This is a genomic window from Nonomuraea sp. NPDC049141 (genome assembly GCF_040648415.1).
Taxonomy (GTDB): domain Bacteria; phylum Actinomycetota; class Actinomycetes; order Streptosporangiales; family Streptosporangiaceae; genus Nonomuraea.
Map to the genome: position 1 here is coordinate 110,533 of NZ_JBEZDR010000026.1, position 57,671 is coordinate 168,203.

The window sequence follows — 57,671 nt, forward strand, 5'->3', positions numbered from 1 at the left end:
GCTGGCCTCGTCGTGTTCCGTCGTACCCTCGCCTCGTCTCGCCTCGTCGCGGACCGCCGTATCCCGTTCCGCCCCGCTGCGCCCTGCCTCGCCAGCCCAAGCCGACCCCGTTCGGAAACGTAACGCCTCGAGCCCGGCGAACTCAGCCACTGCCGCTCCGTGCCGCATCCCTTCGAGCTCAACGGCCCGCACACTCGCTCCTCCCCGTAGTTCCTCCATGCGATGAAGCGTCCATGTTCGCAACCTCCCCCGTTCGCCGTTCATGGCTGGCCTTGTGGTTCGTCGCGCAGCGCTGCCCATTGGCGACTGGCTACTGGCGCGAATGAGGCACGACTGCTGGAAGGCGCCGCATACACAGGTGGGCCTAGAGACGGAGCGGACATCTGGCATGCGAGGCACATCGAGAAGATGCGGAGGGAGCGAGGCACAGCATGAGGAGCCAGGCAGCGCAAGCAGCAGGGAACTGGTGACGGGCAGGAGCGGCGCGGCCGGAGCGACACGATGCCAATGATGCAATGCGAGCGGCGTGGCGCAGAGGCGCGATGCCGATGGGGCGAGACCTTGGCGTAAGGCAGACGCGCGACGCCGACGGTGCAATACGAACGGCGCGGCGCAGAGGCGCGGCGCAGAGGCGCAATACCGGCGGCGCAATACCGATGGTGCGCTGCGACGCGGCGGAGGAGTTCCAGCTCCGCGCAGAACGCAGGGTCCCTGTGCGGAATGCAGCCTCGACGGAAGGGGGGGAAAGCATGGGCAAGGTGGGCCGCACGGAAGGCAGTACTCCGCCCAGTCCTGATTAGCCCGGGCCGGCAGCGCGGCACGGGCAGCGCGGCACGGGAAGCGCGGCACGGGAAGCGCGGCACGGGAAGCGCGGCACGGGAAGCGCGGCACGGGAAGCGCGGCACGGGAAGCGCGGCACGGGAAGCGCGATGGCGATGGGAGAGACAAAGAGGAGGCGGTGCGGCCGGTTCGGTCCGGACGGTGGTTCGGTCCGGACAGTGGTTCGGTCCGATACCGAGAAGGCGGCGTGACGCCTAAACGCGGAGTGGTGTGAAGAGAAGGGCGGCGGCGGAAAGAGGTGGGCGGTGGCGGTGGTGTGGTGGTGCTTGTGGGACGCGGCAGTGTCGGCGGAGAGCGCGGGGATGCTGCGAGTGTTTCACGTGAAACACGGGCTATTTGGCGAACGGCCCTAGGTGGCGCGGAGTTGCTGGCCGATGGTTTCACGTGAAACAGGGGTCAGTCTTCGGTGTCTTTCATGGCGCGGACGGCCTCGGGGGCCATGGTGCCGATGATGCGCTCCAGGTCGTCGATTGTCGCGAACTCCACCACGATGCGTCCCTTCCGACGGCCGAGGTCGACTTTCACCTTGGTCTCGAAGTGGTCGGAGAGGCGGTCTGCGAGGTGAACGAGGCCGGGTGCCGACGGCTTGTTGGGCTGGCGTTCGCGGGTGGCCTTGGGGGCGGCTTTCGAGCTGCCGAGGGAGACGATCTCTTCGACGGCCCTGACCGAGAGGAGTTCGGCGACGATTCGCTTGGCCAGTTGGATCTGTTCTTCGGGGCTGTCGAGGCTGAGGAGGGCGCGAGCATGGCCGGCGCTGACGGTGCCGGCGGCGACGCGGAGTTGGACTTCAGGCGGGAGGTTGAGCAGGCGCAGGGTGTTGGTGATGTGGGAACGGGAGCGGCCGACCTTCTGGGCGAGCTGTTCGTGCGTCGCCCGGAAGTCGTCGAGTAGCTGCTGGTATGCGGCGGCTTCTTCCAAAGCGTTGAGTTGCTCGCGCTGGAGGTTTTCGATCAGGGCGTCTCTGAGGAGTTCGTCGTCCTGGGTGTTGCGGACGATCGCGGGGATCGGGTCGAGCTCGGCCAGTTGGCAGGCGCGCCAGCGGCGCTCTCCCATGATGAGTTCGTACTGGCCTCCTCCCACGGAGCGCACGACGATTGGTTGGAGCAGGCCGACTTCGCGGATGGATGCGGACAATTCCTTGAGGCGGTCGTCGTCGAAGACGTCACGGGGCTGGCGCGGGTTGGGAATGATCGCGCTGAGGGCGATCTCCCTGAAGTAGGCTCCGGCGATTGGCCTCGGGCCGGTCTCCCCCGTCGCTCCATTCGCAGGGGCGGTTGTCCCCGTGCCGTCAACGATGGGACCGGTCGGGATGAGTGCCCCGAGCCCCTTGCCCAATCCCCGCCGCTGCTGACTCACTGCGTCTCCTCATCCACCGGGCCGATTCCGGTCACTCCAGGAGAGGTTACCGTCGTCAACGCAACGGGGTGCCCGCTCGCCACGCGCGGTTCCTCCGGAATTACACCGCCACATGCTCACGCGTACACATCCGACCAGGCATGCCCTGCCCGCTGCAGGTCCACGACAATAAGTGTGACCGCGAAGACGACTGTTCAAAAGGATCCCGGCCATGCCTTGAAGTGATGTGGGGTCGGGGCAGGATGAGTCGGTCCCGGTCCGGGGCGGGCGGGTCGGGTCCGGGACGGGACGGGGCGGGTCGGGTCCGGGACGGGACGGGTCCGGGACGGGTCGGGTCCGGGACGGGGATTCCGCGCGTGTGCGCGTGCTGTACTCCATGAAGCGCCATACGTTCCCTGGGCGTGTCGGCACCTTGCCGCGAGCGGGTGAGGCGCCCCACGAGGGTGCGTGTGCCACGAGAGTGCCGCACCGCTCCCGCTAGTTGGCCACACGCTCGAAACGCGTGCAGTGCGCGCCCCAGGGCGTCGCGAGTACCTCGAGGCCGATGGCGTGCACTTCACGAACGTGCCGCGGGCATCCTGGAGGTCGGCCAGAGCGTGGACGCGGCTGCCTGGGCGCAACCAGGACCGACCGGGATACCCGGGTGTCTTCGACGCACCGAATTGTCGTGGGTGAAGGAAGTGCCGTGGGTAGGCGAGGATCAGGCGACGTAGAAGATCAAGTGACGTAGGGGGCGGGGGCGGTCGAGGTGTGATGAGGGCATGGGTGTTCGAGGGTGCAACGAGCTGCCGCCGATGGTGACACGTCGAGGACGACACATCGGTAGGACCGCCGGTGGGGCCGCCGCCGGTAGAGGCGCTCCGAGGTCCATCCGCGGAAGGCGGACCGTAGGCCGTCCTGTGCTAGACGGTTAGGCGATCTCGAAGCCGTTCCGTGGCGAGGTCCGCTCGCTCCGTGAAAGGCGCCCCGTGGAAGGCGCCCCGTGGAAGGCGGTCCGTGGGTCGTCTGTGCGGCAGTCCGTAGGGGGCTGTGGCGATGAAGCAGTCAGTCTGTGGGTCGTTTTCAGTACAAGCTATGGGGCGGGTTCGGAGCATGACTGTGAGAGACGCGCCGGGGGCAGTTTGTGACGGCTGTCCAGGGAAGGAGCAAGAGCCATTCGGGAGCGGTCCGTACACCGAAGCAGCCCGTAGGCCCCGGCAGTCAAAAACAAGCTGTGGACATGGTCTGTGGACTCGGCTGCCGCACCCGGTCGCACGAGGTTCGTCCGACCGTACAAGATCAGCCGCACGGCACGACGGAAGGTCAGGCGATGGCGCGGTGGGCTATTTCTCGGGCGGCGTCCATGTAGGCCATGGCGCCGCTGGAGCCGGGGTCGTACGTCATGACCGACTGACCGTAGCTGGGCGCCTCCGAGAGGCGGACGCTGCGTGGGATGACCGTGCTGAGGACGGTTTCTCCGAAGTGTGCGCGGACCTCGTCGGCGACCTGGGACGCAAGCCGGGTGCGGCCGTCGTACATGGTGAGGACGATCGTCGACAGGCTGAGTGTGGGGTTCAGGTGCGCCTTGATGAGGTCGACGTTCCTAAGGAGCTGGCCCAGGCCCTCCAGCGCGTAGTACTCGCACTGGATGGGGATCATGACCTCCTCGGCGGCGACCAGGGCGTTGACGGTCAGGAGGCCGAGCGATGGCGGGCAGTCGATGATGATGTAGTCGAGCTCGATCGCGTCGAAGGCCGACAGCGCTCGCCGGAGGCGGGCTTCCCGGGCGACGAGTGAGACGAGCTCGATCTCGGCGCCGGCGAGGTCGATGGTGGCGGGTGCGCAGTAAAGGCCCGGCATCTCCGGCACTTCCTTGACGATGTCGGCCATCGGCAGGTCGTCGACGAGCACCTGATAGACGTCCGGAACATCGCCACGGTGCTCGGTGGCCAGCGCCGTCGAGGCGTTGCCCTGGGGGTCGAGGTCGACGACGAGTACGCGCTGACCGTGCATGGAGAGTGCGGCGGCGATGTTGACCGAGGTGGTGGTCTTGCCGACGCCGCCCTTCTGGTTCGCCACCGCGATCACCCGGCACTTGGGCGGCCTGGGCCAGGCACCGTCGCCTCCGCCGGGCGCTTCGCCTGACTGGGCGGCGGCCGTTTGGGTGGCAGATGTTTCACGTGAAACCACTGAGCTGAGCGCCTCTCGTACCAACGGCGAATCACCGGGGTTTAGGGGGGTCTGGGTCACGTTGGCCATCCTTTCAACCAGTGGCAGGCCAGTGCCAGGAATTGGCTGTCGCGACACGCCTATTTCGGGCCAGCCAACCCCGCTGGGACTCTCGGACAGAGGGCTGTCCGGCCAGCCAAGACCGCTTGACGCGATTGGCATGACCGTCACCTCCTTTGTCGCCGCCTACCGGACTCCGGCGCACGACCCGCTACCACCCGAACCAATGTTGCAGGCGGCTCGACCTTACCGCGCCCGACGGTTACAAGCTCGGCCGTCCTCGCCCCACAGACCCGCAATTGGGGCTCCGCCTCGGCAAGTTCTTCCGCGGCGCGCTCCCCCTTCATGGCAATCAGCTCGCCGCCTTCGCGAAGGAGTGGCATGGCCCACTTCAGCAGCCGGTCAAGTGGCGCGACCGCGCGGGCGCTGGCGACGTCGAACTCACGTTTGCCTGCCAGTTCTTCCGCCCGGCCGCGCAACACCTCGACGTTGTCCAGTTTGAGCACGTTGACGCACTCCTCCAGGAAGACGGTACGGCGAAGCAGCGGCTCCAGCAGGGTCACCGTGATGTCCGGCCGGACGATCGCCAGCACGAGGCCCGGCAAGCCGGCGCCGGAGCCGATGTCGACCAGTCGCACCTCCTGCGGGACGGCCTCGGCCACGACGGCGCAGTTGAGCAGGTGGCGGTCCCAGATCCGTGAGACCTCGCGCGGGCCCAGCAGCCCGCGTACCACCCCGGGGCCGGCCAGGAGCTCGGCGAACGCCTGGGCGCGGTCCCAGGCATCGCCCGTGAAGACGTCTCGCGCCACAGCGGGCGGAGACGGCAGCTCACGCGCTTCGTCGGGCGGAGGCGGCAGCTCATCGGTCACTGGTTGGTGGCCCTTCCTTGGGGGTTGTGGGCGGGCGGCGCGCCGGGCGGTGGTCTCTACCCAAGGCTAGGCGTGCGATCACTTTGGAAGACTAGCGGGGCAGCCTGAATGAGGTTCGCGCGCCACACTCAGCACACTCTGCGGCTCAAGTTCCAACTTGTACGGGGGTGCCCGAGCCGCCAAAAGACGGCACGTGATGGGAGCGCTCCAAAACAGCACCCCCATACACGGACCGGCCGCCATCCCCCGAGTGCGGGGACGGCGGCCGGTCAGCGAGCGTACGCGCGAAAGAAGGCGGGTCAGGCCGGAAGTACCACCACGTACCGGTGCGGTTCCTCCCCCTCGGACTCGCTCCGGAGCCCAGCGGCCGCCACCGCGTCGTGGACGATCTTGCGCTCGAAGGGGGTCATGGCGTGCAGCGCCTTGGGCTCCCCCTTCTCCTTGACCTCGTTGGCGATCTCGGTGCCGAGCTTGGTGAGCTCGGTGCGCCGCCGCTCCCGGTAGCCGGCGACGTCGAGCATCAGCCGGGACCGCTCCCCCGTCTGCCGGTGGACGGCCAGGCGGGTCAGCTCCTGGAGCGCCTCCAGAACCTCGCCCTCGGGCCCGACAAGGCCGCTGCCCTTGACGCCGACGACCGAGACCATCGCGCGGTCGCCTTCGACGTCCATGTCGATGTCGCCGTCGATGTCGGCGATATCCAGGAGGCCTTCGACGTAATCTGCCGCGATCTCGCCTTCCTGCTCGAGCGCGTTGAGATCAGGAGTCTTCTCCTGCTCGGCCTCGGTCATGGCCGGCCTCTCCTTCGTGTTCACGACTTCTTGCTGCCGGTGCGCTTGCTGCGGGACTGGCGACTGGGCTGCTGCCGAATGATCTTAGGCTCCGGCGGCGCGGGAGGCACGTCCTCTTCCGGAGTGGCGGTCGTCTTGCGGAATTTGGCAAGCAGGCCGGCCTTCGGCTCAATCGGCACCGGGTTGCCCTTGGCGTCGAACTGCGGCATCGGGTGCCGACTGTAGAACCAGTGCTGCTGGCCGAGCGTCCACAAGTTCGTGGTGACCCAGTACATGATCAGGCCCAGCGGGAAGTTGAGGCTGAAGAAGGCGAACAGCGGAGAGATGTACATCAGGATCTTCTGCTGCTGCGCCATGGGGTTGTCCGGCATCTGGGCCATGGAGCGCGTGACGCTCTGCCGGACGGTGAGGAACGTGGTCAGCGAGCTGATCGCCACGAACACACCCAGCACGATCTTCGTCGTGACGACGGTGGCCCCGAAGCCTTCGACCTGGGCCTGCGACATCCAGAAGCTGGCCGGAAGCGGCGCGCCGAAGATGTGCGCGGATCGGGCGCTGTCGACGAGCTGCTGCGTCATGCCGTAGACCGGGCGGCCGTCGGCCATGGCCCGCAGCACGGTGAACATCGAGATGAAGATGGGGAACTGCGCGACCACCGGCAGACAGCCACCGAGCGGATTGGCGCCCGCTCCCTGGTAGACCGCCATGACTTCCTGGTTCATGCGCTGTTTGTCGTTCTTATAGCGCTTGCGGAGCTCCGCCACCTTGGGGGCGAGTTCCTGCATCTTGCGCGACGAGCGCATCTGCTTCAGGAAGAGCGGGAAGATCAGGACCCGCATGAACACGGTCAGCGTGATGATGGTCAGGGCCCATGTCAGCCCGCTGTCCGGGTTGAGGAATGTGCTGTATCCCTGATGGATCCAGATGATGACATGGGCTACGGCTTCATAGAGCCAGCTCAGCCAGGACAGCTCCACCGAGCTATCTCCCTTGCGTTTCGTGGGACCGAACCGGGCGTGGGGGCACCGGGTCTATACCTCCGGGATGGAATGGGTGGCACCGCCCGATGCGCCGGACAGTCAGCCATGTGCCGCGCAATGCACCATGTACGGCTATCGCTTCGAGCCCGTAAGCACTGCACGACGGATAGAAACGACAGCGCGGACCGAGCATCGGACCGATGAAGGCCCGGTAGAACCGGATCGGGATGATCAACGCCCGAGCGGCGAGGCTCGGCATCCCTTGCGGCTGCTCGGTCATCTGTGTCCATCCATCGCGGACTCTCGCCGCCTGAGCAAACGATCCAACGCGAGATCGAGCTCGGCGGCTAGGTGCTCGTATCGCGCTGACGCGGCCGGTGGATTGGCGCGTACCACCAGCAGGCTACCTCGCGGGAGCCGGTCGAGACGGTCCCGCATCAGGTGTCGGAGCCGTCGCTTGACCTTGTTCCTGACGGTGGCGCCGCCGACGGCTCGGCTCACCACGAAACCAACCAGAGGCGTCGAATCCCCAGAAATGCCGAGATGCACTACAAGAGTAGGACGGCCCGCGCGCTTGCCACGCTTGACGGCCGCCTCGAACTCCTCCCCGCGTCGCATGCGGGAATGACGGGAAAGCACCATATACGCCTATCGCCCGCCGGCGGACTTCACCGGCGGGCGGACTATCGGACGCGAGTCGATCAGGCCGACAGCGTTTCGCGGCCCTTACGGCGGCGAGCGGCCAGGATGGCGCGACCGGCCCGGGTGCGCATCCGCAGCCGGAAGCCGTGGGTCTTCGCGCGGCGACGGTTGTTCGGCTGGAAAGTACGCTTGCTCACGGGTGGGCTCCAGGCTTGAAGGTGCGCCGCAAGGGCGCTGATACACACATGGCTGGCTTGCCAAGAGAGCGAGGGCACGCGAAATAGCCGTCGCGTGACAAGCCGACCATGGCACGTTACGGGGCAAGCAGGCCTCAGGTCAAACTGGCGACCGGCCCCAACGAGTTATCCACTTATCCACATGCGGGTTTTCCACCGCCACGGCCACGTCCACAGTATGTGGGTCCAGGTACCACTAGGCTGTGGACAACGCTTGAACACAGCTGTGCACAGGGCTAGTGTCGGCCCTTCCAGAGCCGCTCAAGGCCTGTGCACAACCTGTGGATCTCCTGTGGATGATCTGGGTGTCCAGCTCGGGCACCAGGCTGTGGACGAAGGCGCCGGCGGCCCCGCGGGGCGGGAGCTCCATGTGGATAACCGACTGCGGTGGACAACCGGCGACGGCGCACCGACAACCAAGACGTACGTGCGCGAATCAACCAGCAGCTCGATCAGCAACAGACCGCGGCGGACCGATGGCCGGAGCGGACAAGCGGTAGACGATCGATCGCGGGGGGCCGCGAGAGGAAGGAGGGGTACCGCACATGAACAGTGTCGACCTTGGCACGGTATGGGCGAGGGCCCTGAGCAACTTCCTCAACGAGAACGTCCCCATACAGCAGCGCACCTGGCTGTCCATGGTGCGCCCGATCGCCCTGGCCAACGACACGATCGTGCTGGGCGTCCCCAACGACTTCCTGAAGGACCTCATCGAGGGCAAGCTGCGCGATCTCGTGGCCCACGCGCTCTCCCAGGAGCTCGGCCGGGCCATGCGCCTGGCCGTGATGATCGACACGACGGCCCCAGAGCAGCCGATGCCGGACCTTCATCCACAGCCTGTGGCTCAAAATTATCCCCAGGGCCCGGACCACCAGCCACGTTATGCACAGCCCCCATCGGTGCAGCACTACCAGGCTTCCGAGCCTCCGCAGTTCTATTCTCCACAGCCGGACGCGGCCCAGATATCCACCGAATATCCACAGCCCACGTTCTCTTTTGAACAGGCACAGTCCCCTGTGGAGAAACTGCCGGAGCCGACGCAGAACCGCTGGGAAGCGAAGAGCAACAAGCCCAGCGAACCCGCCCGGCTCAACCAGAAGTACACCTTCGAGACATTCGTCATCGGGGCCAGCAACCGATTCGCCCACGCGGCCGCGGTGGCCGTGGCCGAATCCCCCGCAAAGGCGTACAACCCACTCTTCATTTACGGTGACTCCGGGCTGGGGAAGACCCACCTCCTGCACGCGATCGGGCATTACGCCCAGAGCCTGTACGACGGCGCGCGGGTGAGGTACGTGAGCTCGGAGGAGTTCACCAACGACTTCATCAACAGCATCCGCGACCACAAGGCCGACGGCTTCCGCGGCCGCTACCGGGCGATCGACATCCTGCTCGTGGACGACATCCAGTTCCTGGAGGGCAAGGAGCAGACGCAGGAGGAGTTCTTCCACACGTTCAACACCCTGCACAACGCCAACAAGCAGATCGTGATCTCCAGCGACCGGGCGCCGAAGCAGCTGATCACGCTGGAGGACCGGCTGCGCAACCGGTTCGAGTGGGGCCTGATCACCGACGTCCAGCCCCCTGAGCTGGAGACTCGCATCGCGATCCTCAGGAAGAAGGCCATCCAGGAGGGCCTGGCCGCGCCGCCCGAGGTCCTGGAGTACATCGCCAGCCGCATCTCCACCAACATCCGCGAGCTGGAGGGCGCCCTGATCAGGGTGACCGCGTTCGCCAGCCTCAACAGGCAGGGTGTGGACCTCCAGCTGGCCGAGGTGGTGCTGAAGGACCTGATCACCTCGGACGGGGCGGGTGAGATCACGATCGCCACGATCATGGCCAAGACCGCTGAATACTTCGGCATCAGCATCGACGACCTGTGCGGCAGCTCGCGCAGCAGGGCGCTCGTCAACGCCCGGCAGATCGCCATGTACCTCGTTCGGGAGCTGACGGAGCTGTCCCTGCCGAAGATCGGGCAGCAGTTCGGTGGCCGCGATCACACGACCGTCATGCACGCCGAGCGCAAGATCCGTTCGCTCATCGCGGAGCGCAGGTCGATGTACAACCAGGTCAACGAGCTAACAATGCGCATCAAACAGACGTCGCGCGGAGCCTGACCGTTATGCACAGCCTGTGGATAACACTGTGGATCAGGGGAAACGCCGGAACGCGGCGGCCGTACGTCCTATCTTCGCCAGAAAAATCCCGCGCAGAGCCTGGGGATAAATCTGGGGACATCCTGAGGACAACTTGGGGACAACCTGTTGATGACTTGTGGACGGCCTGTGCACAGTCTCTGGAGGGTCCTCAGCGAGGCCGTTTACCCCGTGGACAACCTGTGGAAACCTCGTGGATAACCGGTGGATGAACGCACCATGATCTGGGGACGAGCTGTGGGCAACGAACGTTCATCCCCAGGCGGCGAAGTTACCCCCAGGCTCCACCCACATCCTCAGTGGATGACGCCACGCACATTGACCTGGGGAAACACTGGTTGTCCACACTATCCACACCCCCTAGTGTGAAGACCACCTATCTCTCTTACTAAGAAACTCAAGACCCATAGAGGGGTTCTCCCGGAACTCAGGTGCGGGAGAGGCGACACTTGAATCAACGACGAAATCAGGAGGCTGATGACCGTGATGTTCCGAATCGAGCGAGACGTCCTCGCTGAGGCGGTGGCATGGACGGCACGCAGCCTCCCCGCGCGGCCGTCGGTGCCCGTCCTCGCCGGAATGCGCATGGAGGTCACCGAGGACCAGCAGCTGAAGCTGTCGGGCTTCGACTACGAGGTCTCCGCCGAGGTGACGCTCGAACTCCACACGGGTGAGGCCGGCGTCGCCCTGGTCTCCGGCAAGCTGCTCGCCGAGATCACCCGCGCGCTTCCCGCACAGCCTGTGGACTTCGTCGTGGAGGGGGCCAAGGCGGTCGTCACTTGTGGCAGCGCCCGGTTCACCCTGTTGACCATGCCTGTGGAGGACTACCCGTCGCTCCCGGCCATGCCGCCGGCCGCCGGCCGGGTGGGCAGCGACGTCTTCGCCTCCGCCGTCGGCCAGGTCGCCGTCGCCGCCGGCCGGGACGACACGCTGCCCATGCTCACCGGCGTACGGATGGAGATCGAGGGCGACACCGTCACCCTCGCCGCGACCGACCGCTACCGCCTGGCCGTACGCGAGCTGAAATGGCAGCCGGACCAGCCCGACTTCGCGGCGATCGCGATGATCCCCGGCAAGACGCTCGCCGACTCGGCCAAGGCGCTCGGCGCGACCGGCGCCGAGGTGGAGATCGCGCTCAGCGCGGCGGGCGGCACCGGAGAGGGCATGATCGGCTTCTCCAGCGCCGGACGGCGGACCACCACGCGGCTGCTCGACCCGGAGTTCCCCAAGTACCGTTCGCTGCTGCCGACGGAGTTCTCGGCGCGCGCCGACTTGTCCACAGCCTCGTTCGTCGAGGCGGTCAAGCGCGTGGCGCTGGTCGCCGAACGCAACACGCCGGTACGCCTGGCGTTCAAGAGCGGCGAGGTCGTGCTGGAGGCGGGCAGCGGCGACGAGGCGCAGGCCGTCGAGGCGCTGCCCGTGGACTACGAGGGCGAGGAGATGAACATCGCCTTCAACCACCAGTTCCTGCTGGAGGGCCTGGGCGCGATCGACTCCGACGTCGCCCGGCTGCAGATGACCACGTCCACCAAACCGGCCATCCTCACCGGCGGCAAGCCTGTGGATGACGGCGGGGTCCCGGACTACCGTTACCTGATCATGCCGATCCGCCTGTCGAGCTGAGAATCCCATCGGGGATTATGGAGCTCTGACTAGGGGAGTTGGTACATCATGCAGATCGGGATGGTCGGACTTGGCAGGATGGGCGGCAACATGGCCGAAAGGCTGCGCCGCGGGGGTCACGAGGTCGTCGGCTACGACCACCATCGGGAGGCCAGCGACGTCGGCAGCCTGAAAGAGCTGGTCGACAGGCTGGAGGCGCCGCGCGCGGTCTGGGTCATGGTCCCGGCCGGCGCGCCCACCCAGCAGACGGTCGACGAGCTCGGCAAGCTCCTCTCCGAGGGTGACGTCGTCATCGACGGCGGTAATTCCCACTATGTGGATGACCAGAAACACGCCGCCGAGCTGGCCGAGAAGGGCATCCGCTTCGTCGACTGCGGCGTGAGCGGTGGCGTCTGGGGCCTGCAGAACGGCTACGCGCTGATGTGCGGCGGCGACGAGAGCGTCGTCCAGCACATGATGCCGATCTTCGAGACGCTCAAGCCGGAAGGCGAGGACGGCTTCGTCCACGCGGGCGCGGTCGGCGCGGGCCACTTCGCCAAGATGGTCCACAACGGCATCGAGTACGGCATGATGCAGTCCTTCGCCGAGGGCTGGGAGCTCCTGGAAGCCTCCGACATCGTCACGGACGTCAAGGGCTGCTTCAGCAGCTGGCGCACCGGCACCGTGATCCGCTCCTGGCTGCTCGACCTGCTGGTTCGGGCGCTCGACAGCGACGAGCACCTCGAGGAGCTGCGCGGTTACGCACAGGACTCCGGCGAGGGCCGGTGGACCGTCCAGGCGGCGGTGGACCACGCCGTGCCGCTGCCGGTGATCACCGCCGCGCTGTACGCCAGGTTCGCCTCGCGCCAGGAGGACCCGCCCGCGATGAAGGTCGTCGCCGCGCTGCGCAACCAGTTCGGCGGCCACGCGATCGCCTCGGCGGAGGGCTCGGTGGGCATGGGCGCCGACTCCCCCGGCGCCGATGTGACACCGCCCAAGGTCCGGTGATCCCCCACCGGTTTTCCACAGGCGCAAGCCGGTGACCCCAGCGGCGGGCGCGGCGCACTAACCTTCTTGGGGTGCACGTCGCCCACCTGTCGCTGACCGACTTCCGGTCCTACGCATCCGTGGAGCTCGGCCTGGAGCCGGGCGTCACGGCGTTCGTCGGGCCCAACGGCCAGGGCAAGACCAACCTGGTCGAAGCCCTCGGCTACGTCGCGACGCACTCCAGCCACCGGGTGGCCTCCGACGCGCCTCTCGTACGGCAGGGCGCGAGCAGGGCGATCGTGCGCTGCGCCATCCAGCGGGACGACCGCCGGGCGCTGGTCGAGCTGGAGATCAATCCGGGGAAGGCCAACCGCGCGCGGCTCAACCGCTCCCCCGTGTCCAGGCCGCGTGACGTCATCGGCCTGCTGCGCACGGTGCTGTTCGCCCCCGAGGACCTGTCGATGGTCAAGGGCGACCCCTCTGAGCGGCGGCGCTTCCTCGACGAGCTGCTGGTGAGCCGCACTCCGCGGTTCGCCGGCGTACGCGCCGACTACGACCGCGTGCTGAAGCAGCGAGGGGCGCTGCTCCGTGCGGCCTCGCAGGCCCGCAGAGGGGCCAGGAGCGCCCGAAGGGCCGAGAGTGACACCGGATTCTCGGCGGCGGGCGCCGGAGACGTCCTGAGCACTCTGGAGGTCTGGGACGCACATCTGGCGCGGCACGGGGCGGAGCTCCTTCAGGCGCGGTTCGATCTCATCGACGCGCTGCGCCCGCTGGTCGCCGGAGCCTATGCAGCGCTCGCCCCCACGAGCGCCCCCGCGACCCTGGCCTATCGCAGCACTTTGTCCACAGGCAGCGACGCGGCTGAGGACGAAATCCCCGGTGAGACGGGATCTTCCGATACACAGACGTTATCCACAGACTTGGGGAAAACCCTTGAACAACGGCTCCGCGAGCGGCTATTGGAGGTCCGCGCGGCAGAGCTGGAGCGGGGTGTCACGCTCGTCGGCCCGCACCGCGACGACCTGATCCTCGGCCTCGGCGAGCTGCCCGCGCGCGGCTACGCCAGCCACGGGGAGTCGTGGTCGTTCGCCCTGGCGCTGCGCCTTGCCGCCTACGACCTGCTCCGCGCCGACGGCGGCGACCCGGTGCTGATACTCGACGACGTCTTCGCCGAGCTCGACAGCCAGCGCAGACGCCGTCTGTCCGAGATCGTCGCCCCCGCCGAGCAGGTGCTCATCACCGCGGCGGTGGCCGACGACGTGCCCGCCGAGCTGATCGGGTCCAGGTTCGACGTCGCCGAGGGGAGCGTGACGCGTGTCCGTTGAAGACAACCCCACCACCAGGGGCGCCGCGATGGCCAGGGAGAAGCTCGCCCAGGCCAAGGCCGACGCCGCCAAGCGCGGCCAACTCCCCCGCCGCGAGCCCAGGCGCAAGGCGGGCCCGCGCAGGGACGCCGGCGATCCACAGCTTTTCGGACGCGCGATCATGGACCTGCTCGCCGAGCGGGGCTGGGAGCGGTCGGCGGCCGTCGGCGGGGTGTTCGGCCGGTGGCCCGACATCGTCGGTCCCGATCTGGCCGCGCACACCAAACCGGACTCGTTCGAGGACGGAGAGGTGCTGATCATCGCCGACTCCACCGCGTGGGCGACCCAGGTGCGCCTGCTCGCGCGCACTCTCGTACGCCGGCTCAACGAGGAGCTCGGGCACGGGACGGTCACGAAGGTCAAGGTCAGAGGCCCGCAGAACGCACCGCGCACGTCCGGTGGCCTCAGAGTGACCGGCAGCAAGGGTCCCGGCGACACGTACGGCTGAGCCATATCGGCGAGAAAACCCATCAGAGAGCCGCAGACGCGATGACCCCCATTCCTGTGGGGGGATGCTTGAAGCGGGGGAAATCGAGCGACAGGCCGTTACAGGCGCGTTCAATGCCACCTTGGGCCCTCAGAGCCGGTAGAATGAAACTGGATTCCGGACACGTCCGTTTGCGTGTCACCCCCGGCACGTATACGGCGCCGATTCCCCCGGGTGACCATCGCAACGGGGCACTCACGACGGTGACGGGCACGGCAGGGGCAGCTAGCTTGGCAAGTGTCGCCTCCCCAGCCGCGTGTCCGCGGCAGGAGGATTTGGCACTTGTCCTACGACGCTAGCTCAATCACCGTACTCGAAGGGCTTGAGGCGGTTCGCAAGCGCCCGGGTATGTATATCGGCTCGACCGGTGAGCGCGGTCTGCACCACCTGGTCTACGAGATCGTCGACAACGCGGTGGACGAGGCCCTCGCGGGCCACGCCGACCTCATCGACGTCACACTGCTCGCCGACAACGGCGTGCGGGTCATCGACAACGGCCGTGGCATCCCGACCGGTATCCACCCGGTCGAGAAGCGTTCCGCCGTCGAGGTCGTACTGACGACCCTGCACGCCGGCGGCAAGTTCGACAGCAAGTCGTACGCCGTCTCCGGCGGCCTGCACGGTGTCGGCTCGGCCGTCGTCAACGCGCTGTCCACCGCCTTGGAGGTGGAGGTCAAGCAGAACGGCCACATCTGGCGGCAGCGCTACGAGCACTCCAAGCCGACCGCGCCCCTGGCGATGGACGGGGAGACCACCGAGACCGGCACCACGATCACGTTCTGGGCCGACGAGGACATCTTCGAGACCACCACCTGGAACTTCGAGACGCTCTCGCGTCGCTTCCAGGAGATGGCCTTCCTCAACAAGGGCCTCACGATCGTCCTGCGCGACGAGCGTCCCGACCACGTCAACGGCGAGTCCGTGAAGGTCGAATACTGCTACCAGGGCGGTCTGTCCGACTTCGTGACGCACCTCAACTCCAAGAAGGAGGCCGCGCACGCGTCGGTCATCGACTTCGAGGAGCATGGCGAGGGCGTCTCCGTCGAAATCGCCATGCAGTGGAACAACTCCTACAGCGAGTCCGTCTACACCTTCGCCAACACCATCAACACGGCGGAGGGCGGCACCCACGAAGAGGGCTTCCGCGCCGCGCTGACGTCGATCGTCAACCGATACGCGCGCGAGCAGAAGTTCCTCAAGGAGGGCAAGGACGACAACCTCTCCGGTGAGGACGTCCGCGAGGGCCTGACCGCGATCGTCTCGATCAAGCTGGCCGACCCGCAGTTCGAGGGGCAGACCAAGACGAAGCTCGGCAACACCGAGGCCAAGTCGTTCGTCCAGAAGGCCTGCAACGACCACCTGCGCGCCTGGTTCGAGCGCAACCCCGGCGAGGCCAAGGACATCATCAACAAGTCGCTGCAGGCCGCCAGGGCCCGCATCGCGGCTCGCCAGGCGCGCGACCTGACGCGGCGCAAGTCGCTGCTGGAGTCGGGCAGCGGCCTGCCGGGCAAGCTGGCCGACTGCCAGTGGAACGACCCGGACAAGTGCGAGCTGTTCATCGTCGAGGGCAACTCGGCCGGCGGCTCGGCCAAGGGCGGCCGCGACTCCCGGTTCCAGGCCATCCTGCCGATCCGCGGCAAGATCCTCAACGTCGAGAAGGCCCGGGTCGACAAGGTCCTGCAGAACACCGAGGTCCTGTCGTTGATCACGGCCATGGGCACCGGCGTGCACGACGAGTTCGACATCAGCAAGCTGCGCTACAACAAGCTGATCCTGATGGCCGACGCCGACGTCGACGGCCAGCACATCACCACGCTGCTGCTGACCCTGCTGTTCAGGTTCATGCGCCCGCTGATCGAGGGCGGTCACGTCTACCTGTCGCAGCCGCCCCTGTACAAGATCAAGTGGGACCGCAAGGGCGACGACGCTTCCTACGCCTACTCCGACCGCGAGCGCGACGCGATCATCGAGGACGGCATCAGCCGCGGCAAGCGCGACCCCCGCGCCCACGACGGCGTCCAGCGGTTCAAGGGTCTCGGCGAGATGAACGCCAACCAGCTGTGGGAAACCACCATGAACCCTGACAGTCGCATCCTCCTGCAGGCCACGCTCGACGACGCCGCCCAGGCCGACGAGATGTTCAGCGTGCTCATGGGTGAGGACGTCGAGGCGCGCAGGGCCTTCATCATCCGCAACGCGCGAGATGTCCGTTTCCTAGACGTGTAGCGCTCGGCCGTACAGTAGAAAAGGATCTTTACACGTGACGGAAGTGAACACTCCGCCTCCACCGTCTTCGGACCGCATCGAACCGGTCGACATCCAGACCGAGATGCAGCGCAGCTACATGGACTACGCGATGTCGGTCATCGTCTCGCGTGCCCTGCCGGACGTGCGTGACGGTCTCAAGCCGGTGCACCGCCGCGTGCTCTACGCGATGTACGACGGCGGCTACCGCCCCGACCGCGGTTACTTCAAGTGCTCGCGCGTCGTCGGTGACGTCATGGGTTCCTACCACCCCCACGGCGACACCTCGATCTATGACGCCCTCGTCCGGCTGGCGCAGCCTTGGTCGCTGCGCCACCCGCTGGTCGACGGGCAGGGCAACTTCGGCTCTCCGGGCAACGACGCGCCCGCGGCGATGCGCTACACCGAGTGCAAGCTCGCGCCCATCGCCATGGAGATGCTGCGCGACATCGACAAGGACACCGTCGACTTCCAGCCCAACTACGACGGCCGCTCGCAGGAGCCCGTCGTACTCCCGGCGCGTTTCCCCAACCTGCTGGTCAACGGCTCGGGTGGCATCGCGGTCGGCATGGCGACCAACATCCCGCCGCACAACCTGCGCGAGGTGGCCGAGGCCGTCAAGTGGTCGCTGGAAAACCCCGAGGCCACCGACGAGGAGCTGCTCGAGGCGGCCATCGCCCGGGTGAAGGGCCCCGACTTCCCGACCAAGGCCCTGATCGTCGGCCGCCGGGGCATCGAGGACGCCTACCGCACCGGCCGCGGCTCGATCACCATGCGAGCCGTCGTCGAGGTCGAGGAGGACAACAAGGGCCGCCAAGCCCTCGTCATCACCGAACTCCCCTACCAGGTCAACCCGGACAACCTCTCCTACAAGATCGCTGAGCTGGTCAAGCAGGGCAAGGTCACCGGCATCGCCGACGTACGCGAGGAGTCGTCGTCGCGGGTCGGCCAGCGGCTGGTCATCGTGCTCAAGCGCGACGCCGTCGCCAAGGTCGTCCTGAACAACCTGTACAAGCACACCCAGCTCCAGGACACCTTCGGCGCCAACATGCTGGCCCTGGTCGACGGGGTGCCGCGTACGCTGCGGCTCGACCAGTTCATCACGTACTACGTGGCGCACCAGATCGAGGTCATCGTCCGCCGGACGCGTTACCTCCTGCGCAAGGCCGAGGAGCGGGCCCACATCCTGCGCGCGCTGCTCAAGGCGCTCGACCGGATGGACGAGGTCATCGCGCTGATCAGGCGCTCGCCGTCGGCCGCGGAGGCCCAGGGCGGCCTGATGACGCTGCTGGACATCGACGAGATCCAGGCCCAGGCCATCCTCGACATGCAGCTGCGCAAGCTCGCCGCACTGGAGCGCCAGGCGATCCAGGACGAGTACGAATCGCTGATGACGGCGATCGCCGACTACCAGGACATCCTGAGCTCGGAGCCGCGGCAGCGGCAGATCGTCGGTGACGAGCTGGCCGAGATCGTCGCCCGCTTCGGCAACGACCGGCAGACCGAGATCGTCGCGTACGACGGCGACATGTCGATCGAAGACCTCATCGCCGAGGAAGAGATCGTCGTCACCATCACCCGCGGTGGCTACGCCAAGCGCACCCGTACCGACCTTTACCGGGCGCAGAAGCGCGGCGGCAAGGGCGTCAGGGGCGCGCAACTGCGCCAGGACGACATCGTCGACCACTTCTTCGTCACGACGACCCACCATTGGTTGCTGTTCTTCACGAACAAAGGCCGCGTTTACCGCGTCAAAGCGTACGAACTGCCCGACGCCGCGCGTGACGCGCGGGGCATGCACCTGGCGAACCTGCTGGCAATGCAGCCCGACGAGACCGTTATGGAGGTCCTCGACCTGCGTGACTACGACGTCGCCCCCTACCTCGTCCTGGCCACCCGCAGCGGCCTGGTGAAGAAGACCCGCCTGTCCGAGTACGACTCCCCCAGGTCCGGCGGTCTGATCGCGATCAACATCCGCGACGACGACGAGGTCATCGGGGCCCGCCTGGTCTCCGAGGAGGACGATCTCCTGCTCGTCTCCAAGGGCGCGCAGTCCGTCCGGTTCACCGCCTCCGACGAGGCGCTGCGCCCGATGGGCCGGGCGACGAGCGGCGTTATCGGCATGAGGTTCCTGGAGGGTGACGAACTTCTCGCCATGAATAGAATTGCCGATGGTCAACATGTGCTTATCGCGACCAAGGCTGGGTACGCAAAGCGGACACCCGTCGAGCAGTATCCAGTTCAAGGACGTGGCGGTAGGGGCGTGCTGACTGCGAAAATCGTCAGTTCCCGTGGCAAGCTGGTCGGAGCAGTCATGGTCAACCCAGAGGATGAGGTCTTCGCGATCACGTCCGCCGGCGGGGTGATCCGGACGAGTGCCGGCGAGATCAAGCAGTCCGGCCGCCAGACCATGGGAGTGCGTTTGATGAATCTCGCTGAAGGCGACAGCGTGGTGGCCCTCGCCCGGAACGCCGAGTCGATGGAGACTTCGGTGGAGAGTGAGGAAGACGGGGGAGGAGAGTAGGTCATGAGCGCCCAGGGTGGCTCCGCCAGGACCAAGGCGGCCCGGGACAACGGCCAGCAGCCGAAGAAGCCCAACGAAACCGAGATCCTCGACGCGGTCGACGAGAAGGCCACGCCTCCGCAAGGAGTCACGCCTCCACCGGGACCCGCGCCTTCACAGGGGCCTTCGCAAGGTGCTGCGCCTTCACAGGGCGCGGCGCCGATCACGGGTCCGCCAGGGGGGGAGCCGCAGTCGGAGGGCAACGAGACGGTCCGACTCCGTCCGTCGCTCACCTCCGAGGCCCCTCCGCTTGTCGAGATGCCTAAGAAGAAGTCCTCCAACTCCGCGGGGGCCCGTCTTCCCCGTAAGGCCCATTTGGTCCTGCGTCGCGTCGAGCCGTGGTCGGCCATGAAGTTCAGCTTCGTGGTCTCCCTCGTCTGTTTCGTGGTGCTTTTCGTGGCAGTGGCCGTGTTGTACGGCGTGCTGTCCGGCTTGGGGGTGTTTGACTCCCTTGTGGACTTGGTCAACCAGCTCGGCAAGGGGGAGCAGGGGCAGAACTCGATCCCGATCGACATCGCCTCCTGGTTCGAGCCGGTCCGCATCCTCGGTTACACCGCCCTCATCGGCGCGGTGAACGTGGTGCTCATCACGGCGCTGTCCACGCTGGGGGCGGTCATCTACAACGTCGCCTCCGATCTGGTGGGCGGCGTCGAGGTGACGTTCAGCGAGGCCGAGTAGCTTTCCGGGTTATGGCTTTTGAGCTCGCGCCGCCGCCGATCTTTCGGCGGGCGGCGCGAGCAACGCGGGAGAGGCGGTAAGCTTTTCCTCGTCCGAACAACCGGTTCGCCTTCCCTCGTGGGGATGCGATACCGTTCGTTGTGCGCGGGGCTATAGCTCAGACGGTTAGAGCGCTTCCCTGATAAGGAAGAGGTCCCAGGTTCAAGTCCTGGTAGCCCCACCAGCAGAAAGCCCCGAAGCGATCAAGTTTCGGGGCTTCTTTGGTGCAACGGCCCTACTTGAACAGGTCGTTGACCGAGATGCCGTCATGGCCGAGGATCTCCTCGCGCATCGCTCGCTTGAGTGCCGCGCTGAGGACGTTCTGCATGACGTGCACCGTCCCGATCGCGAGCGTGCCGATCAGGAAGGTCTGTACGTCGGCGACACCTTCCAAGCCCGGTTGGCGACCGGGACGCCCTGTCGTGACTTGGACTTCAGCCCATCGATTTCGTCGAGAGGGTCTTGGTCGTCACGCGGGCCTCGTCTCCGGCTGGGACGGGCTTCCAGGCGTAGCGGTGCGGGTCTGGTGGCTGGTCGCTGATGTCCGGTTTGGCGCCCTTGGGCTGGACCCCCTAGCGCAGTCAGTTGGGCACACGGGCCGGGCGCTGCTACGCGGGCTCGCCGGACGGTTACCGCCGTTCGGGCCCGCCGCTGGATACGTCCCACCTCACACCTTTGCGCCGCACACCGCCCGGGTGGCCGCGCCGTTACAAGTCAGACGGCCGGTGTCGGACCCGCAAGCTAGCCGGTTCATCACCGAGCCAGGGCAATGGCCGGTGGAGGCAGGCACGCACCATCTGCACAATGGTCGCCATGGACGAGAACATAGCGGACGAAGCGTGGTGGAGGCGGCAAGCTGCCGCACAAGGGGAATGGTGGAAGAAACGGGCTGCAGCACATCAGGAGGAGACCCTCCGGCAGAACAACCTGATGTACGCCGGCTTGATCGGTATCGGAGTCGTCTTGGTGCAGCCGTTCCTGACCCCGGGAGCCGCTTCTCTTGATCTGTCCGCCCAGATCTGCGTGGTCGCCTTCTCCTTGGCCATCCCGCTCTTGTCCGCTCTTATCATGTTGAACCGGCATGAGACCTATCGTCGGCGCGTGACGAGTTCCGTTCTCGTGCTGGTGGCGCAGCAGGCTGCGCTCGGGCTCGGGTACGTCGGGGTGGTCGCCGGTTTCTGGCACATCATGACGATCGCCGGGATCGCGATCCTGGTTGGCACGATCTTGGGTGTGGCCGTTCATTCCGTGGGTTATGTGCGGGTGGAGGAAGACGACGCCCAAGCCACACCAGGTGCGGAGCAACCGCCCCAACTGTAAATCCGCTGACGTGCACGGCCGGACTGAGATCGTCCGCCGAATCACGACGCGGTCGAGTGCATCACCCCAGTCGCCGGCCCGGCATCCCGGCCCTGCGCCTGCCGGCGCGTGCCGGGCGTGCGGACTGGGGGGCGGTCCCGACGCGCGCGGGACTCCGGGCTGTCGCCGCACGCACGTCAGTCAGTTACGCCGGGCGCCGACAAGGTCGGCCAAAATTTCGATGTACGTGTATTCGTCGTCCGACGTATCCGCGTTGAACAGCGCGATGATGAGGCCCTGCTCAACCAGGGCACAGCCAACGCCGTCACTCTCTCTTTCGTCCAGGCCTCTGACCACGAACTGTGGGACTGTATATGTCAACAGGTTCTCGTTGTACGACAACTCGTACGCGACGCCTTCAAGGTAGAGATAGTTGTCGTTCCACAGGAGGGTAGCGTCATTGACCGTGCTAACGATCGCTTTAAACTCCTCGGGCTGGACACTGAAATCATTGGGACTAACGGCCTCCGTCTAGTCCGTAGACAGCTATCTTGGTGTACCCGGCGAACTGCACCGCCTGTTCCAGCGCGGTTTGCAAGTCGCTTTTCGACACGTTCAACCCCTCCCGTGCGAAGATCCTCTTTGCCATCGTCGATCAACATGAGCTTCTGATCAAGGGGTGCTCGCTCGTGGTCCGGGAGTCCGCCCCCGAGCCCCGCGTACCACGAAGAGGGACACTGCGGCGAGGCCGAAGGCGGTCAGCATGATGACGGCCATGGAGATCGTGCCGTCGCCGAGGAGACCTGACAGGGGAGAGGCGGCCGCGCCGAGGATGAACTGGCTGCCGCCGAGCAGGCCGGAGGCCGCTCCGGGAGCGTCGTGGCCGAGTGACTGGACGACGGTCGTGGTGGCGGGCAGCGCGGTGCCGAGGCCGGCGACGGTGACGAACAGGCAGGCCCACGTGGCGGCGACGGAACCGCCGGTCGTGACCAGCGACGCGACCAGGGCCGCCGTACCGGTGCCGGCCACGGCCAGTCCCGCGACCAACAGGGTGTCCACCCGGACGCGGGCGGACAGGCGGCCGAAGAGGACGCTTGAGGCCAGCATGCCGAGGGCGTTGGTGGCGAAGACGAGGCTGTACCGCACGGCCGAGAGGCCGTAGACGTTCTGGAAGACGAACGTCGAGCCGGCGATGTAGGTGAAGAGCGCGGCCCCGGTGAAGGACGAGGCGAGCACGTACCCCACGAGGGCGCGCCGGCCGGCGAGCATCGTGATGGCCTTGACCACACCGGTCACCCCGCCCGATCGCCTGCGGTCGGCGGGCAGGCTCTCCGGCACCCAGGCGAGGAGCCCCGCGATCAGCAGGACGCCGAAGCCCGCCAGCGCCGTGAAGACCAGGCGCCAGGAGCCGATGTCGAGGATGGCCCCGCCGAGCACCGGCGCGGCCACCGGGGCCATGAACACGATCGCCGACAGGGTCGCGAAGTGGCGACCCGCCTCCGGGGTGCCGTGGAAGCGGTCGGTGAGCACGGCTCGGGCGACCACCATGCCCGCCGCCCCGGCGACCCCCTGCAGCAGCCGCGCCGCGTCGAAGATCTCGATGCCGGGGGAGACGGCGCAGGCCAGGGACAGCACCGTGAACAGCGCGGCGCCGGCCAGCAGGACGCGGCGGCGGCCCACCGCGTCGCTGACCGGGCCCAGGAGGAGTTGTCCTGCGGCGAGCCCGACGAGAAAGGCCGTCAGGGACAGCTGGACCGAGGAGGCCCTGGTGCCGAAGGATCTGGCCAGGCTGGGGAAGCCGGGCACATACATGTCGATGGCCAGCGGAGCGACCGCGGTGAGGGCCGTGAGCACGATGATGAGCCGGCCGGTGCGCTTCTGACCGGTGGCCGGAGCCTGGTTTTGGGACATGGGTGAGCTGCTTTCCGGCCTGCGGCCGCTGGCTCCACTCCGGTACGCCGGTGATCAACGGCGGTGAAGATTATGCATGGTTCGTGCGAAGAATGACACCACTAGTCACGGATAATTCATTCCATTAGCATCGGCCCGACCGCCCACGGACACATCCGTCACGTTCAGGTTGCGAGGGCCTGCCGTACGTATCGCCGGTCTGTGCTTGGCAACCCGACAGCTCTTCCAGCAGGCTCGCTTTTCCCTAGCAGTGGGTTATTCGTTCCACCACGCCCCGCGCCGCGGCATGCCGCGCTGCTTCAGCAAGGAGGACGGTTGCGCACACCCGACATTTACCTGCGCAGTATCGGCGTTCATCTGCCGCCGGTGGTCAGTATCGAGACGGCTGTCGCCGAGGGCCGTTATCCGGCCGATGAGGTGGAGTATTTCCGCCTCGGTGGTGCGGCGGTGGCCGGTGACGTACCGGCTCCGGAGCTCGCGCTCCGTGCGGCCCGGCACGCGTTCGAGCGCTCGGGCGGGATGTCGCCGCGCGAGCTGGATCTCATGCTGTACGCCGACGTCTGGCATCAGGGGCCGGAGGGCTGGCAGCCGCAGTATTACCTGCAGCAGCACCTGGTCGGCGGCGATGCCCTGTCCGTTGAGGTGCGGCAGGGGTGTTGCGGGATGTTCAGCGCGCTGCAGCTCGCCTGCGGCTATCTGCGGCCGGGCGGCACCGCGCTGCTGGTCGGCGCCGACAACCACGGCACTCCGCTGGTCGATCGGTGGCGCATGATCGAGGGCAACGTGGTAGGTGACGCCGGGTGCGCGCTGCTGCTCACCACGGATACGGGCTTCGCGCAGGTGCTGTCGGTCAACGTGGTCGTGCTGCCGGAGGCCGAGTCGGTCAACGACGGCGGCGTGCCGATGTTCCCGCCGGACGCGACCGTGGGGCGGCCGCTGGACTTCGCCGCCCGTCATGGTGCGTTCCGCAAGCGGCTGGTGGCCGGCGACGGTGCCGGCGTCATGCTGGCGATCCAGTCGACGTTGATCGGGCTGGTCGAGCGTACGCTCAAGGAGGCGGGGATCACGCTCGACGAGGTGGCGCGCGTCGCGTTCCCGCACGGGCGCTGGGACAACTTGGAGGAGCGGGCGAGTTGGTTCGGGCTGACCTTGGCCGACACCACCTGGGAGTACGGCGCCGGGATCGGTCACCTCGGGGTCAGTGACCAGTTCGTCGCCCTCGACCACCTGCTGGCCAGCGGGGCGCTGGCTCCCGGTGACTACGTGCTGCTTGTCGGGGTGGGTGCCGGCAAGACCTTGGCCTGCGCCGTGCTGCGGATCCTCGACCTCCCCGGGGAGTATGCCTCCGACGGGCCCGGCTGAGCAGCCGATCGAGTTCGGCCTGCGCGGGAGGCGGACATGTTCGGCGGTCGAAGTACGCCATCCGGGTCATCCTCACCAACCCGCGTTACACGGGCCATCAGGTGTGAGAACGTCACAATCCGCTGTGCCCCCGGCGTGCTGTTCGTATTGCCGGGGGCTTCGGCGCCGGACGTTGTTCTAGGGGACGTCGACCTCGATTGCGAGGGTGTTTGCCCGAACGTTTGCGTCTCCGCTTTGGGAGCCCCAGTAGCCCATCCGCTTTTCTACGGCAACGGTCACCTTGTAGTGCCCGGGGTATGCGTCGAAGTCCGCTGTGGCGTTGACGTTGTTGCCGTGCAGGATCTTGGCGGTGTGCGAGCTGAAGGTGGAAAGACGGGTGGTCTCGTGTTCCCTGTGCAGCTGGAACGTACCCAACACGACGCACGGGTTGCTTCTTGTGCAGTCGGCATACCAGCCCACGCCCCACTTGTACCAGATGTCTGCGCCGAAGTAGGCGTGGACGTACTGGCTGCCGTCGGCGCGCTGCCGCACCTCCACACACATCCGTCCGTTGACCTTCGCCGACTCGTCAGCGGAGTAGACGGCTCGCGTGCCGCTGCGCGGATCGCAGGTGGCGGCCGTCACGCTCTGGTGCGCCGCGGAGACGGATGCCGTGGCCGATGTGGGGGCGGCTGCGGCCGTGATGAACGCCAGGGCTGTCAGGCCCGCGGTGATGCCTCGTCTCCGGTTCGGTTGGCGGCGCACACCGCTTGTGGAGGGGGACTGGCGCTGGGGATCTCGCCATTCAGCCAAGCTACTATTTGTAATCACAATGTTACTATAAGTTACTGAACTGGGTGTGGGCTGGCCGTGGCGCGCCAGGGTGAGTTGCTGGCCACTCGTAAGGTGGCCGAGATGCTCGTCATCATGGCGGGATGGGCGTGCGCTACGACGATGTGATCGGTTCCCTTCGAGCGGCCTACGACGGTAGCGCCAAGCGTCGTGACGGCAGCGGCAAGCAGCCATGGAAGCTGGCGGAGCGGGCAGCGTTCCTGAGCCGGGTACAGGACGGCGGCGGAAGGCGGCTGTTGGAGGTCGGTGCCGGAACCGGCCAGGACAGCGCATATTTCCAGGACAACGGCCTGGATGTGGTCGCTGTCGATCTGTCGCCTGCGATGGTGGATCTCCCTGGTGCGTCGCTCGACACGATCGCCGCGAGGTTCTACGAGACGATGTTCGCCGATCGGCCTGAGCTGCTCGATGGGCTGTTCAACCGCGGCAACCAGCACAGCGGCGAGCAGCGCAAGGCGCTGGCGGGTTCGATCGCCGCCTTCGCCGGGGCGCTGCTGGAGCACCCCGATGTGCGCCCCGACGCGTTGCTCGCCCGCATCGCGCACAAGCACGCGGCGGTCGGAGTCACCGATGACCAGTACGTCATCGTGCACAAGTATCTCTTCGGCGCGATCGCGGAGGTGCTCGGCGACGCGGTGACCCCACAGGTCGCGGCGGCGTGGGACGAGGTCTACTGGCTGATGGCCGGTGCCCTGATCTCCCTGGAGGCCCGGATCTACGCCGAGGCGGGGGCGCGTGACGGCAGCACCTGGAGGTCCTGGCAGGTCGTCGAGCGGCGCGAGGAGACGGCGGACGCGGTGTCGCTGGTGCTGCGGCCCGTGGGGGACGAACCCGCCCCGCCCGCGCGGCCCGGCCAGTACGTCAGCGTCCGGATGCTGATGCCCGACGGTGTGCGCCAGCAGCGCCAGTACACGCTGTCGGGTTGCGGCCAAGACGGACTTCGCAGTATCACCGTCAAACGGGTGCGCGGCGGCGACACCCCCGAAGGGGAGGTCTCCGCGCTGCTGCACGCCACTGTCAAGGAAGGCGACGAGCTCACTCTCTCGGCGCCGTTCGGTGACGTGTCGCTCGCCGACGGCGACGCGCCACTCGTGCTCGTCTCCGCCGGCATCGGCTGCACGCCCATCACCGCGATGCTGCGGCACCTGGCCCAGACCGGCTCCTCGCGGCGGGTCCTGCTCGTGCACGCCGACCGTGCCAAGGCCGAGCACGCGCTCCGTCAGGACATGGAGAGACTGGCCGACGCGCTGCCCTCCGGCGAGCGGATCTTCTGGTACGAGGACGGTGGCTGCGGCAACGCCCGCACCGGCCGCATGGATCTGGCCGACGTCGAGATCCCTGAGGGCGCGGTCGTCTACATGTGCGGCCCGCTGCCGTTCATGCGTGACGCACGTGCTCAGCTCATCGGGGCAGGAGTCGCGCCGCGCGACATTCACTACGAGGTGTTCGGCCCCGACCTGTGGCTGGCCGCCGCCTGAGCCTGGCGCGTCGTCACTGGTTCAAGTGGTGACGAATATTGCACGCATCAGAGTCACCCGTCAAGCTGGTGATGTGAGACATGTTTTCCTGTGCGGGAACCCCGCCCTCGACCTGGCCTGCACGCTCCGCGCCCGGCGTACGGCGCCCTTCGAGACGCTCGACGCGCCTGCCCGGCTCGACGCCTGGTATGTGGAGTCCGGCATCGTCGACACCGTCACCGCCTGCCAGGAGGACGACGTCACCCAGGCGGTGACGGTACGGGAGGCGATCTACGCGCTGGTCACCGCCCGGCTCGCGGACGAGGGGTACGACGGCGGGGCGCTCGCGCTGGTGAACGAGGCGGCACGCACTCCGTGCGCGATTCCGCAGCTCGCCGCCGAGGGCCGGTGGACCGAGGCGACTCCGGCACAGGCGCTGTCCACCGTGGCGAGGCACGCCATCGAACTGCTCACCGGGCCGGATGTGCCGCTCATGAAGGAGTGCGCCAACCCCGACTGCACCAAGATCTTCATCGATCGGTCTCGTGGGGGACGCCGCGAGTGGTGCGGCATGGAGTCGTGCGGCAACAAGATCAAGGCAGCGGCCTACCGCGCCCGTAAGCGCCAGACGCGGGCGGCCACCGCGCGATAGTCGAGCCCCTTTTGGACGACTGCGGCTCCGCTAGGCCTGATGGCGTCACCGCCTTGACAGGTGACTTTCGATGTTCGGGCACATCCGGCTGGCGTACCGGGATTCGCAGGCGCGGCGTGGGATGCGTACGGGGTTCGTGGAGCTCGCCTGGGCGAAGAGAGAGCACTCCGAGTGGGTGCAGGGGGACTAATTACCTCCGGCGTATATACTCTCGGGGTATAGTCGCTTGACATGAGTGTCCCCCTCGCACTGCTCGGCCTGCTGGAACGGGAGCCGAGCCACGGGTACGACCTGAAACGCGACTACGACGCCTTCTTCAGCCGGGGCAAACCCCTGCCCTTCGGCCAGGTCTATTCCACGCTCGGCCGCCTGGCCAGAGACGGCAAGGTCACCGCCGGTCAGAGCGAACCGGGAGACGGGCCCGACCGCAAGCGCTACGCCATCACCCCCGTGGGCAAGGACGAGGTCGAGGCGTGGCTGGCCGAGCCGGTCGCGGCCGAGCCGTACCTGCACACGGTGCTGTTCACCAAGGTCGTGCTGGCGCTGATGCTGGGGCGCGACGCGGCGGGTTACCTCGATGCCCAGCGTGCGACGCATCTGGGACGCATGCGCGAACTCACCGAGATCAAGCGCGCGGGCAACCTGGTCGACGCGCTCCTGGCCGATCACGGCCTGTTCCGCCTTGAGGCCGACCTGCGGTGGATCGACGTCACCCAGGCCCGGCTGGGGGCGCTGGCGGAGGCGGTGCGCGACCGATGATCGTCAACGCGCTGCTGCGGGCCGAGGCGGTCAGCCGCTCCTACGGCAACACGCCCGCGCTGCGGGAGGCCAGCCTGTCGGTGACCGCGGGCGAGGTTCTGGCCGTCATGGGACCCAGCGGTTCGGGCAAGTCGACGCTGCTGCACTGCCTGGCCGGGATCTTCACCCCGGACAGCGGCGAGGTGTGGTTCGACGGGCGGCGGCTGGACACGCTGAACGACCGCCGCCGTAGCGAGCTGCGGCGCACCGCCTTCGGCTTCGTCTTCCAGTTCGGCCAGCTCGTGCCGGAGCTGACCGTGACCGACAACGTGGCGCTGCCGCTGCTGCTCGGCCGTACCAGACGCAAGCGTGCCTACGCGCGGGCCGCCTCCTGGCTGGAGCGGCTGGAGCTGGCCGACCTGGGCGGCCGGCGCACCGGGGAGCTGTCCGGCGGGCAGGCACAGCGGGTGGCCATCGCCAGAGCGCTGGTGACCGGGCCGCAGGTCGTCTTCGCCGACGAGCCGACCGGCGCGCTCGACTCGCTCACCGGCGAGCTCGTGATGGAGCTGCTGGTGGGCCTGGCCCGCGAGGAAGGCACCACCGTGATCGTGGTGACCCACGACGCCCGGGTGGCCGCCTGCGCCGACCGGGAGGTCGTCGTGCGCGACGGCCGGGTCACTGACCCGTACGCGAGCGGGATCGTCCAATGATCTCGCTGGGCCTGCGGTTGTCGCTGCGCGGCGGCAGGGAGGTGGCGGCCAGGCTGACGCTGATCGTCGCCGGAGTGGCCGTCGGCGTCGCGGTGCTGCTGGCCACGCTGTCGCTCTTCAACGCCTTCCAGGCCACCAATGACCGCCTGTGCTGGGAGTGCACGCGCGGTTCCGCGCCCAATGGCTGGGCGCTGGACGCCACCAACGACGGCGCGCTGTGGAACCGCCACGAGGACTACTACGCCGGCCGGCTGATCAAAAGGCTGGATGCCGCTGCGCTCGGCACCCGGGCGCCGGTCATCCCGGGTCTGTCCCGCATGCCCGGTCCCGGCCAGTACTACGCCTCGCCCGCGCTGGCCAGACTGCTGGACTCGGTGCCGCGCGAGCAGCTCGCCGACCGCTTCCCCGGCACGCGCGCCGGGTTGATCGGCCAGGCCGCGCTGTCCGGGCCCGACGAGCTGGCCATCGTGGTGGGGCTGACGCCGGGGCAGGTCGCCGCGATGCCCGGCGCCCAGCAGGTCGACACGGTGGCCACCGAGCTCGCGGTCGACGGCAACGCCGACATCTACCAGTTCGGGTTCGTCGTCGCCGCCATCGGGCTGTTCGTCCCGCTGCTGGTGCTGGTGGGCACCGCCACCCGGCTGGCGGCCGCGCGGCGCGAGACGCGCCTGGCGGCGATCCGGCTGGTGGGAGCCACCTCCCGGCAGGTCAACGTGCTCGCCGCGGTGGACGCCGCCCTTGGCGCGCTGCTCGGCGCGCTGGCCGGCCTCGCGCTCTTCCAGGTGGTACGGCCCGCGCTGGCCGGGGCGCGGATCACCGGTTCCCGCTTCTTCCCCGACCTGATCGCCCCGCGCTCCTGGCAGTATGCGGCCGTGCTCGTCTGCGTGCCGGTCGTCGCGGCGTGCGCCGCGCTGTGGTCGCTGCGCCGGGTGCGGATCTCACCGCTCGGTGTGGCCAGGAAGGCCGCGCTGCCCCCGCCGCGGGCGTGGCGGGTGATCCCGCTGCTGGCCGGGCTGGGGCTGTTCGCGGGGCCGGTGTTCCGAAACGTCAAGGAGCCCGACGCCCTGCTGGCCGGTGCGGGCCTTGCCTTGATCATGGCCGGGCTGGTCCTGGCCGGGCCCTGGCTGACGATGCGGGTCGCGCGCCTGGCCGCCGGGCTGACCCGGAGCGCGGCGACGCTGCTGGCCGCGCAGCGGATGGCCGCGGACCCCAAGGCCGCCTTCCGCGCGGTGAGCGGGCTCGTGCTGGCGGTGTTCATCGGCACGGCGATCGCCGGCCTCGTGCCCGCGGTGCTCTCCGGCCAGCAGGCCGTGGCCGGCGGCGCGCTGAACCACGTGCTGCGCGCCCAGTTCGCCCGGCCCGGCGTCACGGGCCTGTCCCAGCGGGTGCAGGCGGACCTGCTCGCCCGCCTGCGCGGCTTCCCGGGCGTGGACGTGCTGCCCATCTACGCCAGGGCCGACAAAGAGAAGATCCCCATGCCCGCTGACGATTCACCGCCCGCGACGACCGTCGTCGAATGCGCGAGCCTGGCCCGCTTCCCCGTGCTCGGGAGGTGCCCGTCGACCGCGCGGGTCGTGGCCGGAACCTTCTACCGTGTGGTCAACGTCGACAACCCGCTCACCATCGACAAGATCCTTCCGCTCGCGGGGCCCGCCAGTGAATCCGTCTCCACCGCCATCACCGGCCTCGACATGGAGTCGATCCTGATCAGCACGACCGACCCGGCGGCGGCGGAGCGGATCCGCACGCTGCTGGCGGCGCACACCGCCCAAGCCCCGATGACCTTCGCCGAGGTCGCCCAGGCCAGAGCGACCCTGTACACCCAGGGCGAGAACGTCGCGCTGGCCATCGTCGCGCTGACCCTGATCGTCGGCGGCTGCAGCCTCGTGGTGGCGGTCGGCGGCGGGCTGGTGGAGCGCAGGCAGCCGTTCACCCTGCTGCGGCTGGCCGGTACCCCCACCCGCACGCTGGCCGGGGTGGTGCTGCTGGAGTCCGCGCTGCCGCTCGTCCTGTCCGCCGTGCTCGCCGCCGGCGCCGGGTTCGGCGTGGCCGAGCCGCTCATCGACCAGCTCGCGATGAAGGGCGCCTCCCTGGCGATGCCCGGACCTGCCTACTTCGCGACCGTCGGCGGCGGTCTCGCCGCCTCCCTGCTGGTGATTCTCATGGGCATGCCGCTGCTCAGGCAGCTGACCGCGCCAGACAACGCCCGCTTCGAATAGGAACCCCATGAAGCTCAGACCGCGACTGGCCGTGCTGATCGCGCTGGTCCTGCTCGCCTCCACCGTGGTGGTCGTGCGCACCAGCGCGCCCGCCGCGGCCGGCGACGCGCGCTACTCCGCCACCATCCGGCGCACCGAGTACGGCATCCCGCACATCTCCGCCAAGGACTACGGCGGCCTCGGATTCGGGTACGGCTACGCCTTCGCGCAGGACAACCTGTGCGTCATGGCCTCGTGGGTGGTGACACTGCGGGGCGAGCGATCCCGGCACTTCGGCGCCGCGGCCATGTCCGACGACCCGGTCAGCCCGGTCAACAACCTCGCCAGCGACGTCTACTACAAGAGCGTCGCGGACTCGGGCGTCGTTCGGCGGTTACTGGCCCGGCCCGCGCCGGTGGGGCCGAGCGCTGAGCTGCGCCGCCTGGTCGACGGCTACGTCGCGGGATACAACCGCTACCTCCAGGAGACCGGGGTGGCGAACCTGCCCGATCCCACCTGCCGGGGCAAGGCCTGGGTCGGCGACGTCACCGCCATGGACATCTGGAACAACCTGCTCGACCTCAACCGCATGGTCGGCAGCTCCGCGCTCAAGGAGGCCATCACCGGGATCGACGAGCCCGAGACCGACGGCCCGGCCAAGAGACCTGCCGCGGGCAGCAACGGCTGGGCGCTGGGCCGCCAGGCGACCCGCGACGGCCATGGCATGGTGCTGGCCGACCCGCACTTCCCATGGAACGGGATCCGCCGCTTCTACCAGGTACAGCTCACCATCCCCGGCGTGCTCGACGTCTCCGGCGGCAGCCTGTACGGCACGCCGGTCGTCCAGATCGGGCACAACGCGAGCGTGGCCTGGACCCACACCGTCTCCCACGCCCAGCGCTTCACCGTCTACCAGCTGCGGCTGGCGGGCGACCGGACCAGCTACCTGGTGGACGGCCACGCGGAGCCGGTGGGCCGCCAGGAGGTGCAGGTCGCCCTGCAGGACGGCACCATGACCAGCCACACGCTCTACACCTCGCGCTACGGCCCGGTGCTCGCCGCCGGGCAGACCGACAAGGTCGCCTACGCGCTGGCCGATGCCAACGCCGCCAATCTGCGCGCGGCCGACGAATGGCTGGCGATGGCCAGAGCGACGAACCTCACCCAGCTACGCGCGGCCCAGAGCACCTATCAGGGCCTGGCGTTCGTCCATACGCTCGCCACCGACATCGGCGGAACCGCCTACTTCGCCGACGCCTCGATCGTCCCCCACGTCACCGACGCGAAGGCGCGCCGCTGCGCCAAGCCCTCGCCCATTCCGGGGCTGGACGCATACGTGCTGGACGGCTCGACCTCCGCGTGCCTGTGGGGCAAGGATCGCGACGCCGTCGTGCCCGGCATCTTCGGGCCGGGCAACCAGCCCAGGCTGACCCGCGCCGACTACGTGGCCAACTCCAACAACACCTTCTGGATGACGAACCCGTCGAAGCCGCTGACCGGCTACCAGCACGCATGGGGTGAGCCGCGCACCGACGTGGAGCCGCGTCCCCGGGTCAGCCTGGACATGATCGCCCAGCGGCTGTCCGGCGCCGACGGGCTCGGCGAGCCCGGCTTCACCCTGGAAACGCTGCAGGCCACCGCGCGCACCAAGCGCAACTACAGCTTCGAGCTCATGCGTTCGGACCTGCTGACGCTGTGCCGTACCCACCCCGAGCTGACCTCGTCCGACGGTAAGCGGGTGAACGTGCGCGAGGCCTGCGCGACGCTGCGGAAGTGGGACGGTCGCGCCACCCTGGACGGCCATGGGGCGATCTTGTGGCGCGAGTTCTTCACCCGGCTGATGGGTCCCCACAAGATGGGAGAGCCCGTTTTCAGCCCGTGGCGGGTGCCGTTCGATGCCGCACATCCGCTGACCACCCCACGGGGGCTCAAGCACGACGCCTCGGAGGTGCGGGAGTCGCTGGCCGATGCCGTGCTCTTCTTCCAGACCAACCGCATCGCCCTGACGCTCACCCCGGGCCAGGCGCAGCGCTACTCCTCGATCCCGCTTCCCGGCTGCACCGAGGGAGAGGGCTGTTTCGACAGGGTGCGCATGCGCGCCGCCGCGCTCGGCACGGACGGGCGCTACCCGGAGGTGGACACCGGGTCCAGCTTCATGATGGCCGTGGAGCTCACTCCGGACGGCCCGCGTACCCGCACCATCCTCACCTACTCCCTCTCCGCCAACCCCGCCTCGCCCCACCACACCGACCAGACGGTCCTGTTCTCGCGCGGCCAGTGGGTCACCGAGCGCTTCACCGAGGCCGAGATCGCCGCCGACCCGCGGCTGAGGACCACCGCGGTTCACCTGGGGTAGAGACTAGGAGGACAGCGATCATGAGGAGACTCCGCGATGACCCAGCCCCCCGTACCCCAGCGCACCCCGCTCAGCGTGGACGAGCAGGCCCGGGCAGAGGCGAATTTCACGACCCTCGTCGCCGACACGCTCGTCAGCGACGGGCGGTTCAGGGTGAGCGCCGACACCCCGGAGATGGTGGAGCTGTTCCAGAGGGTCGCTCGCCGGGTGGGGGACATGCTCCAGCGGCCGGTGGTCAGCTACGCCAACGGCCGGTACATCGTGATCACGTTCGGCCAGGAAGCCTCTTAAGGCGGGTCGAGATAGGGCGCCACGACGTCGCGGGTGTCCTCGCTGGTGACGACGGGGACGATCTCGAAGGTCGCGCCGGAGTCGCGCCACTCCAGGACCCACTGCTGGAGGAGGCGCAGGTCATCGCATTCCATGAGCTGGAAGCAGCGGCTGAAGTCGGGCTCGATCCAGCTGTTGAGGTAGGTCAGCCCCTCGGGCATCAGCCGGCCCCTGTCACGGACCTCCCGGTAGATCGGGATCATGTCGTTGTCGCGGAATCGTTCGATCACCATGAAGAGCATGGTTCGCCTCCTGGGGTGACCAGCCCGGACTCGTAGGCGTGGACGACCAGCTGCGCGCGGTCACGAGCGCCCAGTTTGGTCATCGTCCTGCTCACGTGGGTCTTGGCCGTGGCGTGGCTGATCGTCAGGTGGGCGGCGATCTCCTCATTGGACATCCCGGTCGCGACCAGGGACAAGACCTCGCGCTCCCGGTCGGTCAGCCGGTCGAGGCCAGGTCGCGGCACCGGTCTGGGTGGGGTGGAGACGTACGCTTCGATCAGCCGTCTGGTGACCGAGGGGGAGAGCAGCGCATCGCCCTGGGCCACCACGCGCACCGACTGCAGGAGGTCGGCCGGTTCGATGCCAGCGACTTCCATCATCCGGTGCATCTCCACCTGGCCGCCTTTCAGGTGCTCTCGCGCAACGGCAGGCCCCCCGCGCCGACCGACGCGGGCTGGAAGGACACCGTGGACGTGCACCCCTACGAGGTGGTGGACGTCCTGGTCCGTTTCGAGGGCTACCGGGGGCGCTATCTGATGCACTGCCACAACCTTGAGCACGAGGACATGGCGATGATGACCGACTTCGAGGTGATCTGAGTACTGTCGTACGGCGCTTCCGCAGTAGATCGAAACACACCCGGGCTTCGCCGGTAATGGGGTAAATTACGCGATCACTGATCGGCCGTTCGCACAGGTGCCGCCGCACCGGCTGGCGTCCGCGAGCCGCTGGACTGGAGGTCGAAGAGGCGTGACCGCGGACCGAACCGCGTGGGAGCAACGCAGCGTGGCACGGGTGGTTTCCCCCGTACGCCCGCGCAAGCTGGCGAAGGTTCCCTTCGTCGAGATGGCCGACGGGCGGCTGCAGGGAGTCGTGTCGAGCGGCTCCGACATCGAGCGGGTGTACGTCTCGTCGATCACCGCCGGGACCCATACCTACAACTGCAGCACCAACAACAACCGGCCGTGCGGCGGGCTGTCCAGCTACATGTGCAAGCACTTGCGGTCCCTTGTCGATGAAGCCGTGCTGCAGTACGGCGTCGACCGGGTCGCCGGCTACCTGCGGGTGGAGCTCGCCGAGGGCGACAGGCTGGCGGACTGCCTGCAGGGTGGTGTCGAGCGCACGCAGGGAGCCGCGGTGTTCAGCCGGTTCCTGCGCCATCTGGCCTACCTGGAGTTGCCCGTGACCACCGAGCCCATCGCCGAGCTGCACTGGTTCCCCGCCGCAGGGGCGGTGGGCTGATGCTGAGCGTGCAATTAGCGGGATTGATCGACGAGCCCCTGCCGGGCGTCGGCGAAGCGCTGGACCTGGTGACGGGCTTCGACGAGGCCCTGATGAACGGCTTCGCCCGGCTGGGCGAGGATCGCGCCTCGGCGCTGACCGCCCTGGCCGGCGCGATGGCGGCCACGCCGCTCGGCGACCGGGTGGCGGAGGCGGCGGGGAAGGTCGCCGCGGGCTCGGTCTCGGAAGAGCACGTCACGGCGCTGGCCGCCGGTCGCACCGCGCTGCTCGGCGCCGTCCACGACGCGCTGCTGGAACGGCTCGACACCGCTCTGGGACGTACGCGGGCCGCGTGGGAAGAGCCGCGCTCGACGGCGCAGAGCGACAACCTGCTCGGTGCGTGCCGTTCCTGGCTCAACGAACTGGCGATCACCGGCTGGCGGGGTGTCGACCACGACCTCGTCTCCGCCGTCGACCAGACGATGGAGGCGCTGCTCGCGGAGCCGCGGTTGCGCCGGCTGGCCGTGCTGCTCGACGGCTTGGCGACGGAGCTGCGCGCGTCGTGCCCGGTCGCGACGATGGAGATCGTGCCCGCACGGCGTTGGGCCGACCTGTGGGCGCGGGCGCTGGTGCTCACACAGGCGGGTGGCCTGCCCGCGGGCTCCGGCGAGCCGGTTTCCGGGCGGCTGCTGGTGCTCGGCGTGGACGTGCACGAGCACGCCACCGCCGTGCAGGCGCAGGTCCACGCGATCCTGGAGCCCGCCGACGGTGGTCAGTGCCGCCTCGTGCGTACGAGCGTCGCCGCCACCAAGGTGGACACGATCGTCGGCACCGCCGTGTGGCGGCTGCTGACGGGGGTCCCGGTGCTGCTCAACGCACTGGCGGAGCGCCGCAGCCTGGACATCAAGGACATGCCGCTGCTCGGCAGCGGCGACCTGGTGTGGCACGACGCCCGGGCCACGGTGGGGGAGCCCGCGGACCCGTTCACCACGGCGAGGGTCCAGCTAGGAAGCGCGCTCGCCCCCGCGGCGCCGCCGTTGGAGCGCCACCCGGTGCGCGTCGCCGAGCCGGTGCTGGTCGAGGGCTACACCGTGCCCAAGCGCGGTGAGATGGTGCTCGACCTCGACGGCATGACGATCACGGTGGACACCGACCGGCTGCCGTCGTGCGGCTCGCTCACGCCCGAGATCGTCCGCGGCTCCGAGTCGTGCATCGGGCTGGTGCGCTGGGACGCCGGCCGGTGGCTGCTCCAGCCGCTCGCGGTCCAGGGGACGGTCAAGAAGCTGCCGGTCACCGCGCACACCGGTGACTGGGCGCAGGGTCCCACGGATCCCAAGATCGCCAAGGCTGAGGCCAGGAACGGCGACGCGGTGGCCGTGCTGCGCGAGCGGGCGGGACGGTTGCTCCGGAAATGACCGATCACGAGAACAGGCGCCAGGTGCTCTACTGGCGCCTGCTGGCCCGGGTGTTCAACACCGAGGAGCAGCCCGCCCTGGAGTCGGCCAGCGTGGCCATCGTCGACGACCTCGGCCTGCCGACGGCCCTGCTGGACCCATCGGTGTCGGTGGGCAACCTGGTCCAGCGCTTTCCCGACCTGGGTCCCGAGTTCGAGAGCCTGCTCGACTCGGGCAACGAGGACCCCGCCGAGCAGGTACGCAGGGCTGCCCTGATCTCCAAGCTCCTGCTCCGCGTCTTCGCCACCGGGACGGGTGACGTCTCGGCCGGTCAGCTCGCCGCCTGGCAGAAGGACGCCGGGTGGTTCAAGCAAGCACTCGGTCGCAGCGGTGGGCAGGGCGAGGGAGAACAAGGCGACGGGCAGGGGGGATCCGGCCGCGGGCTCGCCACCGGCGGTGGCGGTCGCGGAATCGACTACGCCGAGCTGAACAAGGTCCTGGCCGATGTGGAAGGCGACCTGGTCCGCCGCATGCGGCTGCGCGAGGTGCTGTCCAACTCCTCCCTGGCCGCCCAGCTCAACCCCAGCATGTCGCTCATCGAGCAGCTCCTGCGCGACAAGGACAACCTCTCCGGAGTCGCGCTGGCCAACGCCAAGGCGCTGATCCGCCGGTTCGTCGACGAGGTCGCCGAGGTGCTGCGTACGCAGGTCGAGAAGACCAGCGTCGGCAAGATCGACCGGTCGGTGCCGCCGAAGCGGGTGTTCCGCAACCTCGACATCGAACGGACGATCTGGAAGAACCTCACCAACTGGAGCCCGGAGGACCAGCGGCTGTACGTCGACCGCCTGTTCTACCGGCACACGGCCAGGCGGACCACCCCGGCCCGGCTGATCGTGGTGGTGGACCAGTCCGGCTCGATGGTCGACGCGATGGTCAACTGCACCATCCTGGCGTCGATCTTCGCCGGGCTGCCCAAGGTGGACGTGCACCTGATCGCGTACGACACCCGCGCGCTCGACCTGACGCCGTGGGTGAAGGACCCGTTCGAGGTGCTGCTGCGGACGACGCTCGGCGGCGGCACGGACGGCACCGTCGCGATGGCCCTGGCCCGGCCGAAGATCGTCGACCCGCGCAACACCGTGATGGTCTGGATCTCCGACTTCTACGACAACCGGTCGCTGATCGACGACTTCACGTCGCTGCACCGCTCAGGGGTGAAGTTCATCCCGGTCGGCTCCGTGAACAGCTCGGGGTACGCCAGCGTGGACCAGTGGTTCCGCGAGAAGCTGAAGGACCTGGGCACCCCCGTGATCTCTGGCCACATCCGCAAGCTCGTGCTCGAGCTCAAGAACTTCCTCACCTAGGAGACCCGCGAATGACCGAGATACTGCGTGCCCCCGCCGAGGTCAAGTACGCCGAAGAGCTCGACTGGCTGGAGTCCGTGGACGACGGCCCCAAGCCGTTCTCGTGGCGGCTCAGCCCCCGGATGGTCCGCCTGTTCGTGCTCGGCTCCGAGCGCTCGGACGGGCTCGACCGGGAGATCCCGCAGAAGTGGTTCGGTGACCGCAGCTTCGTCGAGCGCAGCATCGTGACGCTGGCCTCCGACCGAGGTCTGCTGCTCATCGGCGACCCGGGCACCGGCAAGAGCTGGCTCGCCGAGCTGCTCTCGGCGGCGATCAGCCGCAACTCCACCCTGGTCGTCCAGGGTACGGCCGGCACCACGGAAGACCACATCAAGTACTCGTGGAACGTCTCCATGGTGATCGCCAAGGGGCAGTCGCGCCAGTCGATGATCCCCTCGCCCATCATGACGGCGATGGAGCGGGGCGTGATCGGCCGCTTCGAGGAGCTGACCAGGTCGACCAGTGACGTCCAGGACGCCCTGATCTCCATCCTGTCCGAGAAGTACGTCTCCATCCCCGAGCTCGACGACGACAACATCGTGTTCGCCCAGCCCGGCTTCTCGATCATCGCCACCGCCAACAGCCGGGACCGGGGCGTCAACGACCTGTCGTCGGCGCTGAAGCGGCGCTTCAACTTCGTCCGCATCCCGATGGTGACCAGCAAGACCAGCGAGGCGGAGATCGTCCGCTTCCGCACCACGGAGCTGCTGCGCCGGCACCGCATCGAGCTGGAGCTGCCGCCCACGCTGCTCGACATCCTGCTGCAGAGCTTCGCCGACCTGCGGACCGCGGCGGCGTCGGCCAAGAGCGACGACGACAAGCTCGAATCGGCGCTGTCCACGGCCGAGCAGATCGGTGTGCTCGAAGACGCCATCCTGCACAGCCAGTTCTTCGGCGACCGCACGCTGCGGGCGGAGACGCTCGGCGGCTCGCTGGTGGGCTCGCTGGCCCGCCGTCAACCGGAGGACCTGGCCATCCTGAACAAGTACTGGCACGGCATCGTCGAACCCCGCAGCAAGAAGGACGGCGGGCCGTGGACGGACTTCCTCGAAGGTGGCCGCCAGGCCATCAAGACGCTCTCATGAGCCCGTTCGGCGCACTCCGCGAGCAGCTGCTGGACGCCGCCGCCGCGTTCGCCGGCGAGCCGGACACCCTGGCCGGGATCCTGTCGGGCCTGGTCGACGACGTCGACCGGGCGCTGAGCGAGGAACTCGAGATCTTCCCGGTGTGCCACCACTCGCCGGCCTCGGCGCTGGCCATGGTGCGGCGCCTGCGCGAGAAGCAGCCCAAGGTCATCTACCTGGAGCTGTGCGAGGACCTGCGGCCGCTGCTCGACGAGCTGCGCAACTGCCGCCTGCCGGTGGCGTTGCAGGCGTTCGCCACGGACGTCGACGGCTTCCCGGCGAGCTGGGAGCCGCTCAGCGTGGTGGCGCCCATCACGGAGGCGTCGGCCGAATACCAGGCGATCTCGTACGCGCTGGAAACGCCGGGCGTCGAGCTGGTGCTGGTGGACCGCTCGTCGGACCACGTCTTCCAGTGGCTGCCCCGCGAACCGGCCGAGGCCAAGCAGGGCGGAGAGGACGTGGGCCTGCACGGCGACGCCGTGGGCGTCGAGATCGGCGACCTGCGGCCCCGCTTCGCCGAGCTGGAAGAGCACCTGCTGCACCACGGCAAGGTCCGCCACTGGTCGGAGTGGTGGGACCAGTACGTCGAACAGCCGCTGACCGGCGCGGACTACGAGTCGTACCGGCAGGTCATGGTCCTGATCGGCAGCCTGTTCCGGCGCCTGCGCCCCGAAGGGGACCAGCGGACGGACCGTGACGAGGACCGCGAGCGCCACATGTGGACGCGGATGCGCGAGCACCTCGCCGCGACGGGCGCCGACCCGGCCGAGTGCCTGTACGTCTGCGGCGCGTTCCACGCGGCCAGCCGGGTGGAGCAGTTCGGGCTGGCGTCGGACGCGCCCTTCGAGATCAGCCCCCGTACGGCCACGCGCTGGTTGTACGGGCTCATCCCGTCGAGCAACTCCGCCATCGAGGCCCAGTTCGGCCTGGCCTCCGGCTCGATCTCGATCGCCGCGGCCACCTGGGACAAGGCGTTGCAGCGCGGCGGCGTCAAGCCGTACCAGATCGCGGGCCAGAAGGCCGGTAAAAAGAAGGCGAGCAAGAAGCCGGTCGCGCCGGCCGCGCCGGAACCGGTCACTGACCGGCTGTCCGGCTTCCTGGCCAAACCGCCGGTCCTGGACGGCCTCGACGAGGCCGAACTGCTCGGCTGGTCCGTCGACATCGTCCGGCTGGCCCGGCGTAACGGCTACCAGTCCAGCACGGCCGACGCCATCGCCGTGTTCGAGACGGCCATCCTGCTCGCGGGGCTGCGCAACCGGGGCCGTCCCACGCCGTACGACTTCCAGGACGCCGCGGTCACGTGCATCGAGAAGGACACCGTGCCGGGGCGCCGGGACGTGCGCCGCCTGTGCGAGATCCTGCTCGGCGGCGACCGGATCGGCCAGGTGGGCTACCACGCGATGCCGCCGCTGGCCCAGGACGTGTTCGACCGGCTGGAGCCGCTGGGACTCGACCTGAGCAAGCGCACGGTGCAGCGGGCGCTCATGGACCTCAAGGCGGACCCGGACCTGGTGCCCTGCTCCGACCTGCTGTGGATCCTGCGCCACCTGCTGCCCGACGACGCCGTGCGGCCCATCATGGGCGCGCGGCGGCTGGGCGAGCGGGCGATCCAGGAGAGCTGGGACCTGACGATCGGCAAGCACCAGCGCTCGATCATCGAGCTGGGCTACGAGGGCGTCACGGTCGAGCAGGTGCTCGAACAGCGGCTGCGGCGCGCCGTGTACGACCCCAAGACGACCGCGGCCGGCGCGCTCGCGGCCGTCGAGGACTCGATCCTCTACCTGCGCAGCCGCCGGTTCACCGACGAGCTCGGCGCCCGGGCCGTGGAGCTGCTGGCCGCCGAGCGGTCCGTGGACGACGCGCCGGAAGTGCTGCGCCGGATCAGGCGGCTGCTGGCCCACTACCGCGCGACCGAGCCGGAGCTGCCGGCCTGGTGCGAGGCGTTCGTCACGGCGGGGTTCGCGCATTACTGCACGCTGCTGCCGACCGCCTTCGTGGACGAGGCCACCGGGGTGCGCCAGGTGTCGGCCATGCTCGGCTTCCTGTTCACCATGGAGAGTCTGGCGCTGGCGCTGGGCTGCGAGCGGGCCCAGCTGGAGATCGCGGTACGGCAGTCGCACCCGGAGCAGCCGGCCAAGATGGCCCTGCTGTGGGCCGCCCAGTACCTGCTCGGCACGCTGCCGCTGGCCGAGCTGCGGGCGCGCTGTGACGAGCTGCTGGACAACCCGCTGGTCGTTCCGGCGTTTCCGCAGTACATGAGCGGGTTCGCGCAGGCGATGGAGCCGGCGCCCGCGCTGGCGTCGTTCGTGGTCGAGCTGATGTCGAAGGCTTTCGGCCGGTTGCCCGACTCCGTTCTGTTGCCGTGGCTGCCCGGTCTGATCACGACTCTGCGGGAGCAGGCCGGGGAGCTGGTGCCCGTACTGGTACGGGAGGCAGGCCGGACGTTCCCCGGCGCTCTCTCCACGCTCGACCAGTGGACGCCGCCCTGGTCGCCGAAGGCGTCGACGTCAGGCGCGGCGGTGCCCGCGTCGGCGGGGCCGGTGACGGACCTGCTGGCCGGACATCCGGCCGCGACCGATGCCATGGCCGCGCTGCTCGGTTGCGACGGCGGCTGGCAACAGCCCGCCGGAGGCCCGTCCACCGGCGAGGCAGGCGCCCTCCTGACCCGCCACCCCGAGACCGCCGCCGCGGTGTCGGAGCTACTCGTCCACGCATGACCCCGGCGGCGTCGGTCGATCGGTCGGTTACCGCGGTGGCAGTGGGATCGGGCCGAGTTCGGGGCGTTTGGCGACGCGGCCGTCTCCTGAGGAGCGGCCGCGTAGGCGACGGTAGATCCACGGGCCGGCGAAGGTGGCGACCCAGCGCACCTCCGCGCCCGCGACCCGCCAGCCCGCGCGCCGGGGCACCGGTGTGAGCGGGACCGACCAGGTGTCGTCGCTGCCGGGCAGCCCGATCGCGTGGGCGATGGCGGCGGCGATCCTGGCGTGGCCCAGCGGGCTGGCGTGCAGCCGGTCGCTGGTCCACATCCTGGGGTCGGTGGTGAAGGAGTGCGGAAAGGTGTCGACGACGATGACACCGTGGCGGGCGCCGGCCGCCCGGATCCGGGCGTTGAGGTCGATCACGCGGGGGAGCAGCCGCCGGGCCAGCGGAGCGATCTTGCCGATGTCGGGGAAGGTCACGGTCACCACGCACGCGCCTGACGCGATGAGCTGCTCGAACATCTCCTCCAGCGCCGAGGCGACCGCGGCGGCGTCGAAGCCGGGCCTGATGATGTCGTTCATGCCGGCCATCACCGTGGCCAGGTCGGGCCGCAGCCGCAGCGCCGGGCCGAGCTGCTCGTCGCGGATCTGCCCGGCCAGGCGCCCGCGTACGCCCAGATTGGCGTACTGGGCGGCGGGGTTCGCCGCGGCCAGGTGCTCGGCGAGCCGGTCGGCCCAGCCGCGGTGGCCCCGGACGTCGTCGCCGTCGCCGAGGCCCTCGGTCTGGCTGTCACCGAGGGCGACATATCGGGCGTAGGTCACTCGGTGCACTCTATCGAGGAACCCCGGGCATTTACTGTTTATGCCCGGGAGAAATCGCTGCTGAAATTCATGTTCGAGTCGTGCGGCTTCGCTGAGCACGCCGATGTCAACGCAGCTCGCAACATCGCCACCCGCGGCGTTGCGAGCTGGGCAGTGAGTCACGCTGCCGACGACGCGGCCTGACCCGTACCCCCCATGTACGGCGAAGAGCTGCAAGCTCGGTCCTTCAGTTCACGGCCGAGAAGCCTGACAGAGTAGAGCCCATAGGACCGCCGGGGTCAACGGCGTCTGGGTGACGCGGCCGGCGATCTCCGGCAGGGCGGCGGCGATGGCGTTGCCGATGGCCGCCGGCGGGCCGATCGTCCCCGACTCCCCGGCGCCTTTCATGCCGCCCGGTGTACGCGGCGAGGGCACCTCCAGCATCGCGACCCGGATGTCGGGGACCTCACGCGTGGTCGGCAGCAGGTACTCGGAGACCGGCTGTCCCTCCTCGGTGTAGACGATCTCCTCCGTCAGCGCCATGCCGATGCCCTGCGCGATCCCGCCCCGGACCTGGCCCTCCACGATCGCCGGGTTGACCAGCACCCCCGAGTCGTTGACGGCCCAGTAGCCCTCCACCTCGACCGCTCCGGTCTCCGGGTCGACCGCGACCGCCGCCGCGTGCGCCCCATAGGCGTACGTCATGTCGGCCGGATCGTAGGAGACCCGCTCCTCCAGCCCGGGGGTTGCCCCCTCGGGCAGGTCCCATCCGCGCCACGCCGATGTGGCGATCTCCCGCAGCGTCAGCGACACCTGAGGATCCCCCTTGACGCGTACGGCGGAGTCCACGATCTCCAGGTCGGCCGGCGCCGCTTCGAGCCGGTGGGCGGCCAGGGCCACGATCTTCTCCCGCAGCCGGTCCCCGGCCAGGGCCAGCGCGCCGCCGCCCACCGTGAGCGAGCGGCTGGCGATCGACCCGATCGAGGAGTACGGGGTGGCCGAGGTGTCGCCCAGCACCACGCGTACTCGGTCGATCGGCACCCCCACCCGGTCCGCCGCGATCTGGGACAGTGCCGTCTCGATGCCCTGCCCGACCCCCGACACGCCCGCCGAGACGATGACCGAGGCGTCCTGTTCCATCCGCACGATCGCGGTCTCGAAGCCTCCGGCCAGCATCCCCATGGCCTTCATGCCCATCGACGAGCCGAGCCCGGTGGCCTCCACGTGGCAGGAGTAGCCCACGCCGCGCCTGCGCCCGTCGTCGCGGGCCGGGGGAGCGACCAGGTCGCGCAGGGTACGCAGGGCGAGGGGGTAGTCGCCGGAGTCGTACGACTGCCCGAGTCGCGACGTACAGGGGAGTTCGCCGGGTCCGAGCATGTTGCGCAGCCGCAGCTCCACCGGGTCGGCGCCGAGCCGTCTGGCCGCCTCGTCGATCAGCCGCTCCCTGGTCCAGGTGGCCTCGGGCTGGCCGAAGCCGCGGTAGGAGCCGGTCGGGGTGGTCGTCGTGACGACGGCGCGCAGCCGTACCCCGGCCCGGTCGAAGCGGTAGGGGCCGGGCAGCATCGTGGCGGTCACCGCGAACGGTGAGATGCCGACGTTCGACGGGTGGCCGCCGAGGTCGCCGACGACGTCGGCGTGCAGCGCGACGAAGCGCCCGTCCGCGTCGAACGCCAGGCGGGCGCGGTGCACGGCGGCCCGCGACGGCAGGGTCGAGGCGAGGCGGTCGGTGGGCGACTCCGTCCAGCTCACCGGGCGGCCCAGGCGCATGGCGGCGAGGCAGATGAGCGCCTCGTCCGGATACAGGTGCTCCTTCCCCCCGAAACCGCCGCCCGCGTCGCCGGTCACGACGCGTACCCGGTCGTGCGTGAGCCCGAGCGCGTCCGCGGCCTGCTCACGTACATGGTGCGGAGCCTGCGTCGAGGTACGCACGGTCAGCTCGCCGTCGGCGTAGTCGGCGACGATCCCGCGCGGCTCCAGCGGGTATGGTGTGGCCCGGCCGAACGCGCACGTCATCTCGACCACGTGCGCGGCCCCCGCGATGGCCGCCTCGCAGTCCTGGTCGCCGAGGGTGAAGTCGGTCAGCACGTTGCCGCCCCAGTCGGGGTAGAGCAGCGGGGCGTCGCCGGCCAGCGCCCGCTCGATCCCGATCACCGGGGGTAGCGGCTCGTAGTCGAGGTCGATCAGGTCGGCCGCGTCCCTGGCGGCCTCGGGCGTCCGCGCGACCACCACGGCGAGCGGCTGGCCCACGTAGCGGATCGCCTCGTCGAGCGCCGGATAGGAGGTGATGGGCTGGCCGGGGCTCATGGTCACGCAGGGCAGCCGGATCGCGGCCGCGTCGCCCGGCGTGATGACGTCGAGCACCCCGTCGACCGTCCACGCCTCCTTGGCGCCGCAGCTCACCAGCCGTCCGTGGGCGATGGGGCTGCGGACGACGATCGCGTACACCATCCCGGGCAGCCGGACATTCGCGATATACCGGGCGCGCCCGGTCAGCAGCCGCGCATCCTCGCGGCGGGGCGTCCTGGCACCCACATAACCATCAGCCATAGCCCGATTGTGAGCGAGGTCGTGCGCCCGGTCCATCAGCATCGGGACGCGGTCACAGGGCAGCCTCCCAGATGGTCCGGATATGGCGCTGCTTTGGCAAACGATGCGTACGGGCCCTGCTCCCACCTTGCGGATCTGACAAGGTCGACGCGGCTGTGACCAACCTTCCGTCTAGGAGACACATGCTTGAGGTCCGGTCTCCGGCCGTCGTCCCTTCTGTGCCCGCTCGCCGATGGCGGCTGCTCCGATCCGGCCGGCTACCGGTCGCGTTCGTCGTCCTTCTGGCGGTCGTGACCCTCAACGCCTATGCGGTGCCTCTGCCCGAGATCGGGGTGTTCAGCGCCTACATCCTCCTCGGCGTGACGCTGCCCGGGATGCTGTGGTGGCGGGCCCTGTCCGGCACGCCGCGGTCGCCGGTCGCCGACGTGGCGGCGGGGACGGCCCTGGGCTACGCGCTGGAAGTGCTGACCTACATCCCCGCGCGCTGGCTGGACGTGCCGCAGGTGTTCCTCGCCTGGGTCGGGATGACCTACCTGCTGTTCGCCGCGATGCCTTCGTTGCGACGGCACTGGCCGGCTCGCGGCAATTCGGACAAGGTGCCGGTGGGATGGTCGTGGGCGATGGCGGGCCTGGTCGGGTTCGCGATCCTGTACGGCGCCGCCACGTTCTTCCGGACCCATGGGCTGAGCTGGCCGGGCAACGGTGCTCCGTATATCGACCTCCCCTACCACCTGGCCATGGCAGGCGACGTCAAGCATCACATCCCGGCGATGTTCGCGAACGTGGTCGGCGAGGCGCTTCACGACCACTGGTTCGCCTACGCCGACCTGGCGGCCACCAGCTGGGCGACCGGCCTGGAGCTCCAAACGCTGCTGTTCCGGCTGTCGCCCCTGCCGATGGGCGCGGTCTTCACCGTTCTCATCGTCGTGCTGGCCCACCGGCTGAGCGGCCGGTGGTGGACGGGCATCGCGGCAGCGGTGATCACGTTCTTCGCGACCGCGCCCGACCCTTACGCCTGGACGGGCGTGATGGTGCCGAGCGTTGGCGGCGCGGGCTTGCCATGGGTGAGTCCCACGCAGACTTTCGGCGCACTCCTGTTCGTCCCTCTGGCGCTCCTGCTGGTCGACCTCGTGCGTCGCCCCGGCGGGCTGAACGGGCGATGGCTGCTGGTGCTCGTGCTGATGCTCGCGGAAGTCGGGGGGAAGGCGACATTCCTTCCGCTGGCCCTGGCGGGAGTGGCGCTCGTCCTCGCCGTCCACCTGATCGTCCATCGCAAGGTGCACAGGGCCGCGGCGGTGCTGACGGGTCTCTGCCTGGCGTGCGTGGCCTTCGCCCAGATTGTGGTGTTCCAGGGGGAAACCAAAGGGCTGCGCTTCGCGCCCTTTCACCTCATGCGGTGGCATGAGGACAGGCTCGGCCGGGATGCCGGGCTACTTCTCCAGAGGCGGGATGAGCTGCTGATCGTGGTGGCGATCTACCTGGTGAGCTGGGTGGCGGTATGGGGCGGTGCCGTGGGGTTGCTGCGCCGGCGGCGATGGCGGACAGATCCAGCCGTGGTGTTGCTGGCGGGCATCGGCATGGCGGGGGTCGGCGCCGTGTGCGTGTTCGGGCATCCGGGGCTCAGCCAGGGGTACTTTCTCGGGTCGGCCGCGCCGTACCTGACGATCCTCGCCACCACGGGTCTCGCCGCCACGCTGCCCGAGAGGCGGCCATGGCCGGTGGCTCTGCCCGCATTGACGGCAGGGGCCGTCGCGATCTGGGCCATCGAGTCGTGGGTCGCCGTCGCGCGGCCGCATGGCGGGAACGTCGTGATCGAGCGGGTGATCCCGTACGCGCTGCTGGCGGGGGTGGCGGCTGTCGTCGCGCTGGTGCTTGTCCTGACCGGACGGCGTGGCCGGACCTGGTGCGCGGTGCCGGTCTTCGCGCTGGGCTGCTGCCTGTACTCGGGATACGCGCCGCGGTTGGCTCCCCTGTGGAGCATCGCGGAGGCGGCGCCGGTGAGAGATCCCGAACTGCTGCATGTCGCGGAGGGCGGGGTGACCGCGGCGCGCTGGCTGAGAGATCACTCCTCTCCTGACGATCTCGTCGCGGTCAACGCGCACTGCCGCAGGCCGGCGGGCGGGTGCGACAACCGGCACTTCTGGATCTCCGCGTACGCGGAACGCAGGATCCTCGTCGAGGGCTGGGGATACATCAATGGCGCGAACAGCCGGGCGGCCCTGATAGGCAGCCCCACCATGGGCACCATCGAGTTTCTGGACCCGAAACGGCTGGCGGACAACGACGCCGCCTTCCTCCACCCCAGCACGGAGACGGTCGGTGGGCTGCGAGACACGTACGGGGTCCGCTGGCTGTTCGTCGACGACAGATATCCGGCTCTGACCTCCGAACTAGGCCGGTTCGCCGCCTTGAGATTCCGAGCTGGGCACTGCTGGGTCTACGAGGTCACGTCGTCCGCATGAGCTCACCCTGCGGCCTCCCACACGGCCTCGAAGGCGGCTCCGGTGATCTCGGTCAGGTCCCAGATCTCCACCGCCTGCTCGGTGAGGAAGCCGTGCTCGTCGTTCGGATGGCGCCACCAGTAGCGGTGGGCTGTGCGGTCCGGACCGATCTCGACCTGCCGGACCGCCCAGTGCTCGCCGTCGCCCTCGACGGTCTCGAACAGCCAGATGCCACCACGCTCGTCGTCGCCGCGCCAGTGGTGGCGTGGCAGGTCCGACTCGGTGAGCTGCTTGATCAGGTCAGGAAACACGGCTCCACTCTAGGTTGATCGCGAGCCGCCCTGGGTAGCCGGTGGTCATGAGGCGCTGTGCAGACGTTCCTGCCTTATCCGGACTTCGCGTGCACCGCGGCGGTCCTCGACCCGCTGCGGCTGGGTAAGCAGCGGGTCGAGACCCTGCAGATCCTGCGCGCCCTCACGATCCCCGGCTACGGCTGGCGGCACCACCCGGCCGTGCGCATGTGGGCGGGCTACGAGGAGGCCCTGGTGCGCTACGGGCTCGACGTGTGCGGCCGGTGGTGTGCCATCGGCCGCGCCGACACCTGTGCCGGCACCCTGGCGAGGGAGTTCGCCGAACACTGCGGCGGCACCGCCGTCCGCCGCCAGGCACGCCTGGAAGCGGACGGCGAGCTGCCGCCGTGGCTGGGTGACGCCGGCTTCCACCTCAGCCACCGCTCCGCCCTGCTGCGCAAGGCGCCCGGCTTCTACCGGCCGCTGTTCGGTGACGAGCCCGACGACCTGGCCTACGTCTGGCCCGCCTCCGGACGCCCGCCGTCGTGCCTGCCCGGCCGGGAGTTCAGCTGAGCAGTCCGTCCCCGATCCAGCCCTCGGGTGTACAGCCCCGCGGGATGGCGAAGACGGCCGAGCCGATCGGCGTGACCCACTCGTTCAGCAGGTCGCCCTTGGCCAGCTTCCGCTGGATGGGCACGAACTGGCGGTCGATGTCCGCCTGGTAGGAGGCGAACAGCAGCCCTGAGTCCGACTTGCCGTCCGGAGTGAGACCCTCGTCGTAGTTGTAGGGACGGCGCAGGATACGCAGCCCCGGATCCGTGACGTGGGCCCGCCTGATGTGGGCGTACTCGGAGATGATCGGGAAGCCGAGCCGGTTCACCTGGCTGTAGTCCGGCTCGTCGCGTTCGGCCCGGCCGGTCAGCGGGGCGCCCGTGTCGAGACGGCGGCCGATCGTGAACTCTCTGGCCACCCGGTCGGCGGCGTCCCATGTCTCCAGCTTCATGCGGATGCGGCGCAGCACCAGGGTGGTGCCGCCGCGCGCGGGTCCCTGGCCGATCCATACGGCCCGGTCCAGGTCGGCGGGCTGAATCGTGCCGTCGACCTGGCCCATCAGATTGCGCCGGGTGGCGCTCTGGAAGCCGCGCTGTACCCAGCGGACCTTGGTGAACGAGCGGGTGTCCTTGACGATCACCCGGAGCGCGTGGGCGACGGTGACGCTGTCATCCGCGCAGATCTGCACCAGCAGGTCGCCGCCGCTCCACCGCTTCTCCAGCTTGTCGACCGTGAACGTCGGCAGCGGAGCCACCGGCGACTCCACCTTCGCCGCCGCGAACAGCCCCGGGCCGAAGCCGAACGTGATCGTCAGCCGGGCGGCCGTCACCGCCAGCTCCGGCTCGGTGTCGGCGAGCGCGGGCCGCCCCTGGGTGAGGCGGCGCGCGTCGTCGGTCAGCAACTGGAGGAGCCGGACGATGGCTTCCTTACCGGTGTCCGGCAACAGGTCGAGGCCTACGAAGACGGCGTACGCCTGCGGCGGCGTCGCGATCCCCGCCTGGTGGATCCCGTGGAAGGGCTCGACGGTGGTGGCGTGCGCGGGGCTCGCGGTCAGGGCGCCGACAGCCGTCAGAGCGCCTCCGGCGATGAGACCCCGGCGGCTGATCACTTGTGCCCCATACCGGGCTGGTAGTCCTCCTTGCCGCCGGCGAAGTCCTTGCCGATCGCGGTGAACTCCAGCGGCTCGCCGCCCTTGACGGTGAGCGTGAACGGGATCTTGGCACCCGGCAGCACTTCCTGGGCGACGCCCATCAGCATGATGTGGTCGCCACCGGGCCGCAGCTCGTGCGTGCCGTGCGCGGGGATGACGAAGCCGCCCTCCTTGGGCCGCATGATCATCTTGCCGCCGGACTGCACGACCTCGTGCAGCTCGATCTTCGGAGACAGCGGCGAGGCGCCGGAGACGACCGTCACCTCGGCATCGGTGTTGTTGACCAGCGTGCCGAAGGCGGCGCTCATCCCCTTCTTGGCGGTCTTCACCCAGGGATCGGTGATGGTCAGCGCAGGGGACTGCTTGGCCGCGACGGCGGGGGACCGGGTGGCCGGGGCGGCGGCCACCTGCTGGGAGCCGCAGCCCGCGAGCGCGACGACGGCGGCGGCTGTGAGCAGCAGGGCATGGCGAGAGAACATGGGAAAGGCCTTTCTCCACCCGGTACGGCACGCGAAAGCGCGCCCCGCCGGGCGTGGTCGTCGAAAACGGGGGGTCAGCTGGTTTCGACGACCATCGGCGGACCCCGCCCGGAGACCACGTGCCGCAGCACGGCCGAGCGGAAGACCGGCGGCTCCGTCGTACACGGAGCGGCGAACGGGACCCGGGCCACGGACGGCAGCATGATCAGCAGCCGCACGGCCAGGCGGCGCAGCAGACCCCAGAGCACGGCCTCGCCGCGCGCCAGCCACAGGGCGGTCAGCCCGACGGCCCAGCCGTGCGCGACCAGCATGCCGAGGCCCGGCACCAGACCCGAGTGCAGGTGGCCCGTCGCCGCGACCGGCGAGGCGGCGTGGGCCAGCGAGAACACCAGGTGCAGGACCACCTGGAGGCCGCCGAGCAGCGGCAGGATCGTGCCCACCGTCCGCTCACGCCCCGACAGCGGGAACGCCGCCGCCAACGACAGGCCCAGCGCGGCACCCGTGGCTGGGGCTCCGACCGTGCCACCGCCGAGGGCGTGCGCCGCCACACCCAGCCCGAGGCACACCACGGCGAACACCGCGGTGCGGACGAGGCGGAAGGACAGGCCGGGGGTCACAGTGCGGACATCATGCCACGGCCATCGGCCGCCCCGCGATCAAGCATCGGAGTGAATACTCACTCCGCTGTTGACGGAGTGAGCACTCACTCCGTACTGTGGTTCGTATGAGTGAGAAACCCGTCCGGCGCAGGGCGCCGGGAATGAGCCCCGAGGAGCGCCGCGCGATGATCGTCGCCGCTGCCCTCCCCCTGGTGGCCGAGTACGGCACCGCGGTCACCACCAGCCAGATCGCCAGGGCGGCGGGCATCGGGGAGGCCACCATCTTCCGGGTGTTCGCCGACAAGGACGAGCTGCTCGACGCCTGCATGGTCGAGGCGATGCGGCCCGACCACGCCGTCACGGAGATCGCCTCCATCCCGCTCGACCAGCCGCTGGCCGAGCGGCTCGCCGACGCGGCCGACGCGCTCTCCGCCCATCTGGCGCGCATGGGCACCGTGGCCGGCGTCCTGCACTCCACCGGTCACCGGCGCGGCGAGCAGGGCGCCCGTCCGCAGCCGCAGCCGGGCAGCCGCGAGGCGTCCATGCAGCTGATCGGCGACGCGATCGCCGACCTGCTCGAACCGGATGAGGCATCGCTGCGGCTGCCCGCCGAGACGGTCGGCAAGGTCTTCCTGGGCCTGCTGTTCGTCCGGCCGGCCGTCCTGTCCACGAGTCAGCTTGTCGAGGTGTTCCTGCACGGAGCCATCAAGGAGGAGTCGGCGTGACTGTTTCCCTCAACCACACGATCGTTCCCGCGGCCGACAACAACAGGGAGGCCGACTTCTTCGCCGAGATCATGGGGCTGGAGCGCCTGCCGCCTTCGGGGGCCCGGGGTCACTTCGCCCCTGTGCGGGTCGGCGAGACCCTCACGTTGGACTACATGGCCGTCGAGAATCCCGAGGGGCATCACCTGGCCTTCGACGTCGATCCCGCCACGTTCGACGCGATCCTGGCCCGCATCCAGGAGCGCGGTGTGTCGTACGGGAACCATCCCGCGACCCCCGACAACGGGCGGATCGACCACCCGCTCTGCCCGCGCGGACTGTTCTTCACCGACGCGGTCCGCAACCTCTACGAGGTCATGTCGCCCGAATGAGTTGATGAACACTGCCGCGTTCTCACCGGCATAATGACGCCCAATGCCGAAATTTCATGATCTGTCGGAGTATGCGGCGACCATCGGTCCCGTCATCGACGCGGTCCACGTGAACGTGCACGCCTCGGCCCGCAAGGAGGTGGCGGGGCTGCCGCTCGGCTTCCTGACCGACCTGCGCTTCACGCTCCCTGTCCGCGCGCTGACCCGGCGCTCGCTCGCCGGCATTTATCGGTACGGTGACGCGGCCTCGCTCGATGCCGAGATCCGGGACCACCTGGAGCGGGGCATGCTGGAGGAGGACGGAGACGGCGCGCTGCGGCCGACGGCCGAGGCGCTGGCGTTCATCGACGGGCTCTACGCCGTGCACGCCGCCACCACCGCGCGGATCTGGGCGGGTCATGATCTCCAGACGCTCGCCGACCTGGCTGGACGGGTGGTGGACGCGGCCGGTGCCGCTTACGGTCGCGAGCCTGGTGGCGACGCCAATGGTGAGCCCAGTGGCGACGCTTATGGTGAGCCCGGTGGCGCTTTTGCCGCGATGGCGCCGCCGTACGAGCCGGTGGGCACGCCCGCGGGCGTGCTGCTGTTCAACCGGCTCGCCGCGCTGCGCTACCACCGCGCCGACGCGCACGCTGCCGCCTGGCGGGCCGCCGGTCTCACCGCCGCCGAGATCGTCGCGCTCGGTCCGGGGCCTCTGCGCGACCGGATCGAGCGGGAGACCAACCAGCGGGCCGCCGCGCCGTACGGCGCGATCACCGACCACGAGCGCGCGCTCTTCCACGACGGCCTGCTGGCGCTGGTCTAGAGCGACTGGGCTCCGGTCCAGAAGGATCGGGCACCGGTCTAAGGGGACGTCAGCAACCGCCCCACCTCCGCCCGGTCGTTGACGCCGAGCTTCTCGTACACGGCCTGCAGGTGGTTCGCGGCCGTCCGGGTGGAGACCGTGAGCCGGGCGGCGATCTGCCGGTTGGTCAGGCCGGCCGCCGCGAGCTGGACGATCTCCCGCTGCCGTGGCGTCAGCTCGGGCGTGGCCAGCTCGACCAGCGCGGGCGTCGAGACCCCCGGGCAACGCCTGGCCAGCGCCCACGCCCTGGTCTGCGCCCCCTTGGCCAGGGCGCCCCGGCCCAGAGCGCGGTAGGCGGCGGACTCCTGGGCGGTGGCCTCGGCGGCGTAAAGGATCATCCCGAGCCGCTCGAACTCGGCCGCCACCGCCCGCAGCTCCTCGGGGTCGCGGGTGGCCCGCGCGTGCCTGGCCAGGAGCTCGACGAGGGACCCGTCCACCCGTTCGGCCAGCACTGACAGCCGGTCGGCGGCCAGCTCGGGAACACCGAGCCGCACCAGATCGTGCAGCGCGAACATCAGGTGCCCGAACTGCTCGTGCTTCTCCGCGACATCGGCCGCCGACAGGCACAGGCGTACCGCCCCATCCAGGTCACCGCAGCCCGCCGCCACCCACACCGCGGCCTGCAGCGTCGGATGGCGGGTGAACGCCCATCGGGAGGCGAGCTCCTCGGCCTCGGGCAGCAGTTCGCGCGCCTCCGCAGTCCTGCCCAGCAGCGCCAGAGCGTGCGCCTGCTCGGCCAGGCACCGACCCCGGTATGGTGAGCGGTCGTGCAGCCCGGCGGCGTCGTCGCGGCTCCAGCGTACGGCGCCTTCCGCATCGCCCCGCAGCCTGCTGGCCAGCGCCCGAAAGGCCCCGAAGCCGGAGACGGACAGCTCGGCCACGGCCAGCTCCATGCCGTAGTCGGCGGTGCGTTCCGCCGCGTCCAGCTGCCCGGCGAACGTCTCGGCGGCGCAGCGCGCGTCGAGCATCGTCGGCAGCGCGTGCGGCGTCTCGTCCCCCCAGCCGTCCGCCCCGGCCAGGGCCTGCTCGACGACCGCGAGGGTGTGCTCGGTCCGGCCCGAGTAGGCGCTGGACCAGGCGTCGAGCGCGGCCACGTGCGCCGCGCCGCGTACCGTGATCGGCGTGCACGCGCGGGCCCGGTCGAGCGACTCGACGGCTCTGGTGGTGCGGCCCGCCCAGAACTCGGCCACGCCGAGGTAGATGTACGCCTCCTGCCGCCAGGCCGGGTCGGTGAGGGTGCGCGCCGCCTCGCCGAGCACCTGACACGCCTCGGCGAGGGCGCCCGCCCAGGCGTGGTTGAGGCCCAGGCTGATGGCGTGTTGCGCGCGTTCGCTCTCGGTGACGACCGCCCGCGCCGTCTGCCGGAGCGCCGTCAGCGCGGCGTCGGCGTCACCCAGCACCATGAGCGCCTGGCCGAGCAGCGCGACCGCGGCCACGCTCGCCCCCGCCTCCATCGCGGCCCTGGCCAACCGGGCGGCCAGGCGGGGATCCTGCCTGGCCCAGGCCAGGCCGGCGGCGACGAGCAGCATGTCCGGCTCGGCCGTAGAGCCGCTGTCGAGCCGCCACACCGCCGCGCGCAGCACGTCCTCGCGCCGCCGCAGCCCGCTCGCCTCCAGCGCCTCGGCCAGCATCCGCAGCCGCCGCCGCGTCCGCAGCGTGCCGCAGCCGCCGCGTACCACCTCGCCGTAGAGGGGGTGGCCGAGCCGCAGGTGCTCCCGCTGCCCGTCGCGTACGGCCACGATCAGCCCGCGGTCCTCCACCCGCTCCGTCGCGCTCGGCGAGGTGAGCGAGACCAGCAGCTCGGTGCCGAGCGGCTCGCCGAACGCCACCAGTTCCAGCACCTCGCGCTCGTCCTGGTCGAGGTGCCCGATCCTGGCGTCGACCAGCTCACGCAGCCGGGTGGTCATCGACAGCTCGCCCTGCCAGCGCCACTGACCGTCGGTCTCGGTCAGGCAGCCGGCGCTGCGGCCGGCGTGTACGAGTTCGCGCAGGTAGAGCACGTTCCCCTCGCTGACCCTGGCCAGGTGCCTGACCGTCGGCCCGGCCACCTCCCCGCCGAGCGCCCCGGCCAGCACCTCCGCGACCTCGGCCACGGTCAGGGGCGGCAGCTCGATCCGGCAGAGCAGCTCGTCCTTCCACAGCGCGGCGACCGGCGCGGGCAGCGGCTCACCGCTGCGCACCGTGACCAGCAGCCTGGCGGTGCCGCTCTCCGCCAGGTGGTGCACCAGCGCCGCCGACGCCGGATCGAGCCGGTGCGCGTCGTCCACGCTCACCAGCAGCTCGTCCCGCCCCGCGCTGATCCGCAGGTGCCGCGCGGCCCACCGCAGCAGGTTCTCGCCGCTGCCGGGCGGTCCGGTCAGCGCGTGCGCGAACGCGCCGAACGGGATCACCGCCGCCGTCTCCGTGCCCAGCGCACGGACCACCCCGTACCCCTTCAGACCCGACAGCGCCTGCGCCGCCAGCCTGCTCTTGCCTACCCCCGCGTCCCCGGCGATCATCACGCCAGCTCTCGACCGCAGAGTCTCCCGTACGGTCGCCAGCTGACCCCCTCGCCCGACGAACGGCCATGCGCTCCCCAGCTGCTCGCTCATCGTGCCTCCTCTCACCCTTGATGGTGGTGAGGAAGGTTCGCGGGAGGTTCAGGGCTGATCTGGCTTCAGACCGGCGGCGGAGAGTAGCAGGTCGACCACCGCCTCGCTCCCACTGAACGGCACCGGTTCGCCCCCGACTTCTTCGAGCAGCCCGCGAAGCTGGCCGCCGGACTGCTCCGGCTCGACCAGCCGTACGATGACCGTCCTCATTTCGGCACCATCTCGCCGAACGGTTCAGGTCAGGTTCAGGTGGGGTAGGGCGCGGGCTCCACTTCCAGCTCACGCATCCGTTCGGCGTACAGGGCGTAGCGCCGCCGCGCGTCGCCGCGCCGCCCCGCCGAGTCGAGCACCCGCACCAGCCCGAGGTGGGCGCGCTCGTCGTAGCGGTCGCGTTCGAGCAGCCGCAGCCAGTAGCGGGCCGCCTCGTCGTGCCTGCCCTCGGCCGCCCGCGCCGTCGCGAGCCTGGCGGCCGCCTGCACGTACGCCAGCCTGGCCTCCTCGCGCAGCCCCACGGCCCAGTCGGCGTACGGGTCCTCCTCACAGAAGTCGCCCCCGTAGGACGCCTCGGCCTCCGCCCACCGCGCCAGCGCCTCCACCGGCCGCCCCGCCTGATCCAGCTGTACGGCCGCACCAACCAGGCCGAGGAACCCCTCCACGTCGACGTCCACGTTCGCCAGATCGAGCCGCAGCGCACCTTCGTCGGAGACGACGAACTCGTCCGCGGGCCGTACATGAGCCGGATCGAGCACGCCCCGCAGCGTGGACACCATCACGTTCAGCCGCTTCAGCCCGACCGAGTCGCCCTCCTGGTCCGGCCAGAGGATCTCCACCAGCCGCTCCCTGCTGATCGCCGCGCCCCGGCGGCTGACCAGGATCTTCAGCAGGTCGCGGGCCTTGCGCGACTGCCAGGCGGTACGCGCGACGGGCACCGCGCCACGCAGCACTCGGAACGTTCCCATGGTCTCGACCAGCACCCGAGCCTCCGTCGCCGGCGTGAACCGGCCGACCAGCGCGTCGATCCTGGCATCGAGCGCCCGGCAGCCGATCGCGTGCATGCGGCTCCTGACCCGGTACGCGACCTCCCTGCCGGTCACCGCGTCGCCCAGCGCGGCCCTGATCAGCTCGGCCCTGGCCCGGCCGACCGGATCGCCGAGCGCCGACCACCGGCGTACGGCCTCGTCGGCCAGCAGGGAGTCGCCGTCGAGCGCGGCGCGCAGCTCCACCATCGCGGCCTGGGCCGCGTGGTCCCTGCGCCGCACGGCGACCGGCTCGGCCTCGGCCAGCAGCGCCCTGGCCTCGTCATAGCGCCTGGCGGCCAGCGCGACGCGGGCCGCGACCAGCCTGGCGTTCACCCCGGCGATGCCCTCCGCGTGCTTCAGCGCCCGCGCGGCCACGCGAGCCGCCTCGTCGGGATCGTCGTCCGCGAGCAGCACGGCCAGCTTGTTCAGCGCGTTGGACAGCTCCTGGACCTCGCCGGACGCGCCGGCGTCCGCGATGATCCGCCGATAGATGGCCATCGCCGACCTGCGGTCGCCACGCAGCACCTGTACGTCGGCCAGCCGGATCAGCCCGTAGCCGACGAACCGCGACCCCATCGCCTCCCACCTGGCCGCCGCGTCCGCGGCGTCGATCGCCGCCTCCTCCAGCCGGCCGAGGCCGATGAGCGCCTTGGCCCGGTTGGCGATGTTCAGCGCGGCGTACGGGGCGAACGACACCAGATCCGACAGCCTGGCCGCGATCTCGACCTCCGCCAGCGCCCTGGCGTAGGCGCCCTCGTCGAGATGGCAGGAGGCGCGGTTGGCCCGGATGCGGATGAGCTGGACGACGTCCCCGGCCCGCTCGGCGTACTCCAGTGCCCTTAGGTAATAGGCGTCGTTGGCCCGCCGGTCGCCGTCGAGCGAGGCGAGCATGGCCTGCACGGTGCAGGCCGCGGCCAGGGCACCCGGATCGCCCAGCGCGCTGGCCAGCTCCAGCGCCCGGTCCGCCAGCTCGGCGCAGCCCGCCCGGTCCCCCTTCAGCCAGAGCACCGACGCGGTGGAGGCCGCGCACATCGCCGCGTCGGCGGGCGGCAGGCCGTACTCGAAGCCCTTGGTGTAGATGGCGATGGCCGAGTCGAGGTCGCCGCGCAGGTGGTCGATGAGGCCGAGCCGCCTGGCCAGGAACGCGTCGAACACCGACGTCGCCGCCGCGCGGGCGAGCAGGTCCCGCGCCCGGTTCCAGGCGCCGCGGTTCTGCTCCGCGATGCCGGCCAGGCGGAGCATCGCGGGCGCCTGCCTGGTCGGCTCCGGCAGCAGGCCGAGCGCCGCCACCACGTCGTCGCCGCGCTCGGCCAGGTG

General features: G+C 69.4%; 51 protein-coding genes, 1 tRNA gene and 1 pseudogene (1 of these 53 running past the window's edge). 30 read left to right on the forward strand and 23 right to left on the reverse strand.

Translation table 11 applies throughout. From position 1 onward, the window contains the following. Positions 1-1,236: 1,236 nt before the first annotated feature. The 8 genes from AB0B91_RS51985 to rpmH form a co-directional block, all read right to left on the reverse strand. Complete coding sequence (locus AB0B91_RS51985; RefSeq protein WP_358338113.1) at positions 1,237-2,196, reverse strand: ParB/RepB/Spo0J family partition protein; 960 nt, start codon at positions 2,194-2,196, stop codon at positions 1,237-1,239. 1,302 nt (positions 2,197-3,498) lie between these two features. Next, complete coding sequence (locus tag AB0B91_RS51990) at positions 3,499-4,434, reverse strand: ParA family protein (protein ID WP_358338116.1); 936 nt, start codon at positions 4,432-4,434, stop codon at positions 3,499-3,501. A 137-nt stretch (positions 4,435-4,571) separates the two neighbouring features. Then, entirely contained in the window at positions 4,572-5,231 is a 660-nt protein-coding gene (gene rsmG / locus AB0B91_RS51995; protein ID WP_358338347.1) for a 16S rRNA (guanine(527)-N(7))-methyltransferase RsmG, read from the reverse strand. A gap of 341 nt (positions 5,232-5,572) precedes the next feature. Then, positions 5,573-6,061 (reverse strand): R3H domain-containing nucleic acid-binding protein, encoded by a 489-nt coding sequence (locus tag AB0B91_RS52000; RefSeq protein WP_358338350.1) that lies wholly within the window; start codon positions 6,059-6,061, stop codon positions 5,573-5,575. Between the two features lie 20 nt (positions 6,062-6,081). Further along, positions 6,082-7,038 carry a membrane protein insertase YidC gene (gene yidC / locus AB0B91_RS52005; RefSeq protein WP_358338119.1) on the reverse strand — a complete coding sequence of 319 codons (957 nt, stop codon included), beginning with the start codon at positions 7,036-7,038 and terminating at the stop codon, positions 6,082-6,084. A 4-nt stretch (positions 7,039-7,042) separates the two neighbouring features. Further along, a complete protein-coding gene (gene yidD, locus AB0B91_RS52010) occupies positions 7,043-7,300 on the reverse strand; it encodes a membrane protein insertion efficiency factor YidD (RefSeq protein WP_250905286.1) in 258 nt (85 codons plus the stop codon). A 17-nt stretch (positions 7,301-7,317) separates the two neighbouring features. Next, a complete protein-coding gene (rnpA, locus tag AB0B91_RS52015; RefSeq protein WP_358338121.1) occupies positions 7,318-7,683 on the reverse strand; it encodes a ribonuclease P protein component in 366 nt (121 codons plus the stop codon). A gap of 59 nt (positions 7,684-7,742) precedes the next feature. Continuing rightward, the gene (gene rpmH, locus AB0B91_RS52020) at positions 7,743-7,880 is read right to left on the reverse strand and encodes a 50S ribosomal protein L34 (protein WP_093172456.1); all 138 of its coding nucleotides are present in this window, start codon (positions 7,878-7,880) and stop codon (positions 7,743-7,745) included. Between the two features lie 584 nt (positions 7,881-8,464). Here rpmH and dnaA point away from each other — a divergent pair. The 9 genes from dnaA to AB0B91_RS52065 all read left to right on the forward strand — a co-directional run bounded on the left by dnaA (position 8,465) and on the right by AB0B91_RS52065 (position 20,223). Further along, positions 8,465-10,036: a chromosomal replication initiator protein DnaA gene (gene dnaA / locus AB0B91_RS52025; RefSeq protein WP_358338124.1), complete on the forward strand. Its 1,572-nt coding sequence runs from the start codon at positions 8,465-8,467 to the stop codon at positions 10,034-10,036. 522 nt (positions 10,037-10,558) lie between these two features. Continuing rightward, complete coding sequence (dnaN, locus tag AB0B91_RS52030) at positions 10,559-11,698, forward strand: DNA polymerase III subunit beta (protein WP_358338353.1); 1,140 nt, start codon at positions 10,559-10,561, stop codon at positions 11,696-11,698. Positions 11,699-11,746: 48 nt separating this feature from the next. Next, positions 11,747-12,685, forward strand: a complete 939-nt coding sequence (gene gnd / locus AB0B91_RS52035) for a phosphogluconate dehydrogenase (NAD(+)-dependent, decarboxylating) (protein WP_358338126.1) — start codon at positions 11,747-11,749, stop codon at positions 12,683-12,685. Between the two features lie 71 nt (positions 12,686-12,756). Continuing rightward, positions 12,757-13,989, forward strand: coding sequence for a DNA replication/repair protein RecF (gene recF / locus AB0B91_RS52040; RefSeq protein ID WP_358338128.1), 1,233 nt, complete (start codon positions 12,757-12,759; stop codon positions 13,987-13,989). Beyond that, positions 13,979-14,476 carry a DciA family protein gene (locus tag AB0B91_RS52045; protein ID WP_358338131.1) on the forward strand — a complete coding sequence of 166 codons (498 nt, stop codon included), beginning with the start codon at positions 13,979-13,981 and terminating at the stop codon, positions 14,474-14,476. The genes recF and AB0B91_RS52045 overlap by 11 nt, the downstream gene beginning before the upstream one ends. Positions 14,477-14,797: 321 nt before the next feature. Next, on the forward strand, positions 14,798-16,741 hold the full coding sequence (gene gyrB / locus AB0B91_RS52050; protein WP_358338134.1) for a DNA topoisomerase (ATP-hydrolyzing) subunit B: 1,944 nt from the start codon (positions 14,798-14,800) through the stop codon (positions 16,739-16,741). Positions 16,742-16,775: 34 nt separating this feature from the next. Continuing rightward, positions 16,776-19,283 (forward strand): DNA gyrase subunit A, encoded by a 2,508-nt coding sequence (gene gyrA / locus AB0B91_RS52055; protein ID WP_358338137.1) that lies wholly within the window; start codon positions 16,776-16,778, stop codon positions 19,281-19,283. Between the two features lie 3 nt (positions 19,284-19,286). After that, entirely contained in the window at positions 19,287-20,000 is a 714-nt protein-coding gene (locus tag AB0B91_RS52060; RefSeq protein WP_358338140.1) for a DUF3566 domain-containing protein, read from the forward strand. 146 nt (positions 20,001-20,146) lie between these two features. Next, positions 20,147-20,223: transfer RNA gene (locus tag AB0B91_RS52065), tRNA-Ile, on the forward strand. A 51-nt stretch (positions 20,224-20,274) separates the two neighbouring features. Here AB0B91_RS52065 and AB0B91_RS52070 read toward each other — a convergent pair. After that, on the reverse strand, positions 20,275-20,433 hold the full coding sequence (locus AB0B91_RS52070) for a hypothetical protein (RefSeq protein WP_358338143.1): 159 nt from the start codon (positions 20,431-20,433) through the stop codon (positions 20,275-20,277). Between the two features lie 419 nt (positions 20,434-20,852). Between AB0B91_RS52070 and AB0B91_RS52075 the strand changes: the two genes are divergently transcribed. Next, positions 20,853-21,359, forward strand: coding sequence for a hypothetical protein (locus AB0B91_RS52075; RefSeq protein WP_358338146.1), 507 nt, complete (start codon positions 20,853-20,855; stop codon positions 21,357-21,359). Positions 21,360-21,539: 180 nt separating this feature from the next. On the opposite strand, the gene AB0B91_RS52080 is transcribed toward AB0B91_RS52075, so the two are convergent. Together AB0B91_RS52080 and AB0B91_RS52085 are read right to left on the reverse strand one after the other, a co-directional pair. Beyond that, positions 21,540-21,695, reverse strand: a complete 156-nt coding sequence (locus AB0B91_RS52080) for a hypothetical protein (RefSeq protein ID WP_358338149.1) — start codon at positions 21,693-21,695, stop codon at positions 21,540-21,542. 315 nt (positions 21,696-22,010) lie between these two features. Further along, positions 22,011-23,249 (reverse strand): multidrug effflux MFS transporter, encoded by a 1,239-nt coding sequence (locus AB0B91_RS52085; RefSeq protein WP_358338152.1) that lies wholly within the window; start codon positions 23,247-23,249, stop codon positions 22,011-22,013. 315 nt (positions 23,250-23,564) lie between these two features. On the opposite strand from AB0B91_RS52085, the gene AB0B91_RS52090 reads away from it, so the two are divergent. Continuing rightward, on the forward strand, positions 23,565-24,611 hold the full coding sequence (locus AB0B91_RS52090; RefSeq protein ID WP_358338155.1) for a ketoacyl-ACP synthase III family protein: 1,047 nt from the start codon (positions 23,565-23,567) through the stop codon (positions 24,609-24,611). A 177-nt stretch (positions 24,612-24,788) separates the two neighbouring features. On the opposite strand, the gene AB0B91_RS52095 is transcribed toward AB0B91_RS52090, so the two are convergent. Continuing rightward, on the reverse strand, positions 24,789-25,403 hold the full coding sequence (locus AB0B91_RS52095) for a hypothetical protein (protein ID WP_358338158.1): 615 nt from the start codon (positions 25,401-25,403) through the stop codon (positions 24,789-24,791). A 122-nt stretch (positions 25,404-25,525) separates the two neighbouring features. On the opposite strand from AB0B91_RS52095, the gene AB0B91_RS52100 reads away from it, so the two are divergent. From AB0B91_RS52100 to AB0B91_RS52130, 7 genes are all read left to right on the forward strand, one after another. Beyond that, the gene (locus tag AB0B91_RS52100) at positions 25,526-26,920 is read left to right on the forward strand and encodes a globin domain-containing protein (protein ID WP_358338161.1); all 1,395 of its coding nucleotides are present in this window, start codon (positions 25,526-25,528) and stop codon (positions 26,918-26,920) included. Positions 26,921-26,993: 73 nt separating this feature from the next. Next, the gene (locus tag AB0B91_RS52105; protein WP_358338164.1) at positions 26,994-27,551 is read left to right on the forward strand and encodes a CGNR zinc finger domain-containing protein; all 558 of its coding nucleotides are present in this window, start codon (positions 26,994-26,996) and stop codon (positions 27,549-27,551) included. Between the two features lie 231 nt (positions 27,552-27,782). Further along, on the forward strand, positions 27,783-28,310 hold the full coding sequence (locus AB0B91_RS52110; protein ID WP_358338167.1) for a PadR family transcriptional regulator: 528 nt from the start codon (positions 27,783-27,785) through the stop codon (positions 28,308-28,310). Then, entirely contained in the window at positions 28,307-28,999 is a 693-nt protein-coding gene (locus tag AB0B91_RS52115) for an ABC transporter ATP-binding protein (protein WP_358338170.1), read from the forward strand. Before AB0B91_RS52110 ends, AB0B91_RS52115 begins: the two co-directional genes overlap by 4 nt. Then, complete coding sequence (locus AB0B91_RS52120) at positions 28,996-31,218, forward strand: FtsX-like permease family protein (protein ID WP_358338173.1); 2,223 nt, start codon at positions 28,996-28,998, stop codon at positions 31,216-31,218. Before AB0B91_RS52115 ends, AB0B91_RS52120 begins: the two co-directional genes overlap by 4 nt. 7 nt (positions 31,219-31,225) lie before the next feature. After that, the gene (locus tag AB0B91_RS52125; protein WP_358338176.1) at positions 31,226-33,553 is read left to right on the forward strand and encodes a penicillin acylase family protein; all 2,328 of its coding nucleotides are present in this window, start codon (positions 31,226-31,228) and stop codon (positions 33,551-33,553) included. Between the two features lie 36 nt (positions 33,554-33,589). Continuing rightward, positions 33,590-33,844 carry a hypothetical protein gene (locus AB0B91_RS52130; RefSeq protein ID WP_358338179.1) on the forward strand — a complete coding sequence of 85 codons (255 nt, stop codon included), beginning with the start codon at positions 33,590-33,592 and terminating at the stop codon, positions 33,842-33,844. Here the strand turns inward: AB0B91_RS52130 and AB0B91_RS52135 are convergent. Both AB0B91_RS52135 and AB0B91_RS52140 read right to left on the reverse strand, forming a co-directional pair. Continuing rightward, on the reverse strand, positions 33,841-34,116 hold the full coding sequence (locus AB0B91_RS52135) for a DUF3303 family protein (protein ID WP_358338182.1): 276 nt from the start codon (positions 34,114-34,116) through the stop codon (positions 33,841-33,843). The two genes, AB0B91_RS52130 and AB0B91_RS52135, sit on opposite strands and share 4 nt — an antisense overlap. Beyond that, positions 34,110-34,463: pseudogene (locus tag AB0B91_RS52140) on the reverse strand (response regulator transcription factor); the annotation flags it as partial. The pseudogene AB0B91_RS52140 and the gene AB0B91_RS52135, both read right to left, overlap by 7 nt. Positions 34,464-34,487: 24 nt before the next feature. Here AB0B91_RS52140 and AB0B91_RS52145 point away from each other — a divergent pair. The 6 genes from AB0B91_RS52145 to AB0B91_RS52170 all read left to right on the forward strand — a co-directional run bounded on the left by AB0B91_RS52145 (position 34,488) and on the right by AB0B91_RS52170 (position 41,963). Next, complete coding sequence (locus tag AB0B91_RS52145; protein ID WP_358338184.1) at positions 34,488-34,703, forward strand: multicopper oxidase domain-containing protein; 216 nt, start codon at positions 34,488-34,490, stop codon at positions 34,701-34,703. Between the two features lie 151 nt (positions 34,704-34,854). After that, complete coding sequence (locus AB0B91_RS52150) at positions 34,855-35,346, forward strand: hypothetical protein (RefSeq protein ID WP_358338187.1); 492 nt, start codon at positions 34,855-34,857, stop codon at positions 35,344-35,346. 23 nt (positions 35,347-35,369) lie between these two features. After that, the gene (locus tag AB0B91_RS52155; protein WP_358338190.1) at positions 35,370-36,740 is read left to right on the forward strand and encodes a hypothetical protein; all 1,371 of its coding nucleotides are present in this window, start codon (positions 35,370-35,372) and stop codon (positions 36,738-36,740) included. Then, entirely contained in the window at positions 36,737-38,083 is a 1,347-nt protein-coding gene (locus AB0B91_RS52160; RefSeq protein ID WP_358338193.1) for a VWA domain-containing protein, read from the forward strand. The genes AB0B91_RS52155 and AB0B91_RS52160 overlap by 4 nt, the downstream gene beginning before the upstream one ends. 11 nt (positions 38,084-38,094) lie before the next feature. After that, positions 38,095-39,207, forward strand: a complete 1,113-nt coding sequence (locus AB0B91_RS52165; protein WP_358338196.1) for an AAA family ATPase — start codon at positions 38,095-38,097, stop codon at positions 39,205-39,207. After that, entirely contained in the window at positions 39,204-41,963 is a 2,760-nt protein-coding gene (locus AB0B91_RS52170) for a DUF5682 family protein (protein ID WP_358338199.1), read from the forward strand. Before AB0B91_RS52165 ends, AB0B91_RS52170 begins: the two co-directional genes overlap by 4 nt. Positions 41,964-41,990: 27 nt before the next feature. Here the strand turns inward: AB0B91_RS52170 and AB0B91_RS52175 are convergent, their stop codons facing one another. Continuing rightward, positions 41,991-42,767, reverse strand: a complete 777-nt coding sequence (locus AB0B91_RS52175; RefSeq protein ID WP_358338202.1) for an SGNH/GDSL hydrolase family protein — start codon at positions 42,765-42,767, stop codon at positions 41,991-41,993. A gap of 3 nt (positions 42,768-42,770) precedes the next feature. Between AB0B91_RS52175 and AB0B91_RS52180 the strand changes: the two genes are divergently transcribed. Beyond that, complete coding sequence (locus AB0B91_RS52180) at positions 42,771-42,950, forward strand: hypothetical protein (protein ID WP_358338204.1); 180 nt, start codon at positions 42,771-42,773, stop codon at positions 42,948-42,950. Positions 42,951-42,998: 48 nt separating this feature from the next. Here the strand turns inward: AB0B91_RS52180 and AB0B91_RS52185 are convergent, their stop codons facing one another. Further along, entirely contained in the window at positions 42,999-45,293 is a 2,295-nt protein-coding gene (locus tag AB0B91_RS52185) for a xanthine dehydrogenase family protein molybdopterin-binding subunit (protein WP_358338207.1), read from the reverse strand. 182 nt (positions 45,294-45,475) lie between these two features. Between AB0B91_RS52185 and AB0B91_RS52190 the strand changes: the two genes are divergently transcribed. After that, on the forward strand, positions 45,476-47,755 hold the full coding sequence (locus AB0B91_RS52190; RefSeq protein WP_358338210.1) for a hypothetical protein: 2,280 nt from the start codon (positions 45,476-45,478) through the stop codon (positions 47,753-47,755). Between the two features lie 2 nt (positions 47,756-47,757). On the opposite strand, the gene AB0B91_RS52195 is transcribed toward AB0B91_RS52190, so the two are convergent. Then, positions 47,758-48,045 (reverse strand): hypothetical protein, encoded by a 288-nt coding sequence (locus tag AB0B91_RS52195; protein ID WP_358338212.1) that lies wholly within the window; start codon positions 48,043-48,045, stop codon positions 47,758-47,760. A gap of 57 nt (positions 48,046-48,102) precedes the next feature. On the opposite strand from AB0B91_RS52195, the gene AB0B91_RS52200 reads away from it, so the two are divergent. Continuing rightward, on the forward strand, positions 48,103-48,597 hold the full coding sequence (locus AB0B91_RS52200; RefSeq protein WP_358338215.1) for an MSMEG_6728 family protein: 495 nt from the start codon (positions 48,103-48,105) through the stop codon (positions 48,595-48,597). On the opposite strand, the gene AB0B91_RS52205 is transcribed toward AB0B91_RS52200, so the two are convergent. The 3 genes from AB0B91_RS52205 to AB0B91_RS52215 form a co-directional block, all read right to left on the reverse strand. Then, positions 48,590-49,684, reverse strand: coding sequence for a Dyp-type peroxidase (locus AB0B91_RS52205; RefSeq protein WP_358338218.1), 1,095 nt, complete (start codon positions 49,682-49,684; stop codon positions 48,590-48,592). The genes AB0B91_RS52200 and AB0B91_RS52205 overlap by 8 nt on opposite strands. Next, positions 49,681-50,205, reverse strand: a complete 525-nt coding sequence (locus AB0B91_RS52210; protein WP_358338221.1) for a copper chaperone PCu(A)C — start codon at positions 50,203-50,205, stop codon at positions 49,681-49,683. Before AB0B91_RS52210 ends, AB0B91_RS52205 begins: the two co-directional genes overlap by 4 nt. Positions 50,206-50,279: 74 nt before the next feature. Then, positions 50,280-50,822, reverse strand: a complete 543-nt coding sequence (locus tag AB0B91_RS52215) for an MFS transporter (protein ID WP_358338224.1) — start codon at positions 50,820-50,822, stop codon at positions 50,280-50,282. A gap of 107 nt (positions 50,823-50,929) precedes the next feature. On the opposite strand from AB0B91_RS52215, the gene AB0B91_RS52220 reads away from it, so the two are divergent. From AB0B91_RS52220 to AB0B91_RS52230, 3 genes are read left to right on the forward strand one after another with little or no spacing between them, the layout of a single operon-like run. Next, the gene (locus AB0B91_RS52220; RefSeq protein WP_358338227.1) at positions 50,930-51,529 is read left to right on the forward strand and encodes a TetR/AcrR family transcriptional regulator; all 600 of its coding nucleotides are present in this window, start codon (positions 50,930-50,932) and stop codon (positions 51,527-51,529) included. After that, positions 51,526-51,900, forward strand: coding sequence for a VOC family protein (locus tag AB0B91_RS52225; RefSeq protein ID WP_358338230.1), 375 nt, complete (start codon positions 51,526-51,528; stop codon positions 51,898-51,900). Before AB0B91_RS52220 ends, AB0B91_RS52225 begins: the two co-directional genes overlap by 4 nt. Positions 51,901-51,943: 43 nt before the next feature. Beyond that, entirely contained in the window at positions 51,944-52,705 is a 762-nt protein-coding gene (locus AB0B91_RS52230) for a hypothetical protein (protein ID WP_358338233.1), read from the forward strand. Between the two features lie 38 nt (positions 52,706-52,743). On the opposite strand, the gene AB0B91_RS52235 is transcribed toward AB0B91_RS52230, so the two are convergent. The 3 genes in view from AB0B91_RS52235 to AB0B91_RS52245 are tightly spaced (at most 48 nt apart) and all read right to left on the reverse strand, a layout consistent with a single transcriptional unit that may run on beyond the window. Beyond that, complete coding sequence (locus AB0B91_RS52235) at positions 52,744-55,335, reverse strand: LuxR C-terminal-related transcriptional regulator (RefSeq protein WP_358338236.1); 2,592 nt, start codon at positions 55,333-55,335, stop codon at positions 52,744-52,746. A 48-nt stretch (positions 55,336-55,383) separates the two neighbouring features. Beyond that, a complete protein-coding gene (locus tag AB0B91_RS52240; protein ID WP_214635288.1) occupies positions 55,384-55,545 on the reverse strand; it encodes a hypothetical protein in 162 nt (53 codons plus the stop codon). A 35-nt stretch (positions 55,546-55,580) separates the two neighbouring features. Beyond that, positions 55,581-57,671: the 3' portion of a BTAD domain-containing putative transcriptional regulator gene (locus AB0B91_RS52245; protein WP_358338239.1), read on the reverse strand. 1,176 nt of this gene lie beyond the right edge of the window; the window shows 2,091 of its 3,267 coding nt (coding positions 1,177-3,267); its start codon lies beyond the right edge, outside the window — the gene reads right to left on this strand; the stop codon is at positions 55,581-55,583.

Excerpts from the sequence above, each read along its gene's own strand:
- AB0B91_RS51990 (WP_358338116.1), bottom strand. The coding sequence starts at position 4,434 with ATGGCCAACGTGACCCAGACCCCCCTAAACCCCGGTGATTCGCCGTTG.
- AB0B91_RS52000 (WP_358338350.1), bottom strand. The coding sequence starts at position 6,061 with ATGACCGAGGCCGAGCAGGAGAAGACTCCTGATCTCAACGCGCTCGAG.
- yidD (WP_250905286.1), bottom strand. The coding sequence starts at position 7,300 with ATGCCGAGCCTCGCCGCTCGGGCGTTGATCATCCCGATCCGGTTCTAC.
- rnpA (WP_358338121.1), bottom strand. The coding sequence starts at position 7,683 with ATGGTGCTTTCCCGTCATTCCCGCATGCGACGCGGGGAGGAGTTCGAG.
- dnaA (WP_358338124.1), top strand. The coding sequence starts at position 8,465 with ATGAACAGTGTCGACCTTGGCACGGTATGGGCGAGGGCCCTGAGCAAC.
- gnd (WP_358338126.1), top strand. The coding sequence starts at position 11,747 with ATGCAGATCGGGATGGTCGGACTTGGCAGGATGGGCGGCAACATGGCC.
- AB0B91_RS52060 (WP_358338140.1), top strand. The coding sequence starts at position 19,287 with ATGAGCGCCCAGGGTGGCTCCGCCAGGACCAAGGCGGCCCGGGACAAC.
- AB0B91_RS52075 (WP_358338146.1), top strand. The coding sequence starts at position 20,853 with ATGGACGAGAACATAGCGGACGAAGCGTGGTGGAGGCGGCAAGCTGCC.
- AB0B91_RS52085 (WP_358338152.1), bottom strand. The coding sequence starts at position 23,249 with ATGTCCCAAAACCAGGCTCCGGCCACCGGTCAGAAGCGCACCGGCCGG.
- AB0B91_RS52100 (WP_358338161.1), top strand. The coding sequence starts at position 25,526 with ATGGGCGTGCGCTACGACGATGTGATCGGTTCCCTTCGAGCGGCCTAC.
- AB0B91_RS52110 (WP_358338167.1), top strand. The coding sequence starts at position 27,783 with ATGAGTGTCCCCCTCGCACTGCTCGGCCTGCTGGAACGGGAGCCGAGC.
- AB0B91_RS52115 (WP_358338170.1), top strand. The coding sequence starts at position 28,307 with ATGATCGTCAACGCGCTGCTGCGGGCCGAGGCGGTCAGCCGCTCCTAC.
- AB0B91_RS52120 (WP_358338173.1), top strand. The coding sequence starts at position 28,996 with ATGATCTCGCTGGGCCTGCGGTTGTCGCTGCGCGGCGGCAGGGAGGTG.
- AB0B91_RS52125 (WP_358338176.1), top strand. The coding sequence starts at position 31,226 with ATGAAGCTCAGACCGCGACTGGCCGTGCTGATCGCGCTGGTCCTGCTC.
- AB0B91_RS52130 (WP_358338179.1), top strand. The coding sequence starts at position 33,590 with ATGACCCAGCCCCCCGTACCCCAGCGCACCCCGCTCAGCGTGGACGAG.
- AB0B91_RS52135 (WP_358338182.1), bottom strand. The coding sequence starts at position 34,116 with ATGGTGATCGAACGATTCCGCGACAACGACATGATCCCGATCTACCGG.
- AB0B91_RS52160 (WP_358338193.1), top strand. The coding sequence starts at position 36,737 with ATGACCGATCACGAGAACAGGCGCCAGGTGCTCTACTGGCGCCTGCTG.
- AB0B91_RS52165 (WP_358338196.1), top strand. The coding sequence starts at position 38,095 with ATGACCGAGATACTGCGTGCCCCCGCCGAGGTCAAGTACGCCGAAGAG.
- AB0B91_RS52170 (WP_358338199.1), top strand. The coding sequence starts at position 39,204 with ATGAGCCCGTTCGGCGCACTCCGCGAGCAGCTGCTGGACGCCGCCGCC.
- AB0B91_RS52185 (WP_358338207.1), bottom strand. The coding sequence starts at position 45,293 with ATGGCTGATGGTTATGTGGGTGCCAGGACGCCCCGCCGCGAGGATGCG.
- AB0B91_RS52190 (WP_358338210.1), top strand. The coding sequence starts at position 45,476 with ATGCTTGAGGTCCGGTCTCCGGCCGTCGTCCCTTCTGTGCCCGCTCGC.
- AB0B91_RS52210 (WP_358338221.1), bottom strand. The coding sequence starts at position 50,205 with ATGTTCTCTCGCCATGCCCTGCTGCTCACAGCCGCCGCCGTCGTCGCG.
- AB0B91_RS52220 (WP_358338227.1), top strand. The coding sequence starts at position 50,930 with ATGAGTGAGAAACCCGTCCGGCGCAGGGCGCCGGGAATGAGCCCCGAG.
- AB0B91_RS52230 (WP_358338233.1), top strand. The coding sequence starts at position 51,944 with ATGCCGAAATTTCATGATCTGTCGGAGTATGCGGCGACCATCGGTCCC.
- AB0B91_RS52235 (WP_358338236.1), bottom strand. The coding sequence starts at position 55,335 with ATGAGCGAGCAGCTGGGGAGCGCATGGCCGTTCGTCGGGCGAGGGGGT.
- AB0B91_RS52240 (WP_214635288.1), bottom strand. The coding sequence starts at position 55,545 with ATGAGGACGGTCATCGTACGGCTGGTCGAGCCGGAGCAGTCCGGCGGC.